Genomic DNA, 56,722 nt, shown 5'->3' on the forward strand with positions numbered 1-56,722 from the left:
CAGGGAAGTTAAGTCCGTCTGCGCCGATGGTACTGCTACACCAAGTGGGAGAGTAGGCCGCCGCCTTCTTCGAACCCTGAAGTAAACTCGTTTTATTTCAGGGTTTTTTTTTGCCTGAAATATAAGTCATTAACACGGCTCTACTCCTCTTCCTCTTTTCACTATATTTATCACAACCAAACCAGATGACTAATGAGTAATGATCCCAAAAACCAAAAATTTAAAAAGTGGTTAGATATTCTTCAACAAGAAAGCTGGCAGTTAGAACTAATTATCTCAGGTTTTGCCATTTACGGTTTGTTTATGGTCATAGAGCCCATTGAGGCCGCAAGTTTTGAAGCAGAAAATGATCAGAATTGGTATCGTATCTTAATCACTCAGGGCCTTTTGGTTTCCTGGTATATTCTCACTATAAACCTTATTATTCATGTCATCCTAAGGGGTTTATGGATTGGCGCAATTGGATTGCGGTATGTTTCGGGGGATATTGAATATGAAAAATTAAAATATAGCCCTAAATTCAATAAGCACTTACAAAAAAGAGTAGGTTCTTTTGATAATTATGTGGCTACCCTGGAAAAGTACTGCAGTATAATTTTTGCGGTTACATTTTTATTGGTCTTCTACCTACTGGGGCTTTTACTGATTGCCTTTATATTCGCTGTGATAGGCAATTGGATGGAAAATGATGCTATACCAGATTGGGCAAGAAATTGGGTGGCAATTCCTCTTATGATTTTCCTGGGCATAGGTACCTTTCTCACATTTATTGATTTTATTACCCAGGGCTGGCTGAAAAGGAAGAAATGGACCACCGTATTTTACTATCCGGTATATTGGATTTTTAAGTATCTGACCCTGTCATTTTTATATCGTCCAATGGTGTATAACTTTCTGGATACGAAATTTGGTAAACGCCTGAGCTTTATAATTGTTCCCCTTTATATTTTACTTACCATATTAGCCGGGACAGGTTTTAGTACCTCGAATTATCTGGATTCAGATCTCAATTCAAATAGCTATATAGCTAGTAAACAGAACTATACATCTCTACTTGAAGGGTCTAAAGATTTTGTGGACCGGGCTTCAATCCCTTCTAAAGTAATAGAAGAACCCTATCTGAATGTATTTATTGAATACGGAAGTTCCATAGAGGATGATGTCTTCTTTTTCAATGAAGATTTAAAACCAGAAGAAGATTTACGCGGGGTATATTCCACTTTTTCCTCAGGAACAGTTGATTGGTCAAAAAAGAGAGAAGGCCTCAAGTCTTATTTAGGTACATTAGAAGAAATGTATATCCTAAGTATTGATTCAACTGCATTTAAACCTACGTTTGTGCTCACCCAGAACCCTCAACAGCAAATTGGTTTTGAGACTTTTTTAGATTTAGCCGAAGTCCAAAAAGGGAAGCATGTCCTGAAAGTCGCAAGGAAAGATCATAGAAGAGATAGCGTTTATACCCGTACCATAATTAACATCCCCTTTTGGTACTATCCAAATTAACAGAAACATTTTATTGGGAAGTGAACATAAATGTACCTTTGAACAATAAGATGTTCTAATGAAATTAGAAGAATTTTATAGGAGTGAAGAAAAGTTAAATGCCCTTTCACATGCTGTCGGGGTACTACTGGCAATTAGTGGCGGGGTATTATTAATTCCCAAAGTGGGATTAAATGCTGGTTATGCCACCATTTCAGTAGTTGTTTACAGTGCTTCCCTGCTGTTATTATTCTCGGCTTCAACAATGTACCATGCTGTTAGTGTGCCGGTTGTAAAGAACCGCCTGCGTATACTGGACCATATCAGTATTTTTGCTTTAATAGCGGGCACTTATACTCCTGTAGCCCTAATTACCCTTATCAATGGAAATGGATGGGCCATCCTTTATACCGTCTGGGGAATTGCATTGTTTGGGACAGTATTTAAATTGTTCTATACCGGGAAGTTAGAATTCTTATCGTTGCTGCTCTATCTTGTTATGGGATGGCTAATTGTATTGGACCTTGAGAATTTGTTAGCACATACTTCAACCAGAGGTCTTTGGCTTTTGGCATTGGGCGGGGCCTTTTACACCCTTGGAATTTTCTTTTATGCCTTTAGAAGAATTCCATATAACCACCTGATATGGCATTTTTTTGTTTTAGGAGGGGCTATAAGCCATTGGTTGTATATTTACCTGGATGTGGTCTGATACTGTCCTAAAATCTGCTCTTTTAAGTTGAAATTGTCCTTCGCATTAGGACGGCCATAGATTATCTCTAAGAATCAATAACTTCCTTATACGTATCAAAGAATTGTTCAAATGCCATCATATTTTCATATAGGAAGAGCATTGTTTCCTGCCAGCTGTCCTTATTGTGAATTGAGACATTGTTCTTTTGTACATATATCCTTGAGATTTCCTTATCATTATCTAACTGTTAAGAATCATCGAAAATGGCTTTAGGCAGGAAGTCGGACATCAATATAGTCCTGAGCCCCATCAACTTGTCCCATAAATGAATTCTTTTCTCAAGATCTTCCATATCTACATCCAGGGCTACAATAGCCTTTCGTGTATCAAAATGAAATTTAAGGGAGAGCCCTTTAATTTTGGTATGGTACAATATCCATTTACGTGGGAAAGACTTCCCAAAGGAGGTCCAGAAATGCTGGCGTAATTGTTTTGAGGCTTCTTTACTAAACACCTAAAGAAAATATGCGATTAATACCCCCAAAACGATGACAAACAATTTTCTGAGTGTAAATTTATGTCCCTCCGAACTTTCAAACAAAATGACGGTCGAAATATGAAGAAATACACCTATCACTACTGCTGTTAGTGGAAGGTAAGAGCGATTAATAAATTCAGAATTTGCAGCAAGATACGTTCCCAGAGGGGTCATCAGCGCAAAAAATAACATAAATAGCACCGAGTGAATTAATTTAATGTTGGAGTTAATCAAAAAGATGCCCAGAATTAAAGCAATTGGTACCTTGTGTACAACTATCCCATAAATAATAGAGTTGTTGTCAGCTATAGGCATTCCTTCTAAGAGCGCATGTACAGACAAGCTAATTAACAACAGCCAGGGAAAACCTCTGTTTAAATCAATGTGAACATGTCCGTGTTCTGCCCCTTTGGAAAAGAATTCCAAAAACACCTGTAAAAGAATACCCAGCATTATAAAAACCCCTATAGTTTTGGTATCCGATTGGGTATAAACTGCCGGCAATAATTCAAAGAGGGTTAGCGCCAATAAGAATGCCCCGCTAAATGCCAGGAGCAAGCGGAGACCTTGCTGTTTCTTGGGCTTAAAAACCAGAACAAAACCAAAACTCAATAAGACGGCAAGGATCAATAAAAGATAGGTCATTAATCAGTAGCTATTCGGGAATATTCAATACGCATTCCGGGGGATAAAATTAGTGTATTTTTGTGGCATTATTAAGCATGATAATGAACTCAAATTATAAAATGGTTGCCAAAACCTTATTTGGCTTTGAACCCTTGCTTGCCAGGGAATTAAGAAACCTGGGAGCGGGCCATGTAAAGGAAGGGGTACGCAACGTTTCATTTGAGGGCGATGCCGGATTTATGTATAAGGCCAATCTGTGTCTTCGAACTGCTATAAAGATTTTAAAGCCCATACATTCATTTTACGTCAGAGATGAAAAGGACCTTTACCATAAAATCTATGGGATGGATTGGCAGGCGTATTTGGACCCGGATACCACCTTTGCCATAGATGCCATTGTTCATTCGGATACCTTTACACATTCTTTATATGTTTCACAAAAGGTAAAGGATGCAATTGTAGATAAATTCAGGGATCTTGAAGGCAAAAGGCCCAGTGTGGATATCCAGTCTCCTGATCTTGGTATAAACATTCATATTCATCGTAACCAATGTACAGTTTCACTTGATAGTTCTGGTAGTTCTCTGCATCAGAGAGGTTATAGGACAGCGACCAATATTGCGCCTATTAATGAGGTGCTTGCGGCTGGGATACTCTTGCACAGCGGCTGGGATGGAAGAACGGATTTTCTGGACCCCATGTGTGGCAGCGGGACATTTTTAATAGAGGCGGCAATGATCGCCTGTAATATCCCCGCAAATATCAACCGCCAGGAGTTCGCATTTCAAAAATGGAAAGACTATGATCAGGGCCTATTTGATATCATCAGAAATGCAAGTTTAAACAAGAGCCGGGAATTCCATCACAAAATAATAGGATATGACAAGGCACCTTCAGCGGTAAGAAAGGCAAAGGAAAATGTAGAAAATGCCGGGCTTTCGGACTATATCAGTATAGAACAGAAAGATTTTTTCAAATCTGAGAAATTTACCGAGGCACCTCTTCACCTGGTGTCTAACCCGCCTTATGGGGAGCGACTTACCATAGACATGGAATCGTTTTACAGCAGTATTGGGGATACCTTAAAACAATCTTATCCCGGTACTAATGCCTGGTTCATCACGGCAAATCTGGAGGCATTAAAATTTGTCGGGCTGCGTACCTCCCGAAAAATAAAACTGTTTAATGGGCGTCTGGAATCCAAATTGGTCTGCTACCAGATCTATGAAGGAAGTAAGAAAGGGAAATTTAATAAGAATTAGCTTTGAGATGAATTGCCCGTGGGAGGCAAAACATGCTATATAAATGCACCTATTGATCCGGAGAAGACACGCCATTTTTATTTGGCTTCTTTGCCTTTCTGTATAAAGGGAGGAAATAAGAGATAGAATAGTTATAGCCTACCCCAAACTTGCTTCCATCGGTAACCCTGTTAAAACCCGGAATCCAAAGATTTGGAAATTTATCCTCCTCTTTGTTGGTAATAATAAATCCGAGACGTACACTTGCTCCGAGGTAAAAGTTGGCAAACAATTCTGCTTTGGCTCCAAAAACAAATTCTAGCCAGGTAGTATTCAGGCCACTAAATTCCTCAGGGATGTTACTACCTTCTATAAAGTCATTTTCGCTCCAATATCTGTTGCTGTCATAGAAAGAGTAACTATTAAGGGTTTGGCTAAAACTACTGATGGCATAGCGACCTCCAATAAAGATAGAATTGTTCATGCCGTACCAATTGTTATAGGTGTTGTAGTCTACCCCCAATTTTAAATAACTTCCTGATGATGTAAAATTGTAAAGTGTAGCTATACTGCCACTTTCTTCATTACCCAGCTCTTCTTGCCTCGTCTTTTTTTCGTTGCCTATTTCAGCGGCGAGATACAATTTTTGCGTTAGTCTGTAATCCCCTACAAACTCTAACCCTGTATAATCTTCATTTAGAAACGAAACTAAAGGTCGGCTTAGGTCTATTCCTATCCTCAGGCCATAGGGCTCTTTATTCTCAAGGCTATCTTTTGGTATAGTGCCTGTGGTATCATCCTGGGCCGAACCAAGAAAATAACCTAGTAGAATACAACTGCTAATGAAATATCTTAACATGGGCACTATCTTGCTTTTGAATCAAGGATGAAATTAGTTCTATATTTTGGATCCAGTTTTCCGATTCCACGGTTAGCGTTTCTGTTAGTCCATCGTAATTGGCAACAAATCCACAGGCCTTGGAAATGAATACTTCATTGGTAGTGTAATTAAATGTAAGGGTGTCTATATTTCCAATTTCCAATTCATCTTCATCTTCAGAATCCCTGATCAGGAGATAACTGGTGCTGGCTTCATTTATCCGTAGTGGAAGGGCAATAGAATCTAAGGAACTTCTGTCGTTAATAGTATTTACAGTACTGGCCTGCCCTAGTCCGACTACTCGTAAACTGGGCACTTCTTTTAGTGCCGTTGGGTTCTCAGAATCGTAAAATCTTATTATTAAGAGGGGGGTATCCCCGTCAACACATATATCATCTTTTTCACAGTGGGTAAGAAGTAAGGCTAATGTAAAAGCGAAGCCCGTAAAAATTAATCTTTTCAGGGGAATTATTTTCGATCTAAACTTCATACACTAATTAATTCTTAATGGCTTCTCAATTTCAAAAGTACAACATTTTCAACGTGATGTGTCTGTGGAAACATATCTACTGCCTGAGTTTTTTCAATAACGTATTTATTTTTCATCAGTTCCAAATCTCTGGCCTGGGTTGCACTATTACAACTGACATAAACAACTTTTGAAGGTGCAATATTTAAGATTTGTTGCACAACGTCCTTGTGCATGCCATCTCGTGGTGGATCAGTAATTATAATATCCGGAGAACCATTTTTGCTGATAAAATCTGGAGTAAAAATGTTTTTCATGTCCCCAACATAGAATTCCGCATTTTTGATCCCATTAAGGATGGCATTTTCTCTTGCTGCACTTACCGCATCAGCTACAGATTCTATCCCAATAACCTTCCTGGCACTTTTTGATACAAACTGTGCTATGGTTCCAGTACCCGTATAGAGGTCGTACACCAGTTCTTTCCCGGTTAGCGCCGCATATTTCCTTACAATTTTATAGAGCTCATAAGCCTGTTCAGAATTGGTTTGATAAAAAGATTTGGCGGTGATCTTAAACCTGAGTCCTTCCATTTCTTCGTAAATATGATCATTACCAGAGTAACAGCGTATTTCCTGATCGTAAATAGTATCGTTCTGTTTGGTATTGATTACATATAGCAAAGATGAGATTTCTGGAAATGTTTGTTTAAGGTATTCTAACAGCAGATTGCGTTGAATCTCATTATCCTCAAAAAATTGCAACAAGACCATTACTTCATTTGTAGAAGATGTTCTTATCATCAGTGTACGCAGGGTACCTTTTTGTTTTCTGGGATTAAAAAAGGTGATACCCTTTTCAATAGCATAAGATCTAGTTGCTAACCTGATGGCATTTGAGGGCTCTTTTTGCAAATGACATTTTTCAATGTTTAAGATCTTGTCCCACATCCCCGGGATATGGAAGCCCAGGGCATTCTTATCCGTAATTTGTTCCTCAGAATTAATTTCTTCCTCGGTTAGCCACCTGCTATCGGAAAATGAGAATTCCATTTTATTCCTGTATAGATAGTGGTCATTACATCCGAGAATTGGAGTTACCTCCGGGAGTTCTAAATGCCCTATTCGCTGTAAATTATTTGTTACCTCCTTTTGTTTGTAATGTAATTGATGTTCATAGCCCATATGCTGCCATTTACAGCCCCCGCAAACTCCAAAGTGCTGGCATACGGGACTAACTCTCTTGTCTGAAAGTTTGTGAAATTTTATGGCAACACCTTCAAAATAGGCCCGACGTTTTTTAGTAGTTCTTATGTCTACCACATCGCCCGGAACGGCATTGGAAAGAAAAATTACCCTGCCATCCGGAGCTTTTGCAATGGTTTTTCCTTTGGCCCCTGCGTCAAGAACTTCTATCTGTTCAAAAACTTTTGGCTCCCTTTTTTTTCGCATAGCGCAAATGTACTATTAAAGCAGAACCTATAATCTTATCTTTAAAGGATTAGTGCTAAAAAAAAATTAAAATATTGAACTTTTTAGAGTTTTAACTGTCTAGAAGGTAGAATCTATAATGGGCGACACCAAGAAAATATTCGATGCACTATTGATACTGCAGTATCAATCCGGAAATAAAAAGGCGCTTTCCATTCTGGTTAACAGGCATCATCCCAGGCTGTGCAAACACGCTTATTGGTATACACATGATATGGATGCTGCCAGGGATATAGTTCAGGACAGCTGGAGTGTAATCCTAAAAAAGATAGGCACTCTGAGAGATCCAAACGTATTTGGTAGTTGGTCGATGCGGATAGTTACCCGGAAATCTCTTGATTATCTCAACAAGAATAAAAGGGAGCGCGATAAACTAAAAAGTATAACAAGAGATACCAATGAGGATAATTTGGACAACAGGGCTTCTGATCTGGAGAGGCTGAAAGTGGTTATGAAAACTCTTCCTCAGGATCATAGACAGGTATTGCGCTTATTTTATACCGAAGAATATTCACTGAAAGAGATAAGTGATATTTTGGGAATAGCCACTGGTACAGTTAAATCAAGATTGTTCCACGCAAGGGAAAAATTAAAAACAATTTTAAAGAATAGAAATTATGAATAATAAAGAAAAGATTGATGATTTAATAAAAGAGACGCTAAGTGCAGAAGAAGCCCAATTTTATGATGAATTGGAGGAGCAGAACATTATAGGGAAAATGGGGGAGGTGTATAAAGGAAAATTTGGATGGTTGGCTGTAATTATGAATATTATTACTCTTGCAGCTTTCATTTTAATGGTTTACTGTATTTTCCAATTTTTTAATACTCAGGAGACTAATGAACTCATAAAATGGAGTTCAGGGGCATTCTTATGTATGATTGTTATGGGAATGCTTAAACTATTTGTATGGTTGCAAATGGACAAAAATGATATTTTACGGGAATTAAAACGTCTTGAATTGCAGCTCGCCACGCTTATGTCTAGAATAGATAAATAAGGATCGTAATCCTTGGAAAGTTTTAGGAATTGGCCGAATATTTGTAATTTAGCAGCTCTGCATAGGATGATTTCTCTCCCAAAGAAGGAATTGCTAAAGTTGTATTTAAAGTATTGAAAATCATGTCAGTTTTGGAAAGAATTACTTCTGAAGATGCCATCGCATTGGAGAAAAAGTATGGAGCACAGAACTATCATCCACTGCCAGTAGTTTTGAGTAGGGGTGAAGGTGTATTTGTTTGGGATGTTGAAGGAAAGAAATATTACGATTTCCTTTCGGCATATTCTGCTATGAACCAGGGCCATTGTCATCCAAAAATTATTGCCGCTTTAAAACAGCAGGCCGAAAATCTTACTCTTACCTCAAGGGCATTCTATAATGATATGCTTGGGATATATGAGAAATATGTCACAGAATTCTTTGGGTTCGATAAAGTTTTACCAATGAATACGGGCGCTGAAGCCGTTGAAACTGCTATTAAACTAGCAAGAAAATGGGGGTACGAGAAAAAAGGGATCCACAGTAATCAGGCTAAGATTATTGTTTGCCAAAATAACTTTCACGGTAGAACAATTACAATTATCTCGGCCTCAAATGATCCTATTGCAACAGAGAATTTCGGCCCGTATACACCAGGGATTATCTCGATAAGATATAACGATATAAATGCATTGCGCGAGGTACTTCAGGATGAAAATGTCGCCGCTTTTCTGGTGGAACCTATCCAGGGAGAGGCCGGAGTATATGTGCCGGATGATGATTATATCAAAGAAGCCTATAGCCTGTGTAAGGAAAAGAATGTTTTGTTTATAGCAGATGAGGTACAAACAGGCATAGCAAGAACAGGCAGATTACTGGCCAGCTGTGGCAATTGCTCCTGCGCAGACAAAAATTGCAGTGGCACACCAGAAGTTAAACCCGATATTCTGATATTGGGAAAAGCCATTTCCGGCGGGGTCTTACCTGTATCGGCAGTTTTGGCAAATGATGATATAATGGAGGTAATACGGCCTGGGAATCACGGCTCTACTTTTGGCGGCAATCCGCTGTCATGTGCTGTGGCTATGGCCGCTTTAGAAGTAGTTAGAGAAGAACGCCTTGCTGAAAATGCCGACTATCTGGGGCAAATATTCAGAGACAGAATGGAGGGGTTAATAGAGAAAACTTCCCTGGTAAATTTGGTGCGTGGCAAAGGATTATTGAATGCCATTGTTATTAATGATACTGAAGATAGTTCTACAGCATGGGATATATGTATGGCATTAAAAGAAAACGGACTACTTGCCAAGCCTACCCATGGCAATATTATTAGATTTGCGCCGCCTCTTGTTATGACAGAGGAGGAAATGTTAGATTGTATTTCAATCATCGAAAAGACCTTGATGGAATTCGATAACTAATAAAAATTATTTTAGATAGTAAAAAAGTGGTGTTATAGAACACCACTTTTTTTTTCAATTAAATTAAGGTCGAATTAGGACCTGAACCGGGAATATCAACACCAAGACAAAAAAAACCCCGGTATTCATACCAGGGTTCTGTTTGTTTATAGGATAAAGTTTACGATCTAACTTCCTTGATCCTGGCCTTTTTACCTGTAAGGCCTCTAAAGTAAAATATACGTGCTCTACGTACTTTACCTTTCTTGTTAATCTCAATTTTTTGAAGCGCAGGCATATTAATTGGAAAAATACGCTCAACACCAATAGTTCCGGACATTTTACGGATAGTGAAAGTTTCCGTGGCACCTGTTCCTCTTCTTTGTATTACAACTCCTTTAAAGAACTGTGTACGAGTTTTTTCACCTTCTTTAATCTCGTAATACACTGTGATGGTATCACCAGCAGAGAAATCAGGAAATTCCTTTTTAGATACAAATTCGTTTTCAACAAATTTTACTAAAGATTCCATTTATTTTAGTTTATGGTTTTATAAAACCAACATTCACGCATCTCGTCAGAGGTTGATTTTAATCGACTGCAAAATTAACTATTAATTACTTATCTACAAGAAAAATTGCAAGTAATATTTATAGTAATACGAGTTTTACTTTCTTGTGGCAGACCAATTTAGGGCCAGAAATAACAATCCAATTCCAAATAATAAATAGGACAACGAATTAAGTGTGGAAATTATCCCCTGGTTTTTAATCAGGGCTTCTGCACTTTTATTAGCAGAAATGATATTCACAAGAAATCCAAAAACTGTAAAAATCACAGATAATATCATGCCTGCCGTCATCAGACCGGCCGCTATTGATCTTTGTTTTATAAGTAACATAATACAGGCAATGAGCACAGTGAGTTGCCCTAAAAAAGAAACGATGGGTGCTATAAAATGGTAAGCCGGAAGGTTTTGCATTTATGAGTCATTAATCCAGTAAATCTGGTCTTAGTTTTTCTGTCCTTGCCTGAGCTTGCTCTTCCCGCCATTTCTCTATCTCAGGAAAATTTCCACCCAGCAGTACTTTGGGCACTTTTAACCCTTTGTATTCCCTTGGTCTGGTATAAACCGGAGGGGCCAGAAGATTATCCTGAAATGTATCGGTAAGGGCAGAAGTTTCATCATTAAGTACTCCGGGCAAAAGTCTGATAATGGTATCGCATAATACAGCTGCCCCTAACTCTCCTCCGGATAAAACATAATCACCAATAGATATTTCCTTTGTTATGAGGGTATCCCTGACACGCTGATCTACTCCTTTGTAATGTCCGCATAGCAGGATCATATTCTTATTAAGAGACAAGGTATTGGCGGTTTTCTGATTAAGGGTCTCGCCATCTGGTGTCAGGTAAATAATTTCGTCGTAATCCCTTTCCGATTTCAGTTGGGAGATGCATTTATCTATAGGAGCAATCATAAGAACCATCCCGGCACCTCCACCGAATTGGTAGTCGTCTACCTGATTGTAGCTCAAATCTGTATAATCCCTTAGGTTGTGCAGATGTACCTCTACCAATCCCTTTTCTATCGCTCTTTTTAAAATTGAGGCTTCAAACGGGCTTTTAAGAAGTTCCGGTAAAACGGTAATTATGTCTATTCGCATCATCTGTTAACTAGGCATAGAGGCAATTAATCTGCTTTCCAAAAGTAGTGAAAACAATGAGAATCTCTCTTCCAATCAAGCCGTTCATATAGTTGTTGAGCAGGATTGTCAATTGCGGTTTCCAAAGCCAAGCCTTTATAGCCCATCTCCTTACAATGTGCCTTGGCCCGGTTCAAAAGCGCTTCCCCAACTCCTTTATTTCTCGCATTTTCAGATACATATAAGTCGTTCAATATAAAAACGGGTGCCATGCTCACCGACGAAAAGGTGGCATAAAGTAAGGTAAACCCTATTGGGATTTCATTTTCATAGGCAAGGAAAACCGTAGCCTCCTTTTTCATTAAGCGATTCAAAAGATATATTCTGGCCGCAACTATATCTGACGGTTGTTTGTAAAAGGTACGGTAGGCATCAAATAAGGGGGTAAGCTGATCTATTTGCTCTTCTGTTGCCCTTGTTACTTTAATCATTATTGCTGCTAAAAAAAGCCCCCGAAGGAGCTTTTGTTATTTAGATTTCTTATATCTGTTGATCTCGTCCTGGAGTTGCCTGCTAATCCTTTGTTCCCTCTCAAGAGCCCTTCGCCTGTGATCTTCATATTCTGTTTCCAATTCTGAAAGATTAGACTTAGCTATTTGGGTTAGGATATTACTTCTTCTGAATCTAAAGATGAATAGAAGCAATAAAGCCAGTAACCCTGCGATTATCGTCCATAAAATAAAATTATAAGTGGCTTTAGAGACCAACATACCTAAAAACGACATGCTGTCTTTTTCTTCAGTAACGGAATTCAGGGAATTGGTCGTTTCTTCCAATTTTTTGTTGAGATCTGTAATTGTGGATTCATGTCCGGATATTGTAGCATTTAGTTGGACAGCTTTTGCGTTGGCAGCATTAATGGTATCCAAGACATTTTGCCTCAATTTATCCAGATTCAGGGTGCGTACCACTTCGTAGCGCTTACCTTCAGCCCTGTAATTGCCAGACTTCTTATAGACAAATTCAAACTGATTATTGATAGTCCCTTTATCAAGTGATAGTTCTTCCTGAGCTGTATCTTGTTGGCCAAATTGTAGGTTGCAACTAAACAAGGCAATTGCAAATAATAGTATTCTAAAACCTTTCATTCCAGATAGTTCTTAGTATTAATAATGATTTAGAGAGGAGATCAAAAGTACTTCAATAATATTAATTAGGAAAAAAAATTGACCATAACGTTACTCTATTTCCTAAAAATAAAAAAAGACGATTTTTTTTGTAAAGAATTTCTACCTTAATAATAGGTGAACCTTCTGACTTTTGCGATGTACTTGGCCAATCTGATCACCTGATGCGAATATCCATATTCATTATCATACCAGACATATAGCACAAGATTTTTGCCATCCGGAGCAACAATTGTTGCATTACTGTCATAAATTGCAGGGGCTGATGTCCCGATAATATCAGAGGACACTAATTCATTACTCAACGAATATTTAATTTGTTCCACGAGGTCGCCTTCAAGGGCATATTTCTTAATTATGGTATTGATAGCTTCTTTTGAAGTTTTATTATTTACTTCCAAATTTAGGATTGCCAGGGATCCATTGGGCACTGGCACCCTAATAGCGTTAGAGGTGAGTTTACCTTCAAGGGCAGGCAGCGCTTTGGAAACCGCTTTTCCTGCGCCCGTCTCTGTGATAACCATATTTAAGGCAGCTGCACGTCCCCTCCTGTATTTCTTGTGCATATTATCTACAAGGTTCTGATCGTTGGTATAAGCATGGATGGTTTCCAGATGCCCTTTTTTAATACCCAATGAATCATCTACCACTTTCAGGATTGGCGTAATGGCATTGGTAGTGCAGGATGCGGCCGAATAAAGTTTTGTTTTGTCCGGGTTAAATTCATGCTGATTTACCCCATGTACAATATTGGGTACTCCTATCCCTGGTGCCGTCAGTAAAACATGTGATGCACCTTTGGCTTGAAGATGCCTCCCCAGCGCTTTCTTATCCCGAAAAGCACCGGTATTGTCAATGACCAGAGCATCAGTTATGCCGTATTTACTATAATCTACCTCCTCGGGTTGGTCTGCGCTGATAAGATGTACCGTAGTTCCATTTATTAAGAGGGCCTTATTTTCAACATCGCTATCCACGGTACCCATGAACTGGCCATGAACAGAATCTATCTGGAGCAAAGTGGCCCTTTTTTCAATAATATCAGCATTGAGTTCACCCCGGGTAACAATGGCTCTTAACCTAAGTTGGTTGCCCTTACCGGTTTTTGCCATAAGTTCCCGGGCCAGTAACCTTCCTATTCTTCCGAAACCATATAATACCACATCCCTGGGCTGAATTTCTTTAGAATTATTGGCGCCTTTTAGTTTATCTATTACAAAGGCCTTTACATTTTGATAAACATTATTATCGTCAGAATGGTATTCATACGTAAGTTTACCTATATCCAATTTAGACGGAGGGAGTGGAATGTCGTTAATTGCCCTCAATATTTCAACAGAGTCAAAGATAGATATGGGTTTTTGTACAAACTCGCCCGCGTATTCGTGTAAATTGATGATATCACTGACATTTTTGTCAATAATTTGATTTTTAAAAAGGACCACCTCTATAGATTTATCGTACCAAAGATCACTTATGATCTTAATAAACTCGGTAGTTGCTTTTCTTCGGTCTGCCTGAAAGGCAAGTTCCTTTTCATAGGATGTATTGGAGCTCATTCTTGTTTTTTCTTTTTGCAAAATTATATATTTCAAACGTTTTCGCACAAGTTTTCTGTAAATAAAAAAGCACCCCGTAATGAGGTGCTTTGTACATCTTTGTGACTATTAATTATTGAAATATGAAGCGTTCCTTTTCCCCGTCTTTGGAGATGACTGTAATACTGGTTCTGCCATATCGGGAGATCTTGGCAAATAGTTTTCTTGCATCTTCAATATTTTCTACTTCCTGATCATCCACTGCAATAATTACCTTGTCATCTAATGGATATCCTCTGTAAGATTCAGGAACCCCGGTAATTTTTACTCCCTTTTTGGTTTTATAATATTTCTTCTCGTCTTCATTGAGGTTTTTAACTACTATCCCCATAACAGGAAGAACAAGAGATTGTCTTTCTTTTAAAGTAACCGGAATCGTCATTTGGTCTCCATCCCTTTCAATAGCTAGACTGACTTCATCTCCGGGTCTCTTGGTAGAAAGATATCCGGTGAGGTCTGCAAACTTCTTTACCTTAATATTATCTACTTGTTTTATAATGTCACCAGATTGTATATTGGCATCTTCCGCACCAGAATCCTCTGCCACAATATCTACATATACTCCCTGGATTTCACTTATACCTTTTTCCCTTGCATAGGGGGTATTAACATTTATGCTGTTAATGCCCAGTATTCCTTTTTGGACCATTCCAAACTCCATAATGTCTTCAACAACTTTCTTGGCAATATTACTGGGTACGGCAAAAGAGTAGCCTACATAGGAGCCGGTCTGTGAGGTGATAGCAGTATTAATTCCTATTAAATCTCCATTGGTATTGACAAGTGCCCCACCACTGTTTCCCGGGTTTACTGCGGCATCGGTCTGAATAAAAGACTGATCTACCCTGGCCAGCGCCCGTGCCTTGGCACTAACAATACCCGCTGTCACGGTAGAGGTAAGGTTAAAGGGGTTGCCTACTGCCAGTACCCATTCCCCGATTTTTATATGGTCAGAATCTCCAAAGGCCAGATAAGGTAATCCTTTATCGGTTTCAATCTTTATAAGGGCAATATCTGTATTTGGATCCGTACCAACCACTTCTGCATCGTAAGTTCTGTTGTTGTTAAGTGTCACTTTTAACTGATTGGCCTTTGCGATAACATGGTTGTTGGTGACAATATAACCATCTGGCGAGATGATAACTCCTGAACCCGTTCCTACTTGAGGTCGCTGAGCGCTTTCCGAACCATAGAAGAATTCGGCCAGGCTACTCCGACCCTTGCTCATGGTCACATTTTTTACATGCACTACGGCATTTACGGTAGTTTCTGCAGCATTGGTAAAGTCTACCTCATTAATGCCTGCTCCTTTAAATGAAGTAGGGGTACTACTTGTTTTGAAAACCGGCATCTGATCATTTGCCGTAACCACGTAGTTGGGTTGTTCAAAGAACAATTTATACGCCCCTAATGTCAAAGCTCCAGCGAATAGGGCCACTAAAAACAGGCTGGCAATTCTTTTCATAAAGATTAAAATTTTAATTAATTCAATGTAAATTTAACAGAATACTGCTTTAATTTATTTGGCTTTAACTACTTTTTAACTGCTAAAATTACCTTAAAAAATCTGACATGGCAATTTTTTAAAATCGGATGGTACCACTAGCTGTTTTCATTCATCTGACTACTTATTTCTAATCTTCTAAACACTTATCTTTGTACATTAATAATTATAATGCGATTATCTTTTTATAAATATCAGGGTACGGGGAACGACTTTATTCTAGTAGACAATCGGGAAGATGTCTTCCCTAAAAGCAATACTGAATTGGTGGCTAAGTTATGCTCACGCAGAATGGGTATAGGCGCTGATGGACTGATTTTATTGGAAAATGATCCTACATCAGATTTTAAAATGATCTATTTTAACGCTGATGGCCGAGAAGGAAGTATGTGTGGTAACGGAGGAAGATGTATTGTAGCATTTGCAGAGTTCCTTGGGATTATAGCAAAGGAAACCACCTTTTTGGCGACAGATGGTGAGCACTTTGCCCGTATCAACAATGATATAGTAGAACTTCATATGGCAGATGTAGAGGAAATTCGTGAAAAACCCAATGCCATTACTTTAAATACAGGTTCTCCCCATCATGTACAGATAGTTCCGCAATTAGAACAATACGATGTCGTAAAAGAAGGAGCTAAACTCAGATATGGACTCTATGGTGAAAGTGGGAGCAATATTAATTTTGTTGAGCAGTTGGACGATGCAACTTTTTATGTAAGAACCTATGAACGCGGAGTAGAGAATGAAACGCTTTCCTGTGGCACTGGCGTTACTGCGGTAGCACTTGCAATGCATCATTCAGGGATTACCGCCAATAAAGAAATTAAAGTTAAAACCCCGGGGGGAGACTTAACAATTTCGTTTCAAAAGAGTGATGGAAAATATTGTGATGTTTATTTAACAGGACCTGCTCAGCAGGTCTATAAAGGGGAAATCACATGTTGAGTTTAACGGGGGATAAGATTAAATTGCGCGCCTTGGAAGCAGAAGATCTTAATTTTCTGTATGAGCTCGAGAACAATCCGGATATATGGGAGATTAGCGGAACCATTACCCCATATTCCAAACATGTGCTTAAACTTTACCTGGAGAATGCATACAGAGATATTTATGAAGTTAAACAACTCCGACTGTGTATTTGTACCAAAGATGAAGAAACGGTCGGACTTATAGATCTTTTCGATTTTGATCCGAAAAATAGGAGAGCAGGAATTGGTATTGTTGTTTTGGAGGCAGAGTATCGCAATCAGGGAATTGGAAGAGAAGCCATTGAATTAGTATGTAAATACGCATTTACAGTACTGAATATCAGACAATTGTATGCAAATGTTGGGGAAGAAAATAGCGCAAGCCTTCACCTTTTTAAGAAAATTGGATTCGAAATAGTCGGGGTCAAAAAAGACTGGATACTTTCTGGGGGCAACTTTAAGAATGAAGTACTTTTACAAAAGATAAATAATTAATGTATATCAAAAAGATTTTATTAGCCGTAATACTCGTCGGCCTTCTTATTGCCGCAGCCTTTGCCTATATGGTATACAGTACTTTTTTTGTTCCTAATACGGCATTTAACAATGAAACTGCCTATGTATATGTAGCATCTGATGCTTCCATATTGGAATTAAAAGAACAGTTGCAACCTTTATTGAAGGATGTTGATGCTTTTGAGACCGTAGCAGACCGTAAAAAGTACTCCAGCAATATTAAAGGAGGAAAATATGCCTTGAGAAAAGGAATGAATAACAATGATATTGTTAATACCTTAAGGAGTCAGAACCTTCCGGTTAAAGTTTCATTTAACAATCAGGAGACCCTGGCAGACCTGGCAGGAAGAATAAGTGCGCAGATAGAAGCAGATAGCCTGGCGCTCTTAGAGGCTTTTAATAATGCTGATTTTTTAAAGGAAAGCAATCTGGATGATAACACTAAACTTGGGGTGTATTTGCCTAATAGTTATGAATTCTTTTGGAATACCGGGGCAACAGAATTTCGAGACAGAATGTTGAAAGAATACAATAGGTTCTGGAATGATGAACGGCTGCAAAAAGCCAGAACCAGGGGGCTGAAGCCAATGGAGGTTATTTCTCTTGCGGCTATTGTACATAAGGAAACAGCAAAAGTTGATGAACGCCCACGTGTTGCTGGTTTGTATTTAAACAGGTTGAAAAAAAATATGTTATTGCAGGCAGATCCTACGGTTATTTATGCCATAAAGAGGCATACGGGCGACTTTGATACTGTTATCAAAAGGGTATTATACAAGGATTTGGAATTGGATTCTCCTTACAACACCTATAAATATGCAGGCGTACCCCCCGGCCCAATTACTATGCCCGATATTTCTGCAATAGATGCCGTCTTAAATCCCGAAAACCATGATTATCTATACATGGTTGCCAATATTGAGAATTTTGGTTACCATAAATTTGCTGAATCTCTTGCGCAGCACAACCGGAATAAAGTGCAATACGTCAGATGGATAAATCAACAGAAAATCAGCAGATAGGCCATTTATCCATATTTTCCTACAATTTGACAAATACCCTCCTATTTTAAGAAAATCTTGGGTTTTTTGCACCTTATCTGCCGTATCTTTGACCCTTGAAATTTAAGCAGGCCTTTTTAAGGGTTGTCAGTCTTAGAAAATCACATATATGAAAAGGTGGATAAACATTTTTTGTCCTCTTATCATGCTCTTTATTTTAATGAGTTTTGGATTTAAAACCGCCACAATTGTGGAGGTTCCTGAAACCCTTAAAGTAAATAAACCTACTCCGGTTTTGTTCCCCAAAAACAAAACCACTTTTAAACCCGCTATGGCGGTACCTCCCTTTTTGGGAAGTTCTTATATTGGATTTAAGGAAGCCCTTGCATTTAAAGAATCACAGGGCAACTATTTTATTACCAATACATTAGGGTATTTAGGTAAATACCAGTTTGGAATTGGTACACTCCAGTTAATGGGGGTTTATAATGCTACACAATTTCTAAATGACCCCATGTTACAGGAAAAAGTATTCCTGACCAACGTGGCGAGGAATAAATGGATACTCAGAAGGGATATTGAAAGATACGTAGGTAAAAACATTAGAGGCATAGAAATAACCGAATCCGGAATTTTGGCGGCCGCGCACCTGGCTGGAGCGGGCAATGTTAAAAAGTACCTTCGTTCCTATGGTAATCTGGATGTTAAGGATGCCTATGGCACCAGCATTTCTAATTATCTAAAGAAGTTTAGAGGCTATGATATTTCTGTGGTTACTCCTAAAAGAAACCCCAAGATTTAAGAATATATACTATATGGAAGAAAAGGCCCTGTGTCCCCTGTTTAATACAGGGAACTGGGGTTTTTTTATGCCTGAATAATAAATATAGACGGTCTTTTGTGTAAACTAACAGATGTGTTTTGCCACTCTTCTACGGTCTTAGTAATAATTTCCTCTGTAGCTAAGGTAATATCCGTGGCAACACAGAGATAGGTGTTTTTTGCAAGGGTTTTTAGAAATTCTGAGAGCAGCGCATCATTTCTATAAGGGGTTTCTATAAAAATCTGTGTTTGTGCCTTTTCCCTGGAAAGCCGTTCCATTGCTTTGATCTCCTTTTTTCTTTCACTGTTATCTATGGGTAAATATCCATTAAAAGCAAATTGCTGTCCGTTCAGACCGCTCGCCATTAGAGCCAGGAGAATAGATGAGGGGCCTACCAAAGGCACTACTTTTATTCCTCTTTGGTGGGCTATAGCAACCACATCAGAACCAGGATCGGCTATTGCCGGGCAACCGGCTTCCGATAGTACACCAATATCTTCACCAAGATCACAGGGATCCAGGAATGATGGGATAGAGCTTGGTTCAGTAAATTTATTTAGTAATTCAATGTGTAAAGCTGGTTGTGATTTTCTGGGACTGATTTTTTTTATAAACCTTCTGGCAGTTTTCTCATTCTCAACAATAAAATAATCTATGTTTTCTATGGCACGCTTAATAGATATCGGCAGCACCTCTAACGGCTCGTTATCCCCTAAAGTCGTTGGAATTAAATACAAATTTCCGCGAATACCTTTTTTCTTTGCCATCATTTTTCGTGCTTATGAATGCGAGCTGAAATGGCTTCACATGCCGCTGAGATCATTTGGAAAACATGCTCAAAGCCTTTATCCCCTCCATAGTATGGGTCCGGCACTTCTTTTGTTTCCAGGTTTACTTCCTCTAAGAGCAATTTAAGCTTTTTAACTTTATCTGATGTATCTGCCAGGCGCAGTATATTTTCGTAATTACTTTTGTCCATGGCATAAATGATATCAAAATTATCAAAATCTTCACGGACAAATTTTCTACAGCGCTGATAGCTGATATCCAGACCGTATTGGCGTGCTATAGCAATTGACCTTGGATCTGGTTTTTCACCAATGTGGTATCCTCCGGTACCAGCAGAGTCGACAAAAACCAAATGCGGGTCGACCTTACTTTTTAAAATACCTTCGGCCAACGGTGACCTGCAAATATTTCCCAGGCATACCATTAAAACTTTGGTTCGCATTTTAAGGCTTAAGAAAATTTCTTGGTTAGATCTTCAATATACTTTCGGAACTGCTTGTCGGTTTCCGCCAGATTATCAACAGTTTTACATGCGTGAAGTACCGTGGCATGGTCTCTTTTACCGATTTGAGAACCAATACTCGCAAGGGAAGCTTTGGTAAATTTCTTGGCAAAAAACATAGCCAATTGTCTGGCTTGTACTATATGTCTTTTTCTAGTTTTTGATTGCAGTGTGGCAACATCCATTTCAAAGTAATCAGAAACCACCTTCTGAATATAATCTATGGAAACTTCGCGTTTGGTGTTTTTCACAAATTTTTCAACCACCTGCTGCGCAAGTTCCAGAGTTACTTCCTTTTTGTTGAAAGACGATTGTGCAATCAGAGATATTATGGCACCTTCTAATTCTCGAATATTGGTTTTGATGTGTTTTGCAACATATTCAACAATATCGTCGGGCATTTCCACCCCGTCTCTGTAAAGCTTATTTCTAAGGATAGAAATTCGCGTTTCATAATCGGGATTCTGCAGTTCCGCAGATAGCCCCCATTTAAACCTGGATAACAATCGCTGCTCTATATCCTGCATATCTACAGGAGCCTTGTCAGAGGTCAGAATTACCTGCTTTCCATTCTGGTGTAAGTGGTTAAATATGTGGAAGAAAACATCTTGAGTCCCGGATTTGCCAGATAGAAATTGCACATCATCTATAATTAGCACATCTATCAGCTGATAAAAGTGTATAAAATCGTTACGTGTATTCTTCTTGACAGATTCTATATATTGTTGTGTAAATTTTTCCGCCGAAATATATAAAACAGTCCTTTCCGGGTACTTGTCTTTAATTTCAACCCCTATTGCATGGGCCAGGTGTGTTTTACCTAAACCTACGCCCCCAAAGATTAGTAAGGGATTAAATGAAGTGCCTCCGGGTTTGTTGGCAACAGCCATTCCTGCGGATCTTGCCAGCCTGTTAGAATCCCCTTCAAGAAAATTATCAAAATTATAATTCGGATTTAACTGCGATTCTATTTTGATATTCCTGATACCAGGTATTACAAAAGGATTTTTAAGCTCGGGATTCTTGGATTTAATTGGGACATCCATTTCCTGAGAAGAAACACCACCTCTGTTAGAACTGGGAATTTGTTCTGTAAATGGCTCCCTGTTACCATAGGTATTCTCCATTTTAATAACGTAGACCAATTTGGCATTTTCACCCAGTTCTTTGGTCAGGGCAACCTTTAGAAGCTTCACATAGTGTTCCTCTAACCATTCGTAAAAAAATTTGCTGGGTACCTGAATACTAAGGGCGTTGTCCGCTAACTTAACCGGCTTAATTGGTTCAAACCAAGTTTTGAATGCCTGCGGTTGGATGTTATCCTGGATAAAAGCCAAACAATTGTTCCATACGGAAATAGCAGTAACACCCATTTTTAAGCTAGTCTATTATTTGTTGGTTAGTGACTATGTTAGTTTGTTGTGGAAAGGACAGCTTTGCCAGCCTTTTTTTAGTGAGACAAATATGTGAACAAATTATTTAATAAAAAAATCATTTTGGGTTGAATTTCCCCTTTTTTTTTTGCATGTTCAACCTCTCACTGTGGTAACCTCTTAAATATATAATTTTTACCTGAAATTTCATGCATTTTAACAAAATATCTTTTAGGGTTCGTTATTCGGAAACTGATCAAATGGGAGTGGTATATCATGGCAATTATGCGCAATACTTGGAGATGGGAAGGGTTGAGTGGTTAAGGTCATTTGGAATTTCCTACAAAAACATGGAAGAAAACGGTGTAATGCTTCCCGTAATTTCCTTAAGTATAAATTTCAAAAAATCAGCGGTTTATGACGACCTCATTACCGTAGTGACCAAGTTAAAGAAAACACCCTCCGTCCGGATAGAATTTGACTATGAAATTTATAATGAAGACAATGAAATTTTAGGAGATGCAAATACCGTTTTGGTTTTTATGGATATGGTAAAAAAGCGGCCTATAAAATGTCCGGATTATATTCTGGAGCATCTCGAAAATTTATAACACTACCCGGACCGCTTTACTGATATTTTATGTAAAGCCTCAAAAAGAGATACTATGGCATCTACATCATTCTGCCTTACAGCAATTTGAATGGAACATTCCAATTCCATTTGTTGTGATATAATTTCCAGCTGCTGCTTTTTTATCAACCTCATTACTTTGTCTAATTCAGCATACGGAAATTGAAGCCGAAGTACAACCTTTAAGGTTCTGTTTACAATAGTTGCATTCTCCAGAGCCATTTGGGCAGCACTTTTATAGGCCTGTATTAAACCGCCTACACCAAGCTTGCTTCCGCCAAATATCCGAGCTACGGCCACCAACACATTCGTGACCCCATAGGCCTGTATTTGCCCATATATTGGCATTCCGGCAGAATTATTGGGTTCTCCATCATCATTGGCCCGGTAATGCTTATCGGATATTCCAAGTTGCCATGCATAACATACATGATTGGCAGCAGGATGCATCTTTCGCAAGGATTGAATTAATGGCTTTACCTGGGTTTCATCTTGTAAGGGAAAGGCATAACCATAAAATTTACTCTTCCGGTCTTTATATAGTACTTCTTCCGACGGGCTGTTTATAGTCTTATAAATGTCTGAAGTTTTGCCCATAGAGATTATCTTAAAACAGGTTGTTAAGCTTTTCGCCTAAAGCTACCAGAACGATGCTTATTACCGCCATGGTTATTCCTGCCCAGTTTTTTTTGCTTATCCGCTCTTTAAACAAGGCAATACCCAACAGGGTAGTGAACATTACGATGGCCACATTGTTTATGGTAAAAATAGAGGCGCTGTTCAGTGTGGCATGCTGCAATGCCCTGAGCAAGAAATAGATCGAAAAAAAGTTTGGAACTCCCAATATAAGACCACCAAGAATATTTCTGAGATTAGATTTAATGGGAGTCTTGGGCAGTCGGATGAGAATAAAAATTAAACCTGAGAGTGCAGCAGAACCAAATACTAATGCTGTGAATATTGGAAATTCTATCTCCGGAACCAGTGCTGCTTCAAAATATTTTATACATACATCTATAATCCCGGAACCCATAAATACTAAGAGAGGGAGAATAAGCGTACTTCGTTTTATGCTTAGCGACCTATCACGTACAGAAGCAAAGTATACAGCAGCCAATGCCAGAAGAACCCCTATAATCTTAATGACTCCTAATTCCTCCTTGTATAGGAATACCCCAAATAAAACCGGTATTACTAGAGACATTTTGGTAGCTACAGAGGCTACCGAAACCCCCAATTGCTGAGAGGTTTTTGCCATTATATTGAAAACTACAATAAATAGCATCCCTAAAGCCAAAGCCCCATAAAACCATGGTTTTTCCGGAAATTCGGTAATAGTAAGCTGGCCCTCAAAACTAAGTACTCCTACAATAAATGCCGTTACATAATTAACTATAATGGCGTAAAGTGTTTGCACTTTGTAAACCTCGAAGAGTTTAAATATTACAAATATGAGACTGGAAAAAAATATGCTCAGGGCAAGATCTAACATTTTATAATCTGGATTTTAGATCAATTATATCCTCAACACCTACTTTGAGATGCCAGGCATTTATATTCAATGTCTTTGCCGCCTCGGTATTTTCCAAAGTGTCATCGATGAACAGGGTTTCCTGGGGAATTAAATTATGCTGTTTCAGTACATATTCAAAGATCTCTACATCCGGTTTTCTCATACCAATTTCATGGGAAAGATAAAACCCCTCAAAGCAATTCTTAAAACGAAGAAATTTTTCCTGCCCCATTATTTTGGTTACATGCGGAATATGAAGGGCATTGGTGTTGCTTAATAAATACATGCGATATTGACCACTCTGGCTAAGACCTTCAAGGAATTCTAGCCGATAATCCGGGAAATCTAGTAACATAGAATTCCAAACTTCCTGTATTTCTTGGCTACTAACCCCGTTAATACTCGATGTTAAAGTATCCAGAAATTGAGCAGAAGAGATTTTACCGATCTCATAGGAGTTATTCAAAGCAGTGAGATTGGCAGAAGTACGCTTCAATCCATATTTTGATATGGCTTTTATAACCACTTCTTTGTCCAAATTGATAAAGACATCCCCAAAATCAAAGATGATATTTCTAATCATTAAGAATAATTTTTACCTGATCTTCCATTATGTTGTACTCACTAATAATATTACCACTCAAATGAGGTGCTTTTAATCCTTTATCCATATTAGTACACCCGGTTAGGACCCTGGCTTCATCCCACATCCCGGAATTGATAAAAGTACTAAGTGTCCGGGCGCCTCCTTCAATAATTATACTTATTATTTTATGCTTGAAAAGCAACTCAGCAATTTCAATGGCGAGATGATCATTAAAATCTATCTGCTCATAAATGATTGTACTCTTTGGGTCATTTGTTACTATTTGCTGAGTTATAATAAGGGTTTTTACCTTATTGTCCAGCACATTATAATCCCCCTTTATTTTTAAATCCTTATCCAGGATAACACGTATAGGGGAATTTCCATGCCAATGTCTCGTTGTCAATTCAGGATTATCTTCTAAGACCGTATTGGTGCCGACCAAAATTGCCTGTTCTTCACTCCTCCATTTATGTACCAATTGTCGTGACCGTTTGTTCGTAATCCAATAGGGCTGGGGTGCGTCAAATCGCATTGAACTTTCCGGAGCCATAAATCCGTCAGAAGATTGCGCCCATTTCAATATAATATATGGACGTCTATCTTCCTGGAAGCGAAAAAACCGTTTATGATGGTCCCGGCATTCGGCCTCCAGGACACCCAGGGTTACGTTACAGCCAGCTTGTCGAAGTTTAGCAATCCCTTTTCCGGCAACTTTTAGATGGGGGTCACTACAACCAATTATAACATTTGCGATACTGTGTTTAATAATTAGATCGGCACAAGGAGGTGTTTTGCCAAAATGAGAGCAGGGTTCAAGGGTGACAAATAAGCTGGCCTCAGAGAGTAGTGATTTGTCTTTTACCGAAGCTATAGCATTCACCTCTGCATGAGGTCCGCCATATGGGCTTGTATAACCCTCACCTATAATCTTCTGTTGATGCACAATAACACAACCAACTGCCGGGTTGGGGGCAGCTTTACCCAGGCCATTTTTTGCTAATTGCAAACAGCGAAGCATATATATTTCTTCTATCGAATTCTTTTGCATATCAGAAGTTGCTGCCAATTGCATTTTTATCCTTTCTAATCGCTCTCAGTTTTTAAGATTGTGAGCTTTTCACGTATCTTCACACCGCAAAAATAGAACTTTAAAAAAGAAAGGTATTTCAATAATAAAATCTAAATTTTTGCCAGCGTATTTGTTTGTGACCAATGCATAATTCTCAGAAAAATAAATTCTAAAGCAGTTCCTTAGCATGCTATTAAAGGAAATTAAGAAAGTATTTCACATAGAATTAGACGCTCTTTACTCCAGGGATGAGGTAGATAGTTTCTTCTACATACTCATAGAGCACTATCTGCATTTAGAACGTTTTATATTGGCCTTGAATCCCCAGCAGATGGTTACCAAAGAGGAGGAGCAACCACTTTATGAAGCCCTGTCCAAATTAAAATCTGAAATTCCCATACAGTATATAACAGGCGAAACAAGTTTTATGGACCTTACATTTGAGGTGGACCAAAATGTATTAATACCCCGTCCAGAGACCGAAGAACTGGTAAAGTGGATTATTTCGTTATACGGAAGAAAGCAGCGACCAGATCATGCAGCTTTGAGAATTTTGGATATTGGAACCGGCAGCGGTTGTATTGCTGTTGCTCTGGCAAAAAACATTGCAAATTCAGAAGTCCACGCCCTTGATCTATCTGCGAAAATATTAAATATCGCAGCAGCAAATGCCAGGCGAAATGAGGTACACATAGCACTTGTCGAAGCCAATATATTTGAAGTTGATAAACTAGATGAAAAGTTTGATATTATTGTCTCTAACCCTCCATATGTCAGGGAATTAGAAAAAAAACAAATGCATAAAAATGTACTGGATTTTGAACCGGAAACGGCCTTGTTTGTAAAAGATGATGCCCCACTGATTTATTATGAAAAGATTGCACAAATGGCCACTGTTAATTTAACAAATGGCGGAATGCTCTTTTTGGAGATCAATCAGTATCTTGGTGAAGAAACTGCCGCGGTTTTAAGGCAGTACGGTTTTGTTGAAATTGAGATGAGAAAAGACCTTTTTGAAAATAACAGGATGCTGAAGGGAAGCTGGAAACCTGGAGATAAGGATGTGGAGTAAAAACAGCTTTCGATAGAAGAGATGAGTACAGATGATATAAGCAGGGTAGTGTATCAAATAGGCTTTATTACTATATTATTGGCTTTTAGATTTAAAATATGAATACGGTGAGATCAGCATTTCTGCCCCGATAACTATTACATTTAATGTTAGACATAAAGACACGGATTACCGCGCTCAGGCAAGAATTAAGAGAACATAACCATAATTATTATGTCCTGGACGCCCCTGTAATTTCAGATTACGACTTTGATATGAAATTGAAGGAATTGCAAGAACTGGAACGTTTGCATCCCGAATTTCAAGACCCATCCTCTCCAACACTAAGGGTTGGAGGGGCGGTGACCAAGAATTTCAATACGGTGGTACATGAGCAGCGAATGTATTCATTAGACAATTCATATTCCAAAGATGAACTACTGGATTGGGAAAAAAGGATACAGCGGATTCTTGGCGATGTTGCCGTGACATTCACTTGTGAATTAAAATATGATGGCGCCTCAATTAGCTTATCCTATGAGAATGGGCAATTGGTCAGGGCAGTAACACGTGGCGATGGTTTTCAGGGCGATGATGTTACTACTAATATTAAAACCATTAGATCTGTTCCACTTCAATTACAAGGAGATTATCCCGTGAAATTTGATATCAGAGGAGAGATTGTTTTGCCTCTTGATGGTTTTGCCAAAATGAATGAAGAACGTAAAGAAAATGGAGAGGATCCTTATATGAACCCCAGAAATACGGCTTCTGGCAGTTTAAAACTTCAGGATAGTGCACTTGTTGCGCAACGACCACTGGAGTGTCTTTTATACAGTGTAGTAGGCAGAGCATTACCCATGTCCTCTCAATTTGAAATGCTGGAGAAGGCCAGAGATTGGGGATTTAAAGTGCCCACCGTTGCCAAGTTGTGTTCCTCAACCGAAGAAGTGATGAATTTCATCTCACATTGGGATTTACATCGCCATGAGCTCCCTTATGAAACAGATGGAGTGGTAATTAAAGTAAATAGCTTACAACATCAGGAAGAATTAGGATATACTGCCAAATCCCCAAGATGGGCACTTGCCTATAAGTTTAAAGCAGAACAGGCCAGTACAGTTTTAAACGAAATCACCTATCAGGTGGGCAGAACCGGAGCAATTACCCCTGTGGCCAATTTAGAACCGGTATTGTTGGCAGGTACTACTGTAAAAAGGGCCTCATTGCACAATGCAGACCAGATAGAAAAGTTGGACGTCCGTGAAGGTGATACGGTTTTTGTGGAAAAGGGCGGGGAAATTATTCCGAAAATTATTGGGGTTGATTTTTCCAGGAGAGATGTGGATTCCGCCGCCACAAATTATATTACAACTTGTCCGGAATGCGGCACTACACTGGAGAGACAGCCGGGTGAAGCTCAGCATTTTTGTCCTAACGATACAGGTTGTCCCCCTCAGATAACAGGGCGAATACAACATTTTATTTCCAGGAAAGCTATGGATATAGAAGGTTTAGGAGGGGAGACCGTTGAATTGTTGTTTAAGGAAGGACTCATTTCTAATTATGCAGATCTATATACATTAACTAGGGAACAACTTCTTCCTCTGGAACGTATGGCAGAAAAATCTGCTGATAACCTTGTTAGCGGGGTGGCTGCTTCAACGAAGATACCCTTTGAACGTGTTTTGTTCGGCTTGGGAATTCGGTATGTGGGTGAGACCGTGGCAAAAAAACTGGCCAAGGCATATAAGAATATAGAGGCCTTATCTCAAGCTTCCCAGGAGCAATTAACAGCCGTAGATGAAATAGGCGACCGAATTGCCGAAAGTGTGGTGAAGTTTTTTAATAACCCAACGAATATTGAAATCCTGGACCGACTTAAAGCTTATGGCCTGCAATTTTCACTCTCTGAGGAACAATTAGAAAACCAAACAGAGGTATTGAAAGGCCAGAGTTTTGTGGTATCGGGAGTATTTATCAGACTGAGCAGGACAGAATTAAAAAAACTAATAGAGGACAATGGGGGGAAAGTGAGTTCTTCTATCTCCTCTAAAACCAGCTTTGTTATAGCCGGTGACAATATGGGGCCCAGTAAGAAAACAAAGGCCGAAACTTTAGGGATTCCGATGATTTCTGAAGATGAATTTTTAGCCATGTTATAGGATAATGATCACCAAAACTACACAGCGATTTTGGGCTGCCCTGGCATCTATCTTTTTATTGCTCTGGAGAGACAGGCGAACCCGTAGTTGGCTATTGGGTCCATTGGCGGTTCTGCTGTTGGGATTCTTTCTTCCTCAAAGGATGGTGATTCCTGTAAAGGGAGCAACTACTCAGAATTGGGATATCAATTCTTTTTGGGCCTATCCCTGGGGTACTTCTGTTACCCATAAGGGGATAGATATCTTTGCAACCAGGGGTGCCGATGTAATTTCAAGTACCTACGGCATAGTAATTTATACCTACGAAGGAGGAAAAGGGGGTAAGTCGGTTATGATTCTTGGGCCGAAATGGCGGTTCCACTACTACGCTCACCTGGATGCATTTTCGTCCTGGCCATTACAACCCGTGCGCGCAGGGACCAAAATAGGAGTTGTAGGTGATACCGGCAATGCCAGGGGGAAGCCGCCCCATTTGCATTATGCCATTACTACTCCATTTCCTTATCCGAAATTGTACGATTCCAAAGCAGTACAAGGCTGGCGAAAGATGTTTTATTTGAATCCGGATACCTGGCTTCGTAAACCAAAACACTAAATATATAGTTACCCCCCAGACAATTTAAAACGAATGTTAATCGGAGACCGGATTATGAGAAGTACAAACTATTATTGCATTTTTGCATTCAGATAAACAAGCAGATTATGGATTATTTTATTATTGCGGCCGTTCTAGTTTTTCTCTCAGCAGCTTTTGGCTACCTCAATGTTCGCTTTTTAAAGCTTCCCAACACTATTGGTCTAATGGTAATCACAATTGCCTTTACTTTTGCTGTGTTTGTCTTGAGTTATTTTGATGATACCTTATTAAATGCAGAACGGTACATCATCACTCATATAGATTTCAAAACCCTGCTCTTAGATATAATGTTAAGTTTTCTGCTTTTTGCGGGGGCGCTGCACACTAATTTCGACGAGCTAAGAAAATTGCGATGGCCAATAATTATGTTCTCCACAATAGGGGTGCTAATATCCACATTTTTGGTGGGCACAGCTATGTATTACTGTTTTCAGTTATTCGGATTCCATATAGATTACATTTATTGTCTTCTTTTCGGGGCATTGATATCACCAACAGATCCCATTGCTGTATTGGGCATATTGAAGAAAGCCGGGGTGCCTAAAAAGCTGGAAACCAAAATTGTGGGAGAATCCCTGTTCAATGATGGAGTAGGGGTAGTGGTTTTCCTGACAATTTTTCAGTTTGCATCTTCCCCGGAAGCCGGGGTGGGAGTTTTAGAAGTCCTTGAACTTTTTGGAGTTGAGGTAATTGGGGGTCTGCTATTTGGATTAGTTCTGGGGTGGATAAGCTATAGGCTGATGAAGTCTATTGATGACTACGATATTGAAGTGATAATTACACTAGCCGCTGTCATGGTTGGGACGGTGATTGCTCAGTACCTGCATTTGTCGGCTCCATTGGCTATGGTTGCAGCCGGATTGATGGTGGGGAACGAAAAATTGAGGAAAACTGCCATGTCCGAGGAAACCAAAACCTATGTAGACAAGTTTTGGGAATTGATAGACATTCTTTTAAACACTTTGTTATTTGTTTTAATCGGTATGGAAATCCTGGTATTAACTTCTGATATAAATTATATCATAGCCGGAATTATTGCAATACCTATAGTGTTGATATGCAGATTTTTATCACTTCTGATTCCTATAGGATTTTTTAAAAAGAAACTAGACTTTGTGCCCAATACGGGATTAATAATGACCTGGGGCGGATTAAGAGGAGGCATTTCTATTGCCCTGGCACTTGGCCTTACACAAGATATGTACAGAGAACTTTTTCTTGTGATTACCTATATTGTAGTTGTGTTTTCAATTATAGTTCAGGGCCTTTCGGTAGGGAAATTAGTTAAAAAAGTCACTTGAAAAACAGTCTTGTTAAATAACCGTCCTTTGTAGTGAATAATGAAGATGGTTTTGTCATCTACTATAATAAAAAAACCCTCTTATTTGTAATTAAGAGGGTTCTATACTTGGTAATTCTAAGAATTAGTCACCGCTGAGTTCCTTGTTGTATACCCAGATTTCGTCCCAAACGTTTTCAAAAGTAGCCTCTCTATTTCGGGTGAAGGCATTCCAGGCGCTTGCCCCGTGTACCTTATCAAATGACTCCCTGAATTTCCATGGTTTTTCAAAATCGGTCCAACTTTTGTGAAAAGAAACCGTTGCGATATGCCTTCCGATATTTCCTTGCTGAAATTCATTGAAATAGATACCCCATGGGTGTTCCCCTTCCATGGCTTTTATTGTTTCACTTACCATTTTAAAATGACGTTCAACTCCAAAACCTTTTCCTGGATTTATCTCCCAATATCGGGTAAATAAAATAGGAAAAGCAGAAGGGTCACCGGCCGTCATTGCGGTATTGGACAGCTCAACATCTCCTTCCCAATATTCCCCTTGCTGTGTCTTTTTGATGTAAGGCATTATATTGTCTCTCCAGTCTTCATCATGACCTCCTGCCGCCGGCCTGGCATCCAGGTGACTGTATTTAAGAGGTCCCATGATCCAAACCATTTTTCCGGTATCCGGCCCTGTGGTAATATTGTAAACAGAAGCACTATAAGGCCCTTCCTTATGATACTTTTGATTGTGTTTTTTCATATTCTCGCCCAGCACCTTAAGTTTGGTGTTATCTGGAACAAGCAATATGGTTTCCCAAATGGGTTCTTCGGCATCCTGACCAACTACTTGATCAACATTTCCTAGAAGGAATAAGGTGCTTAATGACAAAAAAAGAAGTTTTCGTAACATATTGGTGAGTTTAAATTAGGTTGATTATTGGTTGCTAATAAATGTAATGTTGCCTATTTTGTCAATTGATAAAGGACGAAAATGTTAATTTAATGTCCGGGGCCCGGCTTTTATTTACCGGTATTAGTACAATGATTCCAAGAGATTACACCTTATTTACAGAAACCCTGAAAAATAGTGCGCCTGAAGCATCGTGGCCAGAGGCACTACGGGCGGTTTGGTTTGAAGCCAAGGGCGATTGGGAAGCTGCCCATGACATTGCCCAGGAAATGGATTCCCCTATAGGAAGCTGGATTCATGCATATTTACACAGAAAAGAAGGGGATCAATGGAATGCAGGATATTGGTATAGAAGAGCCGGAAAATCATTTCCTTCAATTCCCCAGCAGGAAGAGTTAAGACAATTGGTAGAGGCGGCTTTAAAGTTGTAAGCCCGTTAGGAGTTTTAAGTAGTATTTCATGGATGCTTTTGATGTGAATTAAATCTATTATCAAACACTTATACTAAGCCCTTCGCTTCTCATATTTTTGTTAGAATCGAAATAGAAATCTATTCTCCCTAAATTAATACCATAGCAGCCTACCTGATTTACCAGAACTTCTTTGTTGCTACTATTTCTTTTGATAACGGGCCTGTCCAGGAAAGTATGGGTGTGTCCGCCAATAATAAGATCAATATTGGCAGTTTTTGATGCCAGGATCACATCGCTGGGACGCTGCGCATTTCTATATTCATATCCAAGATGTGAAAGGCAGATTACCAGATCGCATCCTAGATCTTCTTTTAGTGTTCTACTCATATCCTGAGCTATCTCAATAGGATCCAGATATCTGGTCTCTTTATAAAGCGTTTTGGTAACCAGACCTTTGAGTGCTATTCCAAGTCCAAAAACCCCAATTTTAATGCCATTGAGAAGATATGTGGTATAAGGTTTTACAAAGCCGTCCATAACGGTGTTACTAAAATCATAATTGGCCGAAATCATTTCAAACTTTGCATGAGGCATCTGTGCAAGGAGTCCGCCTATGCCGTTGTCGAAATCGTGATTTCCAATGGTTGCAGCATCATATTTTAGCTTACTCATAAGCTTGAATTCCAATTCGCCCCCGTAAAAATTAAAATAGGGCGTGCCCTGAAAAATATCTCCTGCATCCAGGAGAAGGGTGTTGGGGTTCTCTAACCTGATCTGTTCTACCAAGGCCGCTCTCCTGGCCAGACCCCCCATATTTGGAAATGCAGCATGGTCTGCAGGAAACGGATCTATATGGCTGTGTACATCATTTGTATGAAGAATAGTAATCTGCTTAGCAGATAACGCCTTGCAGGAATTAAGAGAAAGTCCGCCGAGTCCAACATAAGCAGCCCCAGATCCGGTTGTTGTTAAAAAATCTCTGCGTTTCATTATTTATTCAATTTCATAAAACGTTGGTCTACTTTTGGTGCAATGGTATCTACTTTCGAAAAATAATCTATCATGGCATTGCGGATCAGGTAATTGGTCTCTGTAATTTCCAATCCGTCCTTAAAAAACCCCATATTGTCTCCGCCTTCTACTAAATAATTGGAGGTGGCCACATAATAGATTCTGTTTTCATCAAAAGGCGCACCTTTAATATTCACAGATCGCAGGCTTCCGTCTTTTGTCAAAATAATTTGAAGCCCGGCAATAGGGTGTGCTCTTCCGGAATTGATTAGAAAACTTATGAGATTACGAACAGACTTCCCATTAAGGGCAACCACTACAATTGTATTTTCGAAAGGCATTACTTCATAGGCCGTTCTGGCTGAAACATTACCTTCAGAAATAATACTGCGGATGCCACCATGGTTAAGTACAACAAAATCTATCTCTTTTAGAGCTCTTGATCTGAAGATGGGGTTGGCTTGTTCCAATACAATATCAGCCATTAAATTCCCTGCTGTCGTATTGTACCTGCCATCACTTTTGGTAATGGCAAAAGGAGCATAGGATAAGGTGCTGTCTAAAACTTCATTTACCCTTTTTCTATACGGGGAAATAAAATCCTCAATAGAATCTGTTGGCCTGATAGCATCATTTATGGTGAGTTGCTTTCCCTCTATACTTCTTAGAGATGGAGGCTGCTGCCGACAGGAATAAACAATAAGGATTGTTATAATTATAACAAATTGTTGTATTTTTAAATTCATTTTCCTGTTTATCTTCGCTTAAGAGTTGCTTGGATATTAATTACATTTGTATAAATGTAAATGTACATGTTTTTAAAGGGACTCAAAGATAAATTTAAATACAAATCCGGTCTTAAATTTTTAAAGCAAGAGCTTAAAAGTCCACCGGAAATTATCGATCGTTCTGGCGGAATTAGCCAGATCGGAGTCATAGTGGACATGGACGAGTTTGAAAAGACCGAATTATTTTACGAGTTTATTGAGGATTTTAATTTGCGTCCGAATGCGGTAAAAATTATAGGATATAAAAGTTATTACGACAAGAATTCACCTTATGCAACACCGGTTTTTTCGGATAAGGACCTTGGCTGGAATGGGGCGATTGAAAATAGTTACGCCCTGGAGTTTTTAAGCAGGGAATACGATCTTCTTGTTAATTATTATTCTAAAGACCGCTTGCTGCTTAAGTTAATGACTATTAAGACCAAAGCTCGGATCAATGTAGGGTTTCCAGAAGTGGACAGGCATTTAAATGACCTGATTATGGAAACGTCTATAAAGGATTTTAAAACATTTAAACAAGAGCTCAGGAAATACCTGGGTGTTTTAAATGAGATAGAAGTCTAGTGCTAATTTATATAATACTGAAATCGACTCGCTTTTGGCTAAGGCCGTTAGTACGTTAAAATGATTTTTAAGTGATGAAACAGTTAGAAGGAACAGGTGTAGCAATAATTACCCCGTTTAAGCCAGATTTATCCGTAGACGAGGCGGCGTTGAGAGCAGTAGTTAGACATTGTATCGATGGTGGAGTAGATTATCTGGTAGTTTTGGGAACAACAGGAGAAACTGTAACTCTGGGCAAGACAGAAAAGCAGTTGGTGATGAAAACTGTGGTTTCAGAAAATCAGGGACAACTACCTTTGGTGGTAGGAATCGGAGGAAATAATACAATGCAGATCGCTGAAGAGCTAAAAAGCACCAATTTAGAACACTTCTGCGCTATATTATCAGTATCGCCAGCCTACAACAAGCCTACACAGGAAGGTATATATCAGCATTTTAAATACTTAAATCAGGTAGCTCCCAAACCCATTATAATGTACAATGTCCCGGCGAGAACGGGCAGTAATATGTTACCACAAACCGTACTGCGCCTTGCAAATGATTGCGATAAAATTGTAGGCATTAAGGAGGCATCCGGCGATATGGACCAGGTGAGAGCCATAATAGAAAGTGCCCCCGACCAGTTTAGTGTTATTTCCGGAGATGATTTTACAGCCTTGTCCACGGTCCTGGCAGGAGGAATAGGCGTTATATCGGTATTAGGCCAGGGGTTACCCAAAGAATTTTCAAAAATGATTGCACTCGGTCGCCAGGGAGATGCCCATGAAGCTACCAAAATACATCACGCATTAAAAGATGGAATGGACCTTATTTTCCGGGAAGGCAATCCTGCCGGAATAAAGGCGATATTTGAGATATTGGGGCTGGCTCATGCCGGGGTAAGATTACCTTTGGTAGAGGCGTCAAAGGATTTGAAGCTAGAACTCTCCTCATTTATGAAGTCTTTTTCAAAGATTCATGCCTGAACAGCACTTAAAAACTTGCGTTAAAAGTTAGCCAAATTGGCTGGGCAGGAGCAAGAAACTGACTATTTTAGCGTTTTCATCTATTAGTAAAAGAAGTTTTTTATTCCGTCAATATTCCCTAATTTTGCAAAATGTTTTTTAAAATGAGGCAAATTTTCATTCTTTTGGCACTGAGCGCTTTAATGTACTCCTGCAATGAGTATCAGAAAGTATTGAAGAATACAGATACTAAGGCTAAATACGACCTTGCCCAGAAGTATTATGATGAAGGGGATTTTAAAAGAGCAAATCGTCTTTTTGAGCAGATCTCTCCTAGATACGTAGGAAAACCTCAGGGAGAAAGAGTAATGTTCTTCCTTGCAAATTCTTATTATAAGATCAGGGATTATAATTTTGCCGGCTACCAATTCGAAAGATTTCTTAAATCATATCCAAAGAGTGATAAGGCCGCTGAAGCAGCTTTTCTGGGAGCTAAAAGTTATTACATGCTTTCCCCCAGATATTCATTAGATCAGACCGATACTGATAAGGCATTGGGAAAATTGCAACTTTTTATCAATGCTTATCCTGAATCTGAATTTCTGGCCGAAGCCAACATAATGGCCCAGGAGCTCACCACCAAAAAAGAGCGCAAGGCATTCGAAATTGCCAAGCAGTTCACTAAATTGGGTAAATCATACATTCTGGATTACAATATATCCGCAATTGCGGCTTTAGACAATTTTATTTCTGACAATCCCGGATCTATCTATAGAGAGGATGCCTTGTACCTTAAAGTGGAGGCGACTACAAATTTAGCATTGAATAGTACGCTGACAAGAAAGTCGGAACGGTTGCAAACTGCCAAGTCTGCATATGATAATTTAATGAAGTACTATCCGGAAAGTAAATATGCCAAGGATGCAGCAAATTTGGTAGAAAAAGTGAATAAGGAGCTGCAAAATTATTCTGAACTAGAAAACCTTTCAAAATGAATATGAACGATTTAAAGAATTCTAACGCTCCGGTATCAACTGTTACGGTTAATAGGAACGAGTTTGACGAAAAAACCGATAATATCTACGAAGCCATTTCAATCTCGGCTAAAAGAGCTATTCAGATCAATTCTGAAATCAAAAAGGAACTTCTTGAAAAACTAGAGGAATTTGCTACTTATAGTGATAGCCTGGAAGAAGTATTCGAGAATAAGGAACAAATAGAAGTATCTAAGTTTTATGAAAAACTTCCTAAGCCACACGCACTTGCAGTAATGGAATGGTTGGAAGATAAAATATACTACAGGAATACAGAGAAAGACGAACAGTAGGATGTTAAGCGGCAAGAACATCCTTTTGGGGATAACCGGAGGTATCGCCGCCTATAAAACTACCTTTCTTGTTCGATTATTGATAAAAGCCGGGGCTCAGGTTAAAGTTGTTTTAACAGAGAGTGCCGGTTCTTTTGTTTCGCCACTAACCTTGGCAACCCTATCCAAAAACCCTGTTTTAAAAAACTTTGTTCAGGAAGATAAAGAAAGTGTCGACTGGAACAACCACGTTGAACTTGGGCTATGGGCCGACCTTATGATAATTGCACCGGCCACGGCAAATACATTGTCTAAAATGTCCAGTGGTACTTGCGACAATCTTTTATTAGCGGTTTATTTATCGGCAAAATGCCCTGTATTTTACGCCCCGGCCATGGATCTCGATATGTACAAGCATCCTTCGACCAAAGCAACTTTTGAAACCCTGGAGGGTTTTGGAAATATAATGATCCCGGCGACCAGTGGCGAATTGGCCAGTGGCCTGCACGGTGAGGGCAGAATGGCAGAACCGGAAGATATCCTTACTTTTCTTCAGGAATACCTCTCTAACGGGCTGCCTCTTAGCGGTAAAAAAGTAGTGATTACCGCGGGACCCACCTTTGAAGCAATAGACCCCGTTCGTTTTATAGGTAATCATTCTTCAGGCAAGATGGGGTATGCTCTGGCAGGCGTTGCAGCAGATTTAGGAGCAGAAGTGGTTCTGGTATCCGGCCCCTCCCACTTAAGCGCTGAGCATCATTTAATAACCTTGATAAGGGTGGTATCTGCTGAGGAAATGTATCAGGAAGTACATAAACATTATGATCAGGCAGATTTTGTTATTTGCGCCGCTGCTGTGGCCGACTACAGACCTGCTAAAATAGCTGATCAAAAAATTAAAAAGGCTGAAGACAAACTAACGATAGACCTGGTCAAAAACAAAGACATATTGCTGTCATTGGGTGAGAAGAAGAAAGATCAATACCTTGTTGGATTTGCATTAGAAACCCAAAATGAGATTGAAAACGCTAAAGGGAAGCTTAAAAAGAAGCATTTGGATGCCATTGTTTTGAATTCTCTAAATGATGAAGGGGCAGGCTTTGGTAAAAACACCAATAAAATATCATTCATAGATAAGAATTTGGAGATAAAAACGTTTGATGTAAAGACCAAGTCAGCTGTTGCTGTTGATATTTGGAATGAAATTCTTAAAAGGAAAGATGCGTAAAATTCTTCTGCTATTTATGAGTTTGGTATACGGCACATTGATGTATGCTCAGGAACTCAATTGCACCATCACCGTTAATTCTGATCAGGTTGGGCAGACCAATCAGCAGATCTTCCAGACCCTGGAACGCTCTTTAAACGATTTTGTGAATAAAAATGTTTGGACCAACAGGGTATATAAGGAGAACGAACGTTTAAACTGCCGGATGTTTATTATTGTTACAGAATATGAATCTAACCGGTTCAGTGCAAATATTCAGTTGCAATCCTCCAGACCTGTATTCAACACTTCGTATGAAAGTCCCATCTTTAATTATAAGGATGATAGCTTTAATTTTGAGTATATAGAGTTTCAACCTCTGGTATACAACAGGAATAATTTCGATTCTAACCTGGTGGGAGTCATTTCCTATTATGTCTATATCATGTTGGGCCTGGATGCAGATACTTTTTCATTAGAGGGAGGAACAGATTATTACAAACAGGCACAACAAATTGTAACTCAGGCGCAGGGAAGTAACTTTGCAGGATGGAGCCAGTCTGCCACAGAGAATAGGACCAGATTTGAGCTGGTAGACAACCTGACTTCTAACACTTTTAGGGAATACAGGATAGCCATGTATAACTATCATCGTAAAGGATTGGATATTCTGGGCGACAATAATAGTACTGGTAAGCAGGTAATTTCGGGTTCTATGCGTCTGTTTGAGACTTTAATTAAACGTCGTCCGAATGCCTTTTTAATCCAGACTTTTTTTGATGCAAAATCTGAAGAGATTCGCAATATCTTCTCCGATGGTCCCAAGGTAGATATCGTAAAACTAAAAGAAACCCTGAATAGGGTAGCTCCTTTTTATTCCGGTACCTGGAACGAAATACAGTATTAGCTGTCTTCCCACAGAAATTAAAATACTTGTCTTTTCATTACTCATAACCCTTTTAGCGAACAAAGCCCAAATCGGAATCCTTTTTTCTGACTGTAATATGAATTATCTTTAGCCCCCTAAAGAGGTTTGTCCTGTGCTTACACAACTATCTATTAAGAATTACGCTTTAATCAATGATCTTGCGGTCGGTTTTGGCCCTGGCTTTACTACCATTACAGGAGAAACAGGAGCAGGTAAGTCTATTCTGCTTGGAGCATTATCCTTGATTTTAGGAAAACGTGCAGATTTGTCGGTGCTGCAAGACAAGGAGCGAAAATGCATAATTGAAGGAGAATTTGATATAGCCAGGTACAGCCTGAGTGCGTTTTTTAAAATTCATGATCTGGATTATTATGACAACTCCATAGTCAGAAGAGAAATTCATCCAGGAGGTAAGTCCAGAGCATTTATTAATGATACCCCTGTTACTTTAGATGTTTTATCCCAATTGGGTATGCAGCTGGTAGATGTCCATTCCCAGCACCAAACCTTGCGTCTTACGGAACAGGATTTTCAATTGAAGGTAGTAGATGCCCTGGCAGCTAACAAAGACGTTTTATCTGCCTATCAAGAGGTGTACCGAATCTATCAGACAACTTTAAAAGACTTAAATCAACTTATTGATTCACAGCATATAGCGATTAAAGAATACGATTATAATTCATTCCTGTTTAAGGAATTGGAATCGGCACCCCTACAAGCAGGGATTCAGAACGACCTGGAAGAGGCTTATGAACAGTTGAGTAATGTGGAGACTATTTTAGAACAGTTGGGAAATACCAGTGGTTTGTTATTAAATGAACCAGTGGGAATTCTTTCAATGCTCTCGGAATTGAAACAGAGCACTAATAAACTGGCTAATTTTGGTTCAAAGTACGACCAATTGAACCAACGGGTGCAGTCTGTACTAATAGAAGCTAATGACATAGCAGCTGAAATAGAAAATCTACAGGAATCCGTAGAGGCTAATCCCGGAGAACTGGAAAAGATAAATTCGAAGTTACAATTGCTTTATGACCTTCGTAGAAAACACGGAGTAGAGCGTATTGAGGAGCTTATTGCAATAAAGGAAGCACTGGGTGAAAAAATAGCCGTTACCGAAGACCTTGATACTGATATTGCACAGAAAAGAGAACAACTAGATGGGTATACCAGAGACCTTGAAAACAAAGCGGCCCTGCTGAATAGCAGGAGGCGGGATGCGATTCCAAAACTAATTAAGCAGTTAGAAGAGTCATTGGGTACATTGGGAATGCCTAATGCCACTTTTAAAATAGAAGTGGAAACAGCAGCAAATTATAAAATTACGGGCAAGGACGAACTGGTATTAAGATTTTCGGCAAATAAAGGAGCTGATTTCGGAGAGTTAAAAAAAGTGGCCTCGGGAGGGGAATTATCCCGGATAATGCTGGTGATTAAGGCGATAATAGCACAATCCGAACAATTGCCAACTATGATGTTCGATGAGATAGATACAGGTGTATCTGGTGAAATATCAAATAGCATGGGAGATATTATGCATAAGATGAGCAGAAATATGCAAATATTTTCAATTACACATTTACCACAGGTTGCCGCTAAAGGCGATCATCATTTTAAAGTGTATAAGCAAGACGATACCCATAGTACACAAACCAAAATGAAAGAACTAAATGAAGACGAGAGGATAGTGGAGCTTGCCGAAATGCTGGGGGGCAAATCAATTTCAGATGCAGCCATGGCTCATGCTCGTGAGTTGTTGAATTGATTGCTGATCTTGTTTATCTTTTTTAAATATCTTTGAACCCAATTACCAAACTAAATAAATAACATGGCATACAATTTACTAAAAGGGAAAAGAGGAATTATTTTTGGCGCTTTAGACGAGAAGTCCATAGCGTGGAAAACGGCAGAGCGCGTCCACGAAGAAGGAGGTGCTTTTGTCTTAACCAATGCGCCAATAGCAATGAGAATGGGGCAGATTAATGTACTGGCCGAGAAGACGGGAGCCACTATAATTCCTGCAGATGCTACCAGCGAAGAGGATCTTAATAATCTTATAACCAAGTCGGTAGAGATCCTAGGCGGTAAAATAGATTTTGTATTGCACTCTATCGGGATGTCTGTAAATGTTCGAAAAGGGCGACATTATACCGATGAAAAATATGATTTTACTACTAAGGGTTGGGACGTTTCAGCACTTTCTTTTCATAAAGTAATGCAAAGCTTGTATAAGAACGATGCTATGAATCAATGGGGAAGTATAGTTGCATTGACCTATATGGCTGCTCAGCGTACTTTTCCTGATTACAATGATATGGCAGATAACAAAGCTTATCTGGAATCCGTAGCCAGAAGTTTTGGTTACTTTTTTGGAAAAGAAAAAAAGGTAAGAGTAAATACCATCTCACAATCTCCCACACCGACAACAGCCGGGCAAGGCGTTAAAGGATTTGACGGGTTTATAAGTTATGCTGAGAAGATGTCGCCTTTAGGAAATGCCAGTGCGCAGGATTGTGCGGACTACACGGTTTCCTTGTTTTCGGATCTTACACGTAAAGTGACCATGCAGAATCTTTTTCACGATGGCGGATTTTCAAATACAGGGGTAAGCCAGGAAGTAATAGAACACTTTTCAGAGTAGTTTAGAAATTTCAGGAATAATTGGCCAAAATAAATTAAAATCAATTGTCTGCCTAAAATTGCCATGTAGTGTGCCAATGAGGACCAACAATAACCGCGATTGGAACAAAGAGATATTTGAGGACCTCCAGGCTATTTTTAAACCCAGTCAATGCAATTAAATTACTCATTTGTAATTCCCGTTTACAACAGGCCGGATGAGCTGAGGGAATTGCTACGGAGTTTAACCGCCCTGGACTTTGAAAGGCCTTATGAAGTGGTGATAGTAGAGGATGGGTCTCAATTTACAGCAGCTGATGTGGTAGAGGACTTCAGAGGATCACTATCATTGGTTTATCTTACAAAAGAGAATACAGGACCGGGAGATTCCAGGAATTATGGCATGGCCAGGGCCTCGGGAGATTATTTTCTTATTTTGGATTCGGATTGCATTCTTCCGCCAGACTATCTCAGGGCAATCGATACGGCTTTGTCTGCAGAATACGTAGATTGTTTCGGAGGGCCAGACGCTGCCCATGACTCCTTTACCAGGATACAGAAAGCGATAAATTTTGCAATGACCGCTGTTTTAACCACGGGGGGAATTAGAGGAAAGGAAAAAAGCGTAGGCAAGTTCCAGCCCAGAAGCTTTAATATGGGGATTTCACTGAAAGCATTTGAGAGTACCGGAGGTTTTGGCAAAATACATCCCGGAGAAGACCCCGATCTGAGTATACGCTTGTGGAAGAATGGCTTTACAACAAAATTGATACCTCAGGCTTTTGTATATCACAAGCGCAGGATAGATTTCGGGCTTTTTTTTAAACAAGTGAAAAAATTTGGAAAAGTAAGACCTATACTCAATAAATGGCATCCGGAAACCGGTAGTATAACTTATTGGTTTCCATCTGTATTTTGTTTGGGCTTCTTATTTGCGTTGATACTCTGTTTTTTAGCCCCTTATCCTTACAATTACATGTTTATAGGACTTTACCTCTTATATTTTATATTGGTGTTTTTAAGCGCATCCATTAGCACTAAAAGCCCTGCTGTTGGTGTTTTATCTGTCATTGCTGTTGGGATTCAATTTATAGGATATGGCTACGGTTTCCTAAAGTCGACTATCTTAGTTAATTTTAGCAGAAGAACACCACAGGAAATATTTCCCCAATTGTTTTTCTAAGACATCTATGAGCCCGAATAAAATGAAAAAAGGACGGATCAGGAGAAAAGTAAACATATTTTTTATATTTCTGGTGTCTGCTAGTTTGGCATGGCTGGTGAGCCAGCTTTCGGAAGATTATACACAGGGAACTTCATTTGATTTGGTATATATCAATATTCCAGACACCCTAAGACTCAATAAAGCATCTAAGGATAATATTGATGTCAGACTCAGAGCAAGTGGCTTCCAATTCCTGGGGTTTAATTTCAGGAGAAAACAAATCGCAATAGATTTAAGCAAATTAAACCGCAGAGGTACACGGTACTATATTCCACAGAGCGATTACAGGAGACAAATACAAAATCAACTGACTGCTTCAATGACCTTACTCGAAGCAGACCGGGATACCTTATTTTTTGAATTTTATAAAGTGTTTAAAAGAGAAGTCCCTGTGCAATCTGATGTTACTATTAATTTGGGCCAGAATTTTTTATTGGAGGAAGAAGTATCGTTAATTCCAAATAGCGTTGTACTCATGGGGCCAAGGGAAGAAATAGAAGCTGTAAACTTTATCAATACCGCAAATTTAGAGTTATCGGATATTACATCAGATTTTGTCAGTCAGGTGGCTCTTACCAGGCCGGAAGCATTGCAAAACACAACATATTCGATAGATTCCGTTGAGATTAGTGGAAGGGTCTTTCGCTTTTCTGAAAAAATTATAGACATCCCAATCCGGGTAATAAACCTTCCTGAAGGAACTGCCATCAGGACTTTTCCGGATGCTGTATCGGTATTGTGCAAAGGGAAGATCGATAAATTGAAAGACCTCAATACGGCCGATTTTGAAGTGATCGGAGATTATGATAAGGTGAGCAAGAGTCGGCAGATGCTAGAATTGAAATTAACTACAATTCCCGATATAATACACAGTGCAAAGCTTCTGGAGAGTGAGGTTGAATTTATTTTGAAACGAGAATGATGATCGTAGGGCTAACAGGAGGTATTGGTAGCGGCAAAAGCACAGTTGCCGGTTATTTTAAGGAGCTTGGGGTGCCCGTGTACAATTCTGATAAGCAAGCTAAAAAACTGATGCGCAACTCCAAGAAATTAAGAAAAGCCATCATTAAATTGCTGGGAGAGGACGCTTACATTGGGAAGAAGTTAAACCGATCTGTTATTGCTCAAAAAGTTTTTAACAATAAGGAATTGTTAGAGGGGTTAAACCACCTGGTACATCCGGCAGTAAAGCAACACTTTCTGAAATGGGCCAGAAAGCAGGAGAGTAACTATGTGATTCAGGAGGCCGCTCTGCTTTTTGAAAACGGCTCCTATAAGAACTACGACAAAATGATACTTGTTAGAGCACCTCTCTCTCAGAGAATTGCCAGGCTTCTGGAACGGGATGGCAGTTCCGAGTCTGAAATAATGGCCAGAATAAAGCACCAGTGGAGTGATGAAGAAAAAAGTGCTTTGTCCGACTATTTAATAGACAATATTGACCTTGAAAAAACCAGATCGGAAGTAGCACTTATCCATCGTGAGCTATTGAAAATATCAGGCTGAGCGCAATTTTAACATTTTTGTTAAGGTTAGGTTAAACAGGCAATCATCTAATGTTAAATTTCTAATTTTACGGAAAAGATGAATAAGAGATTATTTGTTCTTCTTGTTATTTTAATGAGCCTTTCTCTGATTGGAATAATTTCAGTGCAACTGTACTGGATCAAAAGTTCCTTAGAAGACAAGGAAGAGCAATTTGCGTATGCTGTTACGGATGTTCTTAGCAAGGTTACCGATAAGATCGAGAACCGGGAAATTAAAGATTATTCAGATAGGTTTTTAAGCCTTCGTGATAGTATCGGAGAACTAAAAAGCTCCCAATTAAGCAACATTTTTTTTATTGATCGGGATATAAATTCAAATGAGATTCTTTTTTATTCTCATGGGATTCTCGAAGAAGATTATAATATAGCATCAACGTTCTTTGACAATGGCGATGGATCTGATACCAGCACCATAAAAAACTTTACCAGCAAGCGTACAAAAACCATATTTAAGGAAGAATATGGGTTGGATGGCAAAGCTTACAAGCTTAATCCGGTTCAAAAATTGGAGAAAGTTGGTGGTCTTTCCAGCATAGATAAGGCCGCTTTTGACGACGTTTATCGCGAGTTTGCGGAGAAAGAACCTATTCATGATAGAGTTTCTAAACAGGAAATTGAACTTTTGTTAGATACTGAATTAAAGAATAGGGGTATGGATATCGACTATGAATACGGTGTTTATAGTCGGGGTTTACCAACAAAAGTAAGATCTAGAAAGTTTAAGTTCACCAGTAACAGCCTTTATCAGGCTCCGATTTTTAAGAATAGCGAGGGAAGCAGTAATTTTTCCCTTTTGTTATCCTTTCCAAAAGAAGGTAAATTTTTATTGGAGACCATTCTTGGCATGGCTACACTTTCATTGATGTTCACCCTTATTATTGTTGTTGCGTACGCCGGAGCTATATATCAGCTAATTCGTCAAAAACAGATTTCTGAAATAAAATCTGATTTTATCAATAATATGACCCACGAGTTTAAAACTCCTATTGCTACTATCAACCTGGCTGTGGAGGCAATTCGAAATCCAAAAATAATTTCGGATGAAGATAAGGTAAAAAGGTATCTGACAATGATTCGTGATGAGAACAAGAGGATGCATGCTCAGGTAGAAAACGTACTGAGGATCTCGAAATTGGAGAAAAACCAATTAGACATCCGTAAGGACAGGACAGATGTGCACGACATAGTACAAGACGCTATTACCCACATCGAACTTATTGTACTGGACAGAGGGGGTTATGTTAATTCACATCTGGAGGCGGAAAGGTCAGAGGTTTTGGCAAATGATATGCATTTTGAAAACGTCATTGTGAATATTCTGGACAATGCCGTAAAATACTCTCCCGAAGCCCCAAAAATTGATGTGTACACAGAAGTCGCTAATAATTATATAATTATTAAAATAAAAGATCAGGGTGCGGGAATGAGTAAAGCCGTTCTCAAAAAGGTATTCGAAAAGTTCTATAGGGAACATACCGGAGATATACATAACGTTAAAGGTCATGGATTAGGACTGGCCTATGTAAAAAAGATTGTAGATGATCATCAGGGGGAAGTTTATGCCGAAAGTGAAAAAGGAAAAGGAAGCACTTTCTACATAAAACTACCTTTAATATAAAATTTTATGGAAACAGCAGAGAAGAAAATACTTTTAGTGGAGGATGATCCCAACTTTGGGATTGTGTTGAAAGATTACCTGTCGATGAACGATTTTGACGTCACATTGGCTAAAAATGGTATGGAAGGTTTTGAAAAGTTTAAAAAGGACAATTATGACGTCTGTATTCTTGATGTTATGATGCCCTATAAAGATGGGTTTACCCTGGCAAAGGAAATCCGGGAGAAAAATGAACATGTGCCTATCGTATTCCTGACAGCAAAAACCATGAAGGAAGATGTTCTAAAAGGGTACAAGGCCGGTGCGGATGATTACCTTAATAAACCTTTTGATTCAGAAGTACTTCTGATGAAACTTAAAGCTATTCTTCAAAGAAAAGCATCCAATACATTGGCAGACAGCAAACAATTTGAGTTTAAAATTGGAAATTTCCATTTAAATTCGAAATTGAGATTTCTTAAATACAAGGATGAAGAGGCAATTAAACTCTCTCCAAAAGAGAACGAATTACTGCGTCTTCTGGCATTGCACGAAAACGACCTGATGCCCAGAGAACTTGCATTGACCAAGATCTGGAGAGATGATAATTATTTTACTTCCAGAAGTATGGATGTCTATATCGCAAAGCTTAGAAAATACCTGAAACGAGACGATACAGTTGAAATTTTAAACATTCATGGCGAAGGCTTTAGATTGGTCGTAAAAGAGGAACAGCAATAGCCCTGCTAAAAAGTATTAGAATTGTATTAACACGTCCCGGCCATTGCGTCGGGACGTTTTTTTTGACTGACTTAAGTATCTTGCGATTCTGGTTTGCCCGCCGCCTTTATGACTTTATTATTCCTTATTAATCCTTGTCATAATATTCCTTAGAATTATTTCCGGAGTAGGACTAATGGAAACAGTAATGGCCTTTTTAGGAGTTTCCAATGTTTCAAATTGAGATCGGAGCAAAGAGGCAGGCATAAAATGTCCTTTTCTTGCATTGAGTCTTTGTTGAATTTCTTCAAAAGTTCCCTCCAATAATACCCAGCTAACTTTATCCTGAATTCCTTCACTGAGTATAGCTCTGTAATCAGATTTTAAGGCAGAACAAACAATTACAGCACCCTTTAGAGCATGGGTCATTGCAAGTTTATTCAGGGCTATAAGCCAGTCTTTCCTGTCATCGTCGGTCAGGGGCTCGCCGGCAGCCATTTTAGTTACATTATAAGCAGGATGAAAATCATCGCCATCAAAAAAAGGAACTGTTAACTCCCTGGCGAGAAGCGTTCCAATGGTCGACTTGCCGCAACCGGATACCCCCATGACAAAATATATAGGTCCGCTTTTATTGCTCATACTTACTTATTTTAAACGGGCTTCAATTTGGACTACTATAGTTTCTAAGTCGTCCTGATAGTCTACCCAGAGTATTTCATTATTTTTTTTCAACCAGGTTAGCTGTCTTTTGGCAAATCTTCGGCTATTCTTCTTTATTTCTTCTACTGCAAAGTCCAGATCAATACTGCCGTCCAAATATCTGAATAACTCTCTGTAACCAACTGTTTGCAGCGCATTCTTATCCTTATATGCTACCAAGGCCTTTACCTCGTTTAGCAGGCCTTCTTTCATCATTTTATCCACTCTTAAATTAATACGATCATAAATAATTTCTCTTTCTGCTGTTATGCCTACGGTTACACATTTAAATGGCCGTGGAATTTTGGGCAGATTTAAAAAAGAAGAATAAGGACGCCCTGAACTAATACAAACCTCTAATGCCCGTACTAATCGGTGTGGATTATTTAAATCAACAGACTCATAATATTCAGGGTCTAACTCTTTAAGCTGATTTTGAAGTACCTCAATACCATCTGCCCTGTATCTTTCATTTAGATTGTCGCGCACACCGGCTGCTGTTTCAGGAAAATGATCCAGGCCATAAACTACCGCGTCCGAATAAAAACCGCTTCCTCCAACCATTATAGCCGTATCACCTACTTGAAAGAGTTGCTCCAGAACCTTCAAGGCATCACGTTCAAAATCCCCGACAGAATAAGTGTCATGGATGCTTTTATGCTGGATGAAATGATGGGGAACAGTGATTAATTCCTCTTTTGAAGGTACCGCCGTTCCAATTTGCATTTCCATGTAAAATTGCCTTGAATCTGCTGATAAAATCTGAGCTTCAAAATGCTGCGCAAGGGCGATAGCCAATTTTGTTTTACCAATCGCAGTAGGCCCGACAACGGAGATAAGCACCTTTTGGGCCATTACTATTCATTTAAATTATGGCCGCATTTTCTGCAAAATTCTGCGTCTGCTCTCTTAATCTCGGCTCCACAATCTGAACAAGACCTGCCGTCATCGTATTTTTCCATATCTTTTTTTGCTGAGGCGTACTCTGCAGAGACGATCCCGGTAGGTACCGCGATAATACCATAACCAATTATCATGATTAATGTAGCAATGATCTGGCCCAAACCGGTTTCAGGAGAAATATCACCGTATCCAACAGTTGTAAGGGTAACTATTGTCCAGTAAACACTATGTGGAATACTATTAAATCCATGTTCCGGCCCTTCTACCAGGTACATTATTGTACCTAACAAAACAGATATAATTATTAAGAAAAATACAAACACGAAAATTTTTGTCCTGCTGGCGTTTAATGCGCGAATCAGATTATTAGATTCCCCGACAAACCTTACCAGTTTTAATATTCTAAACACCCTTAGGAGCCTCAATGCTCTGAAAGCGGTCAGATATTGCGTGCCTACTACGAAATATGACAGGTATTTCGGAATTGTGGATAGCAGATCAATAACCCCGAAAAAACTGAAAATATATTTAGAAGGTTTTTTGATGCATATAATTCGCAGAATGTATTCAATTGTAAAAAGAATAGTTACTGTCCATTCAGAAACATTAAAAAATAGGTGGTATTTAGAATCAAATCTTGGAATGCTTTCTAACATCACAATGATCACACTATATACAATAAGTATCAACAGGGCGACATCAAATAATTTACCTGCCGGGGTATGCGTACCGTATATTATTTCGTGGAGTTTAACCTTCCAGTCCTTATGTTTTTCCTCTTTATTCAACTTATTCTTCTAATTCAATTATTTTGATCCCCTTTTTCTTCTCCAAATAGGAAATGATAATCTTCGTAGTGTGTTCATTACTTTCCATTGGAGTAATAATAGATTCTAAGATAGGGATATTATTTATTTGATGGTTAAGATCATAGTACCCGAGGCCCTTATATTCTCCTTCTTTTATCAGGATAGCGCTTTTTTCTCCAATCTCACGGCCTTTGTCGATAATGAGTACACTTTTTCTGTGCAATTCATGTCCTTCGGGTAAACTGCCGTTTAAACGACTTTTCGCATTTATTTTGATCGTATGAAGCTGGTTAAACCTGGGTTTGTTTCTTCTTAATTCCTCGTGCTCTTTTAATTGGGCAATAAGCTGACTTCCGGTAATTTCATAGGTTACTTTTTTGGTAGCCTTTTGAATGCGCCTGGCCCGCTGCCCATCTTTAGTGAAGTGTGTGTTTACGCGCTTTTTTATGTTTGTGCTTTTCCCTAAAAAGATGATATCGCCATCTTTATTATGCATGTAATAAACTCCGGTTCCCGAGGGCATATTTTCAACGATTTCTAATTGGGTAGGGGAGAGTTCGCCCATAGTTTCTTCCCTTACCACCCCTTTCAGAATGGTCTTATCAGAATCCTTTGTCAGTAATAATTTAAAGAGTTTTAGAGTGGCGAGGGCATCCCCATTTGCCCTATGTCTGTCGCTTACAGGGATTCCCAAAGAACGCACTAACTTACCCAGGCTATGCGATGTTGCCTCTGGAATCAGGATTTTGGACAGGTCTACAGTACATATGGTTTTACGCTCATAATTATATCCGAGCCTCCTGAATTCTGTTCTTAGAATCCGGTAGTCGAATTGTGCATTGTGTGCTACCAAAACAGCATCCTCCGTTATCTCGATAATTCGTTTGGCCACCTCATGAAACTTTGGAGCAGTGCGCAGCATTTTATTATTTATTCCGGTTAGATTAACCACAAATGGTTGAATATCCTTTTCAGGATTGACCAGGCTGATAAATTGGTCGACCACTTTGTGCCCGTCATATTTGTGAATGGCAATCTCAGTAATACCTTCTTCATTGTATTTGCCCCCGGTAGTTTCTATGTCGAGTATTGCGTACATTTCAATTCTGATGCAGATCTTTTGTTAATTGCTGCCTATTTATATGATATTTCTTGCTCCAAAGATACTACTTCCAATACGGACCATGGTACTTCCTTCTTCAATGGCAATTTCATAATCGCCGCTCATTCCCATAGACAAAATGTTTGCCTGTGGAAGTTTTTCCTTGAGCCTTTCATAATATGCTTTAAGTTTCCTGAATTCTTTTCTGATTTGTTGCTCATCTGTGGTGAAAGTAGCCATACCCATCAGCCCCATGATTTTAACATGCTCCAAATGTTCGTATCCCAGAATTTCATCGAGTTCAATTTCATTCAATCCAAATTTAGTGTCTTCCTCGGCAATATGCATCTGGAGTAAACATGGGATAATTCTGTTTTCTTTTTTCGCTTGTTTATCTATTTCCTTTAAAAGCCTTAAACTATCTACCCCATGGACAAGCGCAACGTATGGCGCCATGTATTTCACCTTATTGCGCTGAAGGTGGCCAATCATATGCCATTCAATATCTTCTGGCAATAGTTCCCACTTCCGGGTCAGTTCCTGTACTTTGTTTTCACCAAAAATGCGCTGACCAGCGGCATATGCCTCCAGTATTTCTTCATTGGTCTTTGTCTTGGAAACCGCTACTAGGGTTACTTCCTTAGGGAGCGATTCCCTAATTTTTTCCAGATTTTCCTTTATGGACATAATTTTGTGCTCAATAGTTGTTTCGGACTTCCCAATAGGACATTCACAAATTTAGACTTGCCATTTGTCGGTAGGGATTAAATAAATTCATTTTGTCTTTTTATAGCTGATATCCCAATATAATTAGGATACGCTGTCTTAAAAGGATTTTGTTACTAAATGCCCGATTAAGAAAATTGAGCTGAAATTTTTTCAGCCTTTTTAGTCGAACTATAGTCGTAGAATCCCTCCCCCGATTTCACTCCCAATTTTCCTGCAGTGACCATATTTACAAGCAGCGGACAAGGGGCATATTTGGGGTTCTTAAAGCCATCATACAGGACGTTTAAAATAGAAAGACAAACGTCCAGACCAATAAAGTCTGCCAATTGCAGGGGTCCCATAGGATGGGCCATTCCCAGTTTCATTACCGTGTCAATTTCGTTCACCCCGGCTACCTTATTATATAGAGTTTCAATGGCCTCATTTATCATAGGCATTAGAATCCTGTTGGCAACAAACCCCGGATAGTCATTGACCAAAGTGGGGGTTTTACCCAACTTATTTGAGAGCTCCATGATTGTATTTGCAACCTTATCGGAAGTGTTGTAACCTCTGATTATTTCTACCAATTTCATAATAGGCACCGGATTCATAAAGTGCATCCCAATTACCATTTCCGGACGTTTGGTTATTGCAGCAATCTGAGTAATGGATATGGAAGAAGTGTTTGTGGCCAGGATACAATGTGCCCGACTTAGTTCATCTAATTGTTTAAATATATTCAATTTAAGATCCAGATTTTCTGTAGCGGCCTCCACGACAAGGTCCGACTCATTTATCCCTTTTCCTAAATCGGTAAACGTAGAAATTCGTTTTAAAGTAGCGTCTTTTTCAACTTCAGTAATTAACTCCCTGGCAACCATTCTATCCAGGTTTCTGGATATATTGGCCTTTCCCGAATTAAGTGCCTCTTCAGAAACATCTATGAGATTAACCAGGTAGCCATTCTGCGCAAACACATGAGCGATTCCATTTCCCATGGTGCCTGCCCCAATTACTGCTATATTTTTCATTTTAGTTTTTTTCAAAAGATTGTATTACTCCAAGTGCAACCCTTAGCGCATTGCTTCCCTGTTGTAGTGTAACCACCGGGGTGGTATCATTCCGAATGGCATCTGCAAAGGTTTCCAGTTCGTCTTTAATAGCATTATTCGGGGCAATTTCAGGGTTTTCAAAATAGATTTGCTTTTTATCCCCTTCAGCGTTTTGTAATACCATATCAAATTCTCCAGGGGATTCCGGTGCATCTTTCATTTTTACGACTTCTACCTTCTTTTCCAGAAAATCCACTGAAATATATGCATCACGTTGAAAGAATCGCGACTTCCGCATATTCTTTAAAGAGATTCTACTGGCAGTTAAATTGGCAACGCAGCCATTCTCAAACTCTATTCTGGCATTGGCAATGTCCGGGGAATTACTGATTACAGAAACACCACTGGCATTTATTTGTTTTACTTCAGCATCTACAACACTAAGGATGGCATCAATATCGTGGATCATAAGATCCAGAACCACAGGGACATCTGTTCCTCTAGGATTAAATTCGGCAAGGCGATGAGATTCAATAAACATGGGGGCCTTTATGCTCGACTTTACAGCCATAAAAGCCGGATTAAAGCGTTCTACGTGGCCCACCTGCCCTTTAACTTTAAACTTTTTTTCCAGGGCCAGTAACTCATTAGCTTCCTCCAGTGTATTTGTTATTGGTTTCTCTATAAACACATGCCGGTGTTGTTCCATGGCCTTTTTAGCACATTCGTAATGAGAAAGGGTAGGGGTAACAATATCTACAACTTCAACTGCCTCAATCAGAGCATCGATGTTGTCAAAATAAGTGTATCCAAATTCTTCTTCGACAGCTTTCCCATTATTGGCATCAGGATCATAAAAACCAATGAGTTCAAATTTATCAGATTCGTTAAGTAATCGTAAATGGATTTTACCCAAATGACCTGCGCCTAAAACTCCAACTTTGAGCATGTTTTATTTTTTTTCAAAAATAGGGAGATTAATTTTTAAAATGAATTTTCTAATTTCGTATTTAAAACCAAACCGTTGAAAGATACATTTAAACACAAAGGCATGCGCAACCAATTGGCAGATGTTGTTGCAGCCAAGGGAATTAAGGATAAAAAGGTGTTGGCAGCCATAAGGAGCATCCCCAGGCACCTCTTTATGGACAGCGGTTTTGAAGGACATGCTTATCAGGACAAACCTTTTCCTATTGCCGCCGGGCAAACCATTTCACAACCTTATACTGTTGCATATCAAACGGAGTTATTGCAGGTGAAAGACGGAGATAAAATCCTTGAAATAGGTACAGGAAGTGGTTACCAGACGGCAGTATTATTGCATTTGCGCGCTAAAGTCTTTACCATAGAAAGGCAACTAGAACTTTTTAAAAAAACCAATCTCTTTTTTAAGAAAATGGGGTATCGCCCCAAGAAATTTGTATTTGGAGACGGTTATAAAGGACTTCCAGAGGAGGCTCCATTTGATGGAATTATTGTAACTGCCGGAGCACCAGAAGTACCACAAGCATTGCTTTCACAGCTGAAAATTGGAGGTCGTTTGGTAATTCCGGTAGGAGATGAAGATCAGATTATGACATTGATCATCAGAAAGTCTGAAAAGGAGTTTGAACGCAAAGAATTGGGTTTATTTCGTTTTGTACCGTTATTAGAGGATAAAAACTGAGAGGGCTAACTTCAGTTTACCGGTTAAAACTTTTCTTAATCCTGTCCAGATCTCTTTTAGTGTCCCGTTCCTTGATAGACTCCCTTTTATCATAGAGTTTCTTTCCCTTTGCCAATGCAATTTTTAGCTTGGCCAGACCGCGATCATTTATAAAAAGGTTAAGAGGTACAATGGTAGATCCGGAAGTCTGTACTTCTTTTTGCAGTTTTTTGAGCTCTTGCTTATTTAGTAATAACTTGCGTTCTGCCTTGGGCTTGTGATTAAAATGAGATGCGTGAGAATATTCATCTACCTGCATATTAATAACGAAAAGCTCTCCTTTGTCATTAAATTCACAAAAACTTTCCGTGATTGATGCTTTGCCCAGGCGGATCGACTTAATTTCCGTGCCAGACAAGACAATACCGGCAATAAAAGTGTCTAGTATCTCATAGGAGAACCTTGCTTTTTTGTTTTTTATGTTGATACTTTTCTGCATGCGGTCACAAAAATAAGTACAAATCTATAATGTGTAGTTAATATTAAATTAATTACTGCACTGTTTTGTAAAGAATGCTGCATTTTTGCGATTATTACTAAAATAAGACAGCATGAAACCATATTTCTTACTGCTATTACTTATACTCACTGGCTGTGCGCAAAAATCGGCCAGGGAACTCACTGCCCAGCAAATTATAGATAAGGCCATAGAAGTAAGTGGGGGAGAGCGTTACGAGAAAAGTCATTTTAGTTTTGATTTCAGGGACAAGCAATATCTTCTGACGCGCGATATGAAGACCAACAAAAAACTGTTGATTCGTATGTGGAAGACAGATTCCACTCACATTATAGACACTAAGGGAAGCAATTTTTTTAAGAGAGTTGTAGACGGGAAAGAAGCAATTATAGCCGATTCAATGGCCCATAAGTATGCCAATTCTATTAATTCTGTTCATTATTTTGCTTATTTGCCCTACGGCCTCAATGATGCTGCAGTTAACAAGAAACTGCTGGGGGAGGCTAAAATCAAGGATAGCGATTATTATAAGGTCCAGGTAACATTTAATCAGGAAGGCGGAGGAGACGATTATGATGATGTGTACTTATATTGGTTTAATAAGGAGACCTTCAAGCCAGACTATCTGGCCTACGAATTTCATGTAGATGGTGGCGGAATGCGCTTCAGAGAGGCTTATAATGAACGATATATTGAAGGGATCCGATTTGTGGACTACAACAATTATAAACCAAAAGAAGATATTTCCATTATGGATATTGAAGAGCTCTTCTTAGCAGGTGAATTGGAGCTGCTTTCCAAAATAGAACTCACTAATATTGAGGTGGCAATAAAGGATTGATTTTCAACCAAAACTTATCACTATTGCCTTAATATTCAAAGCTTTGTCTTTTTATTTACGGATTACTCAGGGCAGTTGCAATTGAAGTGTAAACGTATATCTGTCGCCTTATTTCCACTGAGTTGTACAATAAACAGACTTCCGTTATCGTAGTCATCCATTGGGCCGTATTTGTCTTCACCTAAAATTTTATTTACAAAATCGGGGGTGGTATTACTATGTCCCACAACAAGTACGTTTTTTCCTAAGTTATCAGCTTTAAACTGGTCTATGTTTACCTCACCCGGACTGTAATACTGTACGGTAATATCTTGTTTCACTGCCGCCGGGGCAGCAGTCATTGTGGTCCTTTCATAATCTGTGGAATATATAGCATCCAAAGGAATATCCGATAAAATCTCTGCCCAGTGCATTGCCCGTCCAAGACCACGCTGATTGAGTTCGGGATCTACATTTTCAGGATTATTTCTGTCTTTTTCGGCATGCCGAATAAAATAATAGGTAGTTACAACCGTATCTATTTGTTCCTCCGTCGATTTTTTATCATCGTTACAGGCCGAAAAGGAAGTAATTAAAAAGGCAAATATTAAAAGTTGAATAGTTTTCATATTTAATTGGATTGCATAAATTTGTCAGCTTGCTCTATTTTAACTGTCATTAGTTCAAAATAGTATATAAATCTAATGTTTTTGAATTACAATGTTTAAGCGCTGCCTTTTATTTTTTACACTTTTTGCAATATATACATTGCAGGCACAAGAGCAGTTGCTTCCTCCAGATTTCCGGCAGCACAATTTAACAGAGTACAATTCTAGCTTCCTGAGTCCGGTTTTTGCCCTGGATAGAAATAATCCGCAGTCCGTAGCACTTTGGACGCGTTGGCAATGGCAGAGTATTGATGCCGATCCAACAACACTTTTTCTTAATTATACAAGGAGATTAGACACCGAGTCTGTTGCAGGAATTGGATTTTTTCAGAACAATACAGGAGTATTTATACAGTCGGGGAGCGTCTTGAATTACGCTTATGCACTGGATTTGGAATCGAACGCTCAAATAGCATTTGGGCTTAATTTATTCGGATTCGTCAGAAAACTGGCAGATACCTATCAACCAGATCCAAATATCGGCTTACCTGCATTAGCCGAAACCAATGATTTTATTTTACGCCTTGATCCAAGTCTGCGATTTAAACTAGATAGGTTTAGCATTGGTATTGTTGCCGAAAATTTGTTCGACTATAATTTTTCTACCAGTGAAAAGGATACCGGGCCAATGGAAAAAGTATATATAGGGTTGGCCAGCTACAGTTTTCCTGTCACTATTTTTGGCTCATCGGATAATTCATTTATTCAGCCCACAGTTTATATGAAAACCCTGCCCAATTACGGTAATCAATTTGGGTTTACCACTTTATTCTCTAATCCTAAGTTTTGGGTACAGGCCGGTTATAATAACTTTTATGGAGTTTCCGGTGGAGCAGGGGCAAGGTTGTTTGACAGGTTTTCTCTCGGAGCTTTGGTAGAATTTGGTAGTAGTGATGAGCTAACAGGTACAGATCCAACTTTTGAATTCGTAACTTCTTACAAGCTAGGGCCTATTGAGCGTAAGGACAAGATTGTACCGCCTGAAGAAGAGGAGGAGGAAGAAAAACCACTAATAACGGAAGAAGAGCAATTGGAAGACGCCGTAACCACTGAAGAGGCGGTGATCGACAAAAAAGAAGAACGCCGATTGGAAAAAGAGGCAGAACTGGCAGCCAGGCAAAGACGAAAAGATTCAGTAGCAGATGTAAGAGCCCAGAAGAAGCTGGCTGTGGCAAATGCGAAAGCCGCAGAAAAAGTGCAGGATTCTATAACCAGGGAAGAAAAGCGATTAAACCTGATTGAAGCCGAAAAAATTGCCCAGCGCCGTCAGGATTCTTTAGCTGAAATACGAACTCAGCAAAGGATAACGGATGCAGCCAGAATGCGTGAACAAAAAACGAACGATTCTTTGGCCCAGGTGCAAAAA

The 56,722-nt window shown here is 39.1% G+C and carries 62 protein-coding genes and 1 pseudogene (1 of these 63 cut by a window edge); 32 read left to right on the top strand and 31 right to left on the bottom strand.

Going from position 1 to position 56,722, the window contains the following annotated elements:
- Positions 1-192 precede the first annotated feature (192 nt).
- Both J1G40_RS09615 and trhA read left to right on the top strand, forming a co-directional pair.
- Positions 193-1,506 carry a hypothetical protein gene (locus tag J1G40_RS09615; RefSeq protein ID WP_265242417.1) on the top strand — a complete coding sequence of 438 codons (1,314 nt, stop codon included), beginning with the start codon at positions 193-195 and terminating at the stop codon, positions 1,504-1,506.
- A gap of 58 nt (positions 1,507-1,564) precedes the next feature.
- Positions 1,565-2,197 carry a PAQR family membrane homeostasis protein TrhA gene (gene trhA / locus J1G40_RS09620; protein WP_265242418.1) on the top strand — a complete coding sequence of 211 codons (633 nt, stop codon included), beginning with the start codon at positions 1,565-1,567 and terminating at the stop codon, positions 2,195-2,197.
- Between the two features lie 67 nt (positions 2,198-2,264).
- On the opposite strand, the pseudogene J1G40_RS09625 reads toward trhA, so the two are convergent.
- Positions 2,265-2,693 (bottom strand): annotated as a pseudogene (locus tag J1G40_RS09625) (DUF4268 domain-containing protein).
- Entirely contained in the window at positions 2,694-3,362 is a 669-nt protein-coding gene (locus tag J1G40_RS09630; protein WP_265242419.1) for a ZIP family metal transporter, read from the bottom strand. It lies immediately after the preceding pseudogene.
- Between the two features lie 83 nt (positions 3,363-3,445).
- Between J1G40_RS09630 and J1G40_RS09635 the strand changes: the two genes are divergently transcribed.
- The gene (locus J1G40_RS09635) at positions 3,446-4,606 is read left to right on the top strand and encodes a THUMP domain-containing class I SAM-dependent RNA methyltransferase (RefSeq protein WP_265242420.1); all 1,161 of its coding nucleotides are present in this window, start codon (positions 3,446-3,448) and stop codon (positions 4,604-4,606) included.
- A gap of 49 nt (positions 4,607-4,655) precedes the next feature.
- On the opposite strand, the gene J1G40_RS09640 is transcribed toward J1G40_RS09635, so the two are convergent.
- From J1G40_RS09640 to rlmD, 3 genes are read right to left on the bottom strand one after another with little or no spacing between them, the layout of a single operon-like run.
- On the bottom strand, positions 4,656-5,444 hold the full coding sequence (locus J1G40_RS09640) for a DUF6048 family protein (RefSeq protein ID WP_265242421.1): 789 nt from the start codon (positions 5,442-5,444) through the stop codon (positions 4,656-4,658).
- Positions 5,425-5,955 carry a DUF6452 family protein gene (locus J1G40_RS09645; protein ID WP_265242422.1) on the bottom strand — a complete coding sequence of 177 codons (531 nt, stop codon included), beginning with the start codon at positions 5,953-5,955 and terminating at the stop codon, positions 5,425-5,427. Before J1G40_RS09645 ends, J1G40_RS09640 begins: the two co-directional genes overlap by 20 nt.
- A 14-nt stretch (positions 5,956-5,969) precedes the next feature.
- Positions 5,970-7,385 (bottom strand): 23S rRNA (uracil(1939)-C(5))-methyltransferase RlmD, encoded by a 1,416-nt coding sequence (gene rlmD / locus J1G40_RS09650; protein WP_265242423.1) that lies wholly within the window; start codon positions 7,383-7,385, stop codon positions 5,970-5,972.
- A 118-nt stretch (positions 7,386-7,503) separates the two neighbouring features.
- Between rlmD and J1G40_RS09655 the strand changes: the two genes are divergently transcribed.
- From J1G40_RS09655 to rocD, 3 genes are all read left to right on the top strand, one after another.
- On the top strand, positions 7,504-8,049 hold the full coding sequence (locus J1G40_RS09655; RefSeq protein WP_265242424.1) for an RNA polymerase sigma factor: 546 nt from the start codon (positions 7,504-7,506) through the stop codon (positions 8,047-8,049).
- Positions 8,042-8,425 (top strand): DUF6768 family protein, encoded by a 384-nt coding sequence (locus J1G40_RS09660; protein WP_265242425.1) that lies wholly within the window; start codon positions 8,042-8,044, stop codon positions 8,423-8,425. The genes J1G40_RS09655 and J1G40_RS09660 overlap by 8 nt, the downstream gene beginning before the upstream one ends.
- Positions 8,426-8,547: 122 nt before the next feature.
- The gene (rocD, locus tag J1G40_RS09665) at positions 8,548-9,825 is read left to right on the top strand and encodes an ornithine--oxo-acid transaminase (RefSeq protein WP_265242426.1); all 1,278 of its coding nucleotides are present in this window, start codon (positions 8,548-8,550) and stop codon (positions 9,823-9,825) included.
- 160 nt (positions 9,826-9,985) lie between these two features.
- Here rocD and rplS read toward each other — a convergent pair whose 3' ends face one another.
- From rplS to J1G40_RS09700, 7 genes are all read right to left on the bottom strand, one after another.
- A complete protein-coding gene (rplS, locus tag J1G40_RS09670) occupies positions 9,986-10,336 on the bottom strand; it encodes a 50S ribosomal protein L19 (RefSeq protein ID WP_265242427.1) in 351 nt (116 codons plus the stop codon).
- 135 nt (positions 10,337-10,471) lie between these two features.
- On the bottom strand, positions 10,472-10,786 hold the full coding sequence (locus tag J1G40_RS09675) for a hypothetical protein (RefSeq protein WP_265242428.1): 315 nt from the start codon (positions 10,784-10,786) through the stop codon (positions 10,472-10,474).
- A 10-nt stretch (positions 10,787-10,796) separates the two neighbouring features.
- Positions 10,797-11,471 (bottom strand): tRNA (guanosine(37)-N1)-methyltransferase TrmD, encoded by a 675-nt coding sequence (gene trmD, locus J1G40_RS09680; RefSeq protein ID WP_265242651.1) that lies wholly within the window; start codon positions 11,469-11,471, stop codon positions 10,797-10,799.
- 26 nt (positions 11,472-11,497) lie between these two features.
- Entirely contained in the window at positions 11,498-11,941 is a 444-nt protein-coding gene (locus J1G40_RS09685; RefSeq protein WP_265242429.1) for a GNAT family N-acetyltransferase, read from the bottom strand.
- A gap of 36 nt (positions 11,942-11,977) precedes the next feature.
- Positions 11,978-12,598 carry a tRNA (guanine-N1)-methyltransferase gene (locus J1G40_RS09690; protein WP_265242430.1) on the bottom strand — a complete coding sequence of 207 codons (621 nt, stop codon included), beginning with the start codon at positions 12,596-12,598 and terminating at the stop codon, positions 11,978-11,980.
- Between the two features lie 146 nt (positions 12,599-12,744).
- Positions 12,745-14,196 (bottom strand): glyceraldehyde-3-phosphate dehydrogenase, encoded by a 1,452-nt coding sequence (locus J1G40_RS09695; protein WP_265242431.1) that lies wholly within the window; start codon positions 14,194-14,196, stop codon positions 12,745-12,747.
- A 112-nt stretch (positions 14,197-14,308) separates the two neighbouring features.
- Positions 14,309-15,700, bottom strand: coding sequence for a trypsin-like peptidase domain-containing protein (locus J1G40_RS09700; protein WP_265242432.1), 1,392 nt, complete (start codon positions 15,698-15,700; stop codon positions 14,309-14,311).
- A 210-nt stretch (positions 15,701-15,910) separates the two neighbouring features.
- Between J1G40_RS09700 and dapF the strand changes: the two genes are divergently transcribed.
- The 4 genes from dapF (at position 15,911) to J1G40_RS09720 (ending at position 19,029) form a co-directional block, all read left to right on the top strand.
- Complete coding sequence (gene dapF, locus J1G40_RS09705) at positions 15,911-16,687, top strand: diaminopimelate epimerase (protein ID WP_265242433.1); 777 nt, start codon at positions 15,911-15,913, stop codon at positions 16,685-16,687.
- Positions 16,681-17,205 carry a GNAT family N-acetyltransferase gene (locus J1G40_RS09710; RefSeq protein WP_265242434.1) on the top strand — a complete coding sequence of 175 codons (525 nt, stop codon included), beginning with the start codon at positions 16,681-16,683 and terminating at the stop codon, positions 17,203-17,205. The genes dapF and J1G40_RS09710 overlap by 7 nt, the downstream gene beginning before the upstream one ends.
- Positions 17,205-18,248: an endolytic transglycosylase MltG gene (mltG, locus tag J1G40_RS09715; protein ID WP_265242435.1), complete on the top strand. Its 1,044-nt coding sequence runs from the start codon at positions 17,205-17,207 to the stop codon at positions 18,246-18,248. The genes J1G40_RS09710 and mltG overlap by 1 nt, the downstream gene beginning before the upstream one ends.
- 148 nt (positions 18,249-18,396) lie before the next feature.
- Entirely contained in the window at positions 18,397-19,029 is a 633-nt protein-coding gene (locus J1G40_RS09720; protein WP_265242436.1) for a hypothetical protein, read from the top strand.
- Positions 19,030-19,094: 65 nt separating this feature from the next.
- Here the strand turns inward: J1G40_RS09720 and J1G40_RS09725 are convergent, their stop codons facing one another.
- Genes J1G40_RS09725 through dnaA form a run of 3 tightly spaced genes read right to left on the bottom strand, consistent with a single transcriptional unit; the run spans position 19,095 to position 21,714 of the window.
- Positions 19,095-19,817 (bottom strand): SAM-dependent methyltransferase, encoded by a 723-nt coding sequence (locus J1G40_RS09725; RefSeq protein ID WP_414855667.1) that lies wholly within the window; start codon positions 19,815-19,817, stop codon positions 19,095-19,097.
- The gene (locus tag J1G40_RS09730; RefSeq protein WP_265242438.1) at positions 19,817-20,281 is read right to left on the bottom strand and encodes a low molecular weight protein-tyrosine-phosphatase; all 465 of its coding nucleotides are present in this window, start codon (positions 20,279-20,281) and stop codon (positions 19,817-19,819) included. Before J1G40_RS09730 ends, J1G40_RS09725 begins: the two co-directional genes overlap by 1 nt.
- Positions 20,282-20,289: 8 nt before the next feature.
- The gene (gene dnaA / locus J1G40_RS09735; protein WP_265242439.1) at positions 20,290-21,714 is read right to left on the bottom strand and encodes a chromosomal replication initiator protein DnaA; all 1,425 of its coding nucleotides are present in this window, start codon (positions 21,712-21,714) and stop codon (positions 20,290-20,292) included.
- Between the two features lie 209 nt (positions 21,715-21,923).
- On the opposite strand from dnaA, the gene J1G40_RS09740 reads away from it, so the two are divergent.
- Entirely contained in the window at positions 21,924-22,325 is a 402-nt protein-coding gene (locus J1G40_RS09740; protein ID WP_265242440.1) for an acyl-CoA thioesterase, read from the top strand.
- Between the two features lie 2 nt (positions 22,326-22,327).
- Here J1G40_RS09740 and J1G40_RS09745 read toward each other — a convergent pair whose 3' ends face one another.
- Genes J1G40_RS09745 through ribD form a run of 4 tightly spaced genes read right to left on the bottom strand, consistent with a single transcriptional unit; the run spans position 22,328 to position 25,519 of the window.
- Positions 22,328-22,942 (bottom strand): IMPACT family protein, encoded by a 615-nt coding sequence (locus J1G40_RS09745; RefSeq protein ID WP_265242441.1) that lies wholly within the window; start codon positions 22,940-22,942, stop codon positions 22,328-22,330.
- A 10-nt stretch (positions 22,943-22,952) separates the two neighbouring features.
- Entirely contained in the window at positions 22,953-23,837 is an 885-nt protein-coding gene (locus J1G40_RS09750; RefSeq protein ID WP_265242442.1) for a DMT family transporter, read from the bottom strand.
- 1 nt (position 23,838) lies between these two features.
- Positions 23,839-24,441: an HAD family hydrolase gene (locus J1G40_RS09755; protein WP_265242443.1), complete on the bottom strand. Its 603-nt coding sequence runs from the start codon at positions 24,439-24,441 to the stop codon at positions 23,839-23,841.
- Complete coding sequence (gene ribD, locus J1G40_RS09760) at positions 24,434-25,519, bottom strand: bifunctional diaminohydroxyphosphoribosylaminopyrimidine deaminase/5-amino-6-(5-phosphoribosylamino)uracil reductase RibD (RefSeq protein ID WP_265242444.1); 1,086 nt, start codon at positions 25,517-25,519, stop codon at positions 24,434-24,436. The genes J1G40_RS09755 and ribD overlap by 8 nt, the downstream gene beginning before the upstream one ends.
- A gap of 184 nt (positions 25,520-25,703) precedes the next feature.
- Here ribD and prmC point away from each other — a divergent pair, with 184 nt between their 5' ends.
- The 4 genes from prmC to J1G40_RS09780 all read left to right on the top strand — a co-directional run bounded on the left by prmC (position 25,704) and on the right by J1G40_RS09780 (position 30,670).
- A complete protein-coding gene (gene prmC, locus J1G40_RS09765; RefSeq protein WP_265242445.1) occupies positions 25,704-26,588 on the top strand; it encodes a peptide chain release factor N(5)-glutamine methyltransferase in 885 nt (294 codons plus the stop codon).
- Between the two features lie 146 nt (positions 26,589-26,734).
- A complete protein-coding gene (ligA, locus tag J1G40_RS09770) occupies positions 26,735-28,732 on the top strand; it encodes an NAD-dependent DNA ligase LigA (RefSeq protein ID WP_265242446.1) in 1,998 nt (665 codons plus the stop codon).
- A gap of 4 nt (positions 28,733-28,736) precedes the next feature.
- Entirely contained in the window at positions 28,737-29,327 is a 591-nt protein-coding gene (locus J1G40_RS09775) for a M23 family metallopeptidase (RefSeq protein ID WP_265242447.1), read from the top strand.
- 107 nt (positions 29,328-29,434) lie between these two features.
- The gene (locus J1G40_RS09780; protein ID WP_265242448.1) at positions 29,435-30,670 is read left to right on the top strand and encodes a cation:proton antiporter; all 1,236 of its coding nucleotides are present in this window, start codon (positions 29,435-29,437) and stop codon (positions 30,668-30,670) included.
- 123 nt (positions 30,671-30,793) lie between these two features.
- Here the strand turns inward: J1G40_RS09780 and J1G40_RS09785 are convergent, their stop codons facing one another.
- A complete protein-coding gene (locus J1G40_RS09785; protein ID WP_265242449.1) occupies positions 30,794-31,558 on the bottom strand; it encodes a hypothetical protein in 765 nt (254 codons plus the stop codon).
- 65 nt (positions 31,559-31,623) lie between these two features.
- Here J1G40_RS09785 and J1G40_RS09790 point away from each other — a divergent pair, with 65 nt between their 5' ends.
- On the top strand, positions 31,624-31,989 hold the full coding sequence (locus J1G40_RS09790; RefSeq protein ID WP_265242450.1) for a hypothetical protein: 366 nt from the start codon (positions 31,624-31,626) through the stop codon (positions 31,987-31,989).
- A gap of 60 nt (positions 31,990-32,049) precedes the next feature.
- On the opposite strand, the gene J1G40_RS09795 is transcribed toward J1G40_RS09790, so the two are convergent.
- Complete coding sequence (locus J1G40_RS09795) at positions 32,050-32,961, bottom strand: metallophosphatase (RefSeq protein ID WP_265242451.1); 912 nt, start codon at positions 32,959-32,961, stop codon at positions 32,050-32,052.
- Positions 32,961-33,728, bottom strand: coding sequence for a 5'-nucleotidase C-terminal domain-containing protein (locus tag J1G40_RS09800; RefSeq protein ID WP_265242452.1), 768 nt, complete (start codon positions 33,726-33,728; stop codon positions 32,961-32,963). Before J1G40_RS09800 ends, J1G40_RS09795 begins: the two co-directional genes overlap by 1 nt.
- Positions 33,729-33,794: 66 nt before the next feature.
- On the opposite strand from J1G40_RS09800, the gene J1G40_RS09805 reads away from it, so the two are divergent.
- The 13 genes from J1G40_RS09805 to J1G40_RS09865 all read left to right on the top strand — a co-directional run bounded on the left by J1G40_RS09805 (position 33,795) and on the right by J1G40_RS09865 (position 46,448).
- Positions 33,795-34,334 carry a DUF6913 domain-containing protein gene (locus J1G40_RS09805; RefSeq protein WP_265242453.1) on the top strand — a complete coding sequence of 180 codons (540 nt, stop codon included), beginning with the start codon at positions 33,795-33,797 and terminating at the stop codon, positions 34,332-34,334.
- Positions 34,335-34,408: 74 nt separating this feature from the next.
- Positions 34,409-35,299, top strand: coding sequence for a 4-hydroxy-tetrahydrodipicolinate synthase (dapA, locus tag J1G40_RS09810; RefSeq protein ID WP_265242454.1), 891 nt, complete (start codon positions 34,409-34,411; stop codon positions 35,297-35,299).
- Positions 35,300-35,442: 143 nt separating this feature from the next.
- Positions 35,443-36,273, top strand: coding sequence for an outer membrane protein assembly factor BamD (locus J1G40_RS09815; RefSeq protein ID WP_414855665.1), 831 nt, complete (start codon positions 35,443-35,445; stop codon positions 36,271-36,273).
- Entirely contained in the window at positions 36,270-36,605 is a 336-nt protein-coding gene (locus J1G40_RS09820; protein WP_265242456.1) for a DNA-directed RNA polymerase subunit omega, read from the top strand. Before J1G40_RS09815 ends, J1G40_RS09820 begins: the two co-directional genes overlap by 4 nt.
- A gap of 1 nt (position 36,606) precedes the next feature.
- Complete coding sequence (coaBC, locus tag J1G40_RS09825) at positions 36,607-37,812, top strand: bifunctional phosphopantothenoylcysteine decarboxylase/phosphopantothenate--cysteine ligase CoaBC (protein ID WP_265242457.1); 1,206 nt, start codon at positions 36,607-36,609, stop codon at positions 37,810-37,812.
- A complete protein-coding gene (locus J1G40_RS09830) occupies positions 37,805-38,698 on the top strand; it encodes a DUF4835 family protein (RefSeq protein WP_265242458.1) in 894 nt (297 codons plus the stop codon). Before coaBC ends, J1G40_RS09830 begins: the two co-directional genes overlap by 8 nt.
- A gap of 133 nt (positions 38,699-38,831) precedes the next feature.
- Positions 38,832-40,484, top strand: a complete 1,653-nt coding sequence (gene recN, locus J1G40_RS09835; protein ID WP_265242459.1) for a DNA repair protein RecN — start codon at positions 38,832-38,834, stop codon at positions 40,482-40,484.
- A 63-nt stretch (positions 40,485-40,547) separates the two neighbouring features.
- Positions 40,548-41,360, top strand: coding sequence for an enoyl-ACP reductase (locus tag J1G40_RS09840; RefSeq protein WP_265242460.1), 813 nt, complete (start codon positions 40,548-40,550; stop codon positions 41,358-41,360).
- Between the two features lie 150 nt (positions 41,361-41,510).
- Positions 41,511-42,521 (top strand): glycosyltransferase, encoded by a 1,011-nt coding sequence (locus tag J1G40_RS09845; protein WP_265242461.1) that lies wholly within the window; start codon positions 41,511-41,513, stop codon positions 42,519-42,521.
- Between the two features lie 22 nt (positions 42,522-42,543).
- The gene (locus J1G40_RS09850) at positions 42,544-43,485 is read left to right on the top strand and encodes a YbbR-like domain-containing protein (protein WP_265242462.1); all 942 of its coding nucleotides are present in this window, start codon (positions 42,544-42,546) and stop codon (positions 43,483-43,485) included.
- The gene (gene coaE, locus J1G40_RS09855; protein WP_265242463.1) at positions 43,482-44,069 is read left to right on the top strand and encodes a dephospho-CoA kinase; all 588 of its coding nucleotides are present in this window, start codon (positions 43,482-43,484) and stop codon (positions 44,067-44,069) included. Before J1G40_RS09850 ends, coaE begins: the two co-directional genes overlap by 4 nt.
- 78 nt (positions 44,070-44,147) lie before the next feature.
- Complete coding sequence (locus tag J1G40_RS09860; RefSeq protein WP_265242464.1) at positions 44,148-45,728, top strand: sensor histidine kinase; 1,581 nt, start codon at positions 44,148-44,150, stop codon at positions 45,726-45,728.
- A 6-nt stretch (positions 45,729-45,734) separates the two neighbouring features.
- A complete protein-coding gene (locus J1G40_RS09865; protein WP_265242465.1) occupies positions 45,735-46,448 on the top strand; it encodes a response regulator transcription factor in 714 nt (237 codons plus the stop codon).
- A gap of 117 nt (positions 46,449-46,565) precedes the next feature.
- Here the strand turns inward: J1G40_RS09865 and J1G40_RS09870 are convergent, their stop codons facing one another.
- From J1G40_RS09870 to J1G40_RS09900, 7 genes are all read right to left on the bottom strand, one after another.
- The gene (locus tag J1G40_RS09870; protein ID WP_265242466.1) at positions 46,566-47,069 is read right to left on the bottom strand and encodes a gluconokinase; all 504 of its coding nucleotides are present in this window, start codon (positions 47,067-47,069) and stop codon (positions 46,566-46,568) included.
- Between the two features lie 6 nt (positions 47,070-47,075).
- Positions 47,076-47,984, bottom strand: a complete 909-nt coding sequence (gene miaA, locus J1G40_RS09875; RefSeq protein ID WP_265242467.1) for a tRNA (adenosine(37)-N6)-dimethylallyltransferase MiaA — start codon at positions 47,982-47,984, stop codon at positions 47,076-47,078.
- A 2-nt stretch (positions 47,985-47,986) separates the two neighbouring features.
- Complete coding sequence (locus J1G40_RS09880; protein ID WP_265242468.1) at positions 47,987-48,820, bottom strand: ion transporter; 834 nt, start codon at positions 48,818-48,820, stop codon at positions 47,987-47,989.
- A gap of 1 nt (position 48,821) precedes the next feature.
- On the bottom strand, positions 48,822-49,940 hold the full coding sequence (locus J1G40_RS09885) for an exonuclease domain-containing protein (RefSeq protein WP_265242469.1): 1,119 nt from the start codon (positions 49,938-49,940) through the stop codon (positions 48,822-48,824).
- Positions 49,941-49,979: 39 nt separating this feature from the next.
- Positions 49,980-50,633, bottom strand: coding sequence for a YggS family pyridoxal phosphate-dependent enzyme (locus J1G40_RS09890; RefSeq protein WP_414855668.1), 654 nt, complete (start codon positions 50,631-50,633; stop codon positions 49,980-49,982).
- A 164-nt stretch (positions 50,634-50,797) separates the two neighbouring features.
- The gene (locus J1G40_RS09895) at positions 50,798-51,685 is read right to left on the bottom strand and encodes a 3-hydroxyacyl-CoA dehydrogenase family protein (protein ID WP_265242470.1); all 888 of its coding nucleotides are present in this window, start codon (positions 51,683-51,685) and stop codon (positions 50,798-50,800) included.
- A 1-nt stretch (position 51,686) separates the two neighbouring features.
- Positions 51,687-52,655, bottom strand: coding sequence for a Gfo/Idh/MocA family protein (locus tag J1G40_RS09900; RefSeq protein ID WP_265242471.1), 969 nt, complete (start codon positions 52,653-52,655; stop codon positions 51,687-51,689).
- Positions 52,656-52,730: 75 nt separating this feature from the next.
- Here J1G40_RS09900 and J1G40_RS09905 point away from each other — a divergent pair, with 75 nt between their 5' ends.
- The gene (locus J1G40_RS09905; RefSeq protein WP_265242472.1) at positions 52,731-53,372 is read left to right on the top strand and encodes a protein-L-isoaspartate(D-aspartate) O-methyltransferase; all 642 of its coding nucleotides are present in this window, start codon (positions 52,731-52,733) and stop codon (positions 53,370-53,372) included.
- Positions 53,373-53,388: 16 nt separating this feature from the next.
- Here the strand turns inward: J1G40_RS09905 and smpB are convergent, their stop codons facing one another.
- On the bottom strand, positions 53,389-53,850 hold the full coding sequence (smpB, locus tag J1G40_RS09910) for an SsrA-binding protein SmpB (RefSeq protein ID WP_265242473.1): 462 nt from the start codon (positions 53,848-53,850) through the stop codon (positions 53,389-53,391).
- Positions 53,851-53,962: 112 nt separating this feature from the next.
- Here smpB and J1G40_RS09915 point away from each other — a divergent pair, with 112 nt between their 5' ends.
- Complete coding sequence (locus J1G40_RS09915) at positions 53,963-54,709, top strand: DUF6503 family protein (protein WP_265242474.1); 747 nt, start codon at positions 53,963-53,965, stop codon at positions 54,707-54,709.
- 62 nt (positions 54,710-54,771) lie between these two features.
- On the opposite strand, the gene J1G40_RS09920 is transcribed toward J1G40_RS09915, so the two are convergent.
- Positions 54,772-55,317, bottom strand: a complete 546-nt coding sequence (locus J1G40_RS09920; protein ID WP_265242475.1) for a SixA phosphatase family protein — start codon at positions 55,315-55,317, stop codon at positions 54,772-54,774.
- 91 nt (positions 55,318-55,408) lie between these two features.
- Between J1G40_RS09920 and J1G40_RS09925 the strand changes: the two genes are divergently transcribed.
- A protein-coding gene (locus J1G40_RS09925) for a PorP/SprF family type IX secretion system membrane protein (protein ID WP_265242476.1) crosses the window boundary here: on the top strand, positions 55,409-56,722 show its 5' portion. 1,128 nt of this gene lie beyond the right edge of the window; only the first 1,314 of its 2,442 coding nucleotides appear in the window; it begins with the start codon at positions 55,409-55,411; its stop codon lies off the right edge, out of view.

This window comes from Muriicola sp. Z0-33, assembly GCF_026126425.1.
Classification (GTDB): domain Bacteria; phylum Bacteroidota; class Bacteroidia; order Flavobacteriales; family Flavobacteriaceae; genus JAFMPW01.

Bases quoted from the DNA above. Each gene is read 5' to 3' on its own strand.
- J1G40_RS09725 (WP_414855667.1), bottom strand. From the start codon at position 19,817: ATGGCAAAGAAAAAAGGTATTCGCGGAAATTTGTATTTAATTCCAACG.
- ligA (WP_265242446.1), top strand. From the start codon at position 26,735: ATGTTAGACATAAAGACACGGATTACCGCGCTCAGGCAAGAATTAAGA.
- J1G40_RS09845 (WP_265242461.1), top strand. From the start codon at position 41,511: ATGCAATTAAATTACTCATTTGTAATTCCCGTTTACAACAGGCCGGAT.
- J1G40_RS09775 (WP_265242447.1), top strand. From the start codon at position 28,737: ATGATCACCAAAACTACACAGCGATTTTGGGCTGCCCTGGCATCTATC.
- J1G40_RS09690 (WP_265242430.1), bottom strand. From the start codon at position 12,598: ATGAAAGGTTTTAGAATACTATTATTTGCAATTGCCTTGTTTAGTTGC.
- J1G40_RS09865 (WP_265242465.1), top strand. From the start codon at position 45,735: ATGGAAACAGCAGAGAAGAAAATACTTTTAGTGGAGGATGATCCCAAC.
- J1G40_RS09785 (WP_265242449.1), bottom strand. From the start codon at position 31,558: ATGTTACGAAAACTTCTTTTTTTGTCATTAAGCACCTTATTCCTTCTA.
- trhA (WP_265242418.1), top strand. From the start codon at position 1,565: ATGAAATTAGAAGAATTTTATAGGAGTGAAGAAAAGTTAAATGCCCTT.
- dapF (WP_265242433.1), top strand. From the start codon at position 15,911: ATGCGATTATCTTTTTATAAATATCAGGGTACGGGGAACGACTTTATT.
- coaE (WP_265242463.1), top strand. From the start codon at position 43,482: ATGATGATCGTAGGGCTAACAGGAGGTATTGGTAGCGGCAAAAGCACA.
- J1G40_RS09850 (WP_265242462.1), top strand. From the start codon at position 42,544: ATGAAAAAAGGACGGATCAGGAGAAAAGTAAACATATTTTTTATATTT.
- J1G40_RS09895 (WP_265242470.1), bottom strand. From the start codon at position 51,685: ATGAAAAATATAGCAGTAATTGGGGCAGGCACCATGGGAAATGGAATC.
- J1G40_RS09745 (WP_265242441.1), bottom strand. From the start codon at position 22,942: ATGGGCAAAACTTCAGACATTTATAAGACTATAAACAGCCCGTCGGAA.
- J1G40_RS09720 (WP_265242436.1), top strand. From the start codon at position 18,397: ATGAAAAGGTGGATAAACATTTTTTGTCCTCTTATCATGCTCTTTATT.
- J1G40_RS09695 (WP_265242431.1), bottom strand. From the start codon at position 14,196: ATGAGCTCCAATACATCCTATGAAAAGGAACTTGCCTTTCAGGCAGAC.
- J1G40_RS09630 (WP_265242419.1), bottom strand. From the start codon at position 3,362: ATGACCTATCTTTTATTGATCCTTGCCGTCTTATTGAGTTTTGGTTTT.
- J1G40_RS09750 (WP_265242442.1), bottom strand. From the start codon at position 23,837: ATGTTAGATCTTGCCCTGAGCATATTTTTTTCCAGTCTCATATTTGTA.
- J1G40_RS09830 (WP_265242458.1), top strand. From the start codon at position 37,805: ATGCGTAAAATTCTTCTGCTATTTATGAGTTTGGTATACGGCACATTG.
- J1G40_RS09840 (WP_265242460.1), top strand. From the start codon at position 40,548: ATGGCATACAATTTACTAAAAGGGAAAAGAGGAATTATTTTTGGCGCT.
- J1G40_RS09885 (WP_265242469.1), bottom strand. From the start codon at position 49,940: ATGTACGCAATACTCGACATAGAAACTACCGGGGGCAAATACAATGAA.
- J1G40_RS09870 (WP_265242466.1), bottom strand. From the start codon at position 47,069: ATGAGCAATAAAAGCGGACCTATATATTTTGTCATGGGGGTATCCGGT.
- J1G40_RS09655 (WP_265242424.1), top strand. From the start codon at position 7,504: ATGGGCGACACCAAGAAAATATTCGATGCACTATTGATACTGCAGTAT.
- J1G40_RS09740 (WP_265242440.1), top strand. From the start codon at position 21,924: ATGCATTTTAACAAAATATCTTTTAGGGTTCGTTATTCGGAAACTGAT.
- J1G40_RS09675 (WP_265242428.1), bottom strand. From the start codon at position 10,786: ATGCAAAACCTTCCGGCTTACCATTTTATAGCACCCATCGTTTCTTTT.
- J1G40_RS09640 (WP_265242421.1), bottom strand. From the start codon at position 5,444: ATGTTAAGATATTTCATTAGCAGTTGTATTCTACTAGGTTATTTTCTT.
- rplS (WP_265242427.1), bottom strand. From the start codon at position 10,336: ATGGAATCTTTAGTAAAATTTGTTGAAAACGAATTTGTATCTAAAAAG.
- J1G40_RS09615 (WP_265242417.1), top strand. From the start codon at position 193: ATGAGTAATGATCCCAAAAACCAAAAATTTAAAAAGTGGTTAGATATT.
- trmD (WP_265242651.1), bottom strand. From the start codon at position 11,471: ATGCGAATAGACATAATTACCGTTTTACCGGAACTTCTTAAAAGCCCG.
- J1G40_RS09780 (WP_265242448.1), top strand. From the start codon at position 29,435: ATGGATTATTTTATTATTGCGGCCGTTCTAGTTTTTCTCTCAGCAGCT.
- J1G40_RS09805 (WP_265242453.1), top strand. From the start codon at position 33,795: ATGTTTTTAAAGGGACTCAAAGATAAATTTAAATACAAATCCGGTCTT.
- rlmD (WP_265242423.1), bottom strand. From the start codon at position 7,385: ATGCGAAAAAAAAGGGAGCCAAAAGTTTTTGAACAGATAGAAGTTCTT.
- J1G40_RS09710 (WP_265242434.1), top strand. From the start codon at position 16,681: ATGTTGAGTTTAACGGGGGATAAGATTAAATTGCGCGCCTTGGAAGCA.
- J1G40_RS09645 (WP_265242422.1), bottom strand. From the start codon at position 5,955: ATGAAGTTTAGATCGAAAATAATTCCCCTGAAAAGATTAATTTTTACG.
- miaA (WP_265242467.1), bottom strand. From the start codon at position 47,984: ATGGCCCAAAAGGTGCTTATCTCCGTTGTCGGGCCTACTGCGATTGGT.
- J1G40_RS09800 (WP_265242452.1), bottom strand. From the start codon at position 33,728: ATGAATTTAAAAATACAACAATTTGTTATAATTATAACAATCCTTATT.
- J1G40_RS09635 (WP_265242420.1), top strand. From the start codon at position 3,446: ATGAACTCAAATTATAAAATGGTTGCCAAAACCTTATTTGGCTTTGAA.
- mltG (WP_265242435.1), top strand. From the start codon at position 17,205: ATGTATATCAAAAAGATTTTATTAGCCGTAATACTCGTCGGCCTTCTT.
- rocD (WP_265242426.1), top strand. From the start codon at position 8,548: ATGTCAGTTTTGGAAAGAATTACTTCTGAAGATGCCATCGCATTGGAG.
- J1G40_RS09820 (WP_265242456.1), top strand. From the start codon at position 36,270: ATGAATATGAACGATTTAAAGAATTCTAACGCTCCGGTATCAACTGTT.
- J1G40_RS09700 (WP_265242432.1), bottom strand. From the start codon at position 15,700: ATGAAAAGAATTGCCAGCCTGTTTTTAGTGGCCCTATTCGCTGGAGCT.
- J1G40_RS09685 (WP_265242429.1), bottom strand. From the start codon at position 11,941: ATGATTAAAGTAACAAGGGCAACAGAAGAGCAAATAGATCAGCTTACC.
- J1G40_RS09755 (WP_265242443.1), bottom strand. From the start codon at position 24,441: ATGATTAGAAATATCATCTTTGATTTTGGGGATGTCTTTATCAATTTG.
- prmC (WP_265242445.1), top strand. From the start codon at position 25,704: ATGCTATTAAAGGAAATTAAGAAAGTATTTCACATAGAATTAGACGCT.
- J1G40_RS09900 (WP_265242471.1), bottom strand. From the start codon at position 52,655: ATGCTCAAAGTTGGAGTTTTAGGCGCAGGTCATTTGGGTAAAATCCAT.
- dnaA (WP_265242439.1), bottom strand. From the start codon at position 21,714: ATGGGTGTTACTGCTATTTCCGTATGGAACAATTGTTTGGCTTTTATC.
- coaBC (WP_265242457.1), top strand. From the start codon at position 36,607: ATGTTAAGCGGCAAGAACATCCTTTTGGGGATAACCGGAGGTATCGCC.
- J1G40_RS09815 (WP_414855665.1), top strand. From the start codon at position 35,443: ATGAGGCAAATTTTCATTCTTTTGGCACTGAGCGCTTTAATGTACTCC.
- J1G40_RS09860 (WP_265242464.1), top strand. From the start codon at position 44,148: ATGAATAAGAGATTATTTGTTCTTCTTGTTATTTTAATGAGCCTTTCT.
- smpB (WP_265242473.1), bottom strand. From the start codon at position 53,850: ATGCAGAAAAGTATCAACATAAAAAACAAAAAAGCAAGGTTCTCCTAT.
- J1G40_RS09730 (WP_265242438.1), bottom strand. From the start codon at position 20,281: ATGCGAACCAAAGTTTTAATGGTATGCCTGGGAAATATTTGCAGGTCA.
- J1G40_RS09920 (WP_265242475.1), bottom strand. From the start codon at position 55,317: ATGAAAACTATTCAACTTTTAATATTTGCCTTTTTAATTACTTCCTTT.
- ribD (WP_265242444.1), bottom strand. From the start codon at position 25,519: ATGCAATTGGCAGCAACTTCTGATATGCAAAAGAATTCGATAGAAGAA.
- J1G40_RS09660 (WP_265242425.1), top strand. From the start codon at position 8,042: ATGAATAATAAAGAAAAGATTGATGATTTAATAAAAGAGACGCTAAGT.
- dapA (WP_265242454.1), top strand. From the start codon at position 34,409: ATGAAACAGTTAGAAGGAACAGGTGTAGCAATAATTACCCCGTTTAAG.
- J1G40_RS09795 (WP_265242451.1), bottom strand. From the start codon at position 32,961: ATGAAACGCAGAGATTTTTTAACAACAACCGGATCTGGGGCTGCTTAT.
- J1G40_RS09915 (WP_265242474.1), top strand. From the start codon at position 53,963: ATGAAACCATATTTCTTACTGCTATTACTTATACTCACTGGCTGTGCG.